Source organism: Gardnerella sp. c17Ua_118 (genome assembly GCF_055804255.1).
The window spans coordinates 1441787-1499457 of record NZ_JANUYT010000001.1 but is presented as its reverse complement, the minus strand read 5'-3'; the positions used below and the strand labels follow the sequence as shown (position 1 = coordinate 1499457).

44 protein-coding genes, 2 tRNA genes and 1 riboswitch (1 of these 47 cut by a window edge) are annotated in these 57671 nt (G+C 44.1%); of the genes, 17 read left to right on the top strand and 29 right to left on the bottom strand.

The genetic code is table 11. The features are described from left to right. On the top strand, window positions 1-214 hold the final stretch of the coding sequence (locus NYP69_RS06085; RefSeq protein WP_473413032.1) for a PfkB family carbohydrate kinase. The gene continues 1679 nt to the left of window position 1, outside the view; the window shows 214 of its 1893 coding nt (coding positions 1680-1893); its start codon lies beyond the left edge, outside the window; it ends in the stop codon at window positions 212-214. A 308-nt stretch (window positions 215-522) separates the two neighbouring features. Here the strand turns inward: NYP69_RS06085 and NYP69_RS06080 are convergent, their stop codons facing one another. Then, entirely contained in the window at window positions 523-1674 is a 1152-nt protein-coding gene (locus NYP69_RS06080) for a hypothetical protein (RefSeq protein WP_473413031.1), read from the bottom strand. A 651-nt stretch (window positions 1675-2325) separates the two neighbouring features. On the opposite strand from NYP69_RS06080, the gene NYP69_RS06075 reads away from it, so the two are divergent. Next, window positions 2326-2496: an ORF6N domain-containing protein gene (locus tag NYP69_RS06075; RefSeq protein WP_223293480.1), complete on the top strand. Its 171-nt coding sequence runs from the start codon at window positions 2326-2328 to the stop codon at window positions 2494-2496. Between the two features lie 195 nt (window positions 2497-2691). Here the strand turns inward: NYP69_RS06075 and NYP69_RS06070 are convergent, their stop codons facing one another. The 4 genes from NYP69_RS06070 to trxA all read right to left on the bottom strand — a co-directional run bounded on the left by NYP69_RS06070 (window position 2692) and on the right by trxA (window position 7443). Beyond that, on the bottom strand, window positions 2692-3483 hold the full coding sequence (locus tag NYP69_RS06070; RefSeq protein ID WP_016636371.1) for a DeoR/GlpR family DNA-binding transcription regulator: 792 nt from the start codon (window positions 3481-3483) through the stop codon (window positions 2692-2694). 510 nt (window positions 3484-3993) lie between these two features. Further along, window positions 3994-5652 (bottom strand): MDR family MFS transporter, encoded by a 1659-nt coding sequence (locus tag NYP69_RS06065; RefSeq protein ID WP_473413030.1) that lies wholly within the window; start codon window positions 5650-5652, stop codon window positions 3994-3996. A gap of 229 nt (window positions 5653-5881) precedes the next feature. After that, on the bottom strand, window positions 5882-6886 hold the full coding sequence (locus NYP69_RS06060) for an aggregation-promoting factor C-terminal-like domain-containing protein (protein ID WP_004133382.1): 1005 nt from the start codon (window positions 6884-6886) through the stop codon (window positions 5882-5884). A gap of 179 nt (window positions 6887-7065) precedes the next feature. Continuing rightward, window positions 7066-7443 (bottom strand): thioredoxin, encoded by a 378-nt coding sequence (trxA, locus tag NYP69_RS06055; RefSeq protein ID WP_004133384.1) that lies wholly within the window; start codon window positions 7441-7443, stop codon window positions 7066-7068. Between the two features lie 118 nt (window positions 7444-7561). Here trxA and serS point away from each other — a divergent pair, with 118 nt between their 5' ends. Then, entirely contained in the window at window positions 7562-8848 is a 1287-nt protein-coding gene (gene serS / locus NYP69_RS06050; RefSeq protein ID WP_020759216.1) for a serine--tRNA ligase, read from the top strand. Window positions 8849-9033: 185 nt separating this feature from the next. Here the strand turns inward: serS and NYP69_RS06045 are convergent, their stop codons facing one another. From NYP69_RS06045 to pgi, 9 genes are all read right to left on the bottom strand, one after another. Continuing rightward, complete coding sequence (locus NYP69_RS06045) at window positions 9034-9807, bottom strand: HNH endonuclease family protein (protein WP_016793387.1); 774 nt, start codon at window positions 9805-9807, stop codon at window positions 9034-9036. Then, a complete protein-coding gene (locus NYP69_RS06040; RefSeq protein WP_410293994.1) occupies window positions 9791-12364 on the bottom strand; it encodes an ABC transporter ATP-binding protein in 2574 nt (857 codons plus the stop codon). Before NYP69_RS06040 ends, NYP69_RS06045 begins: the two co-directional genes overlap by 17 nt. Window positions 12365-12694: 330 nt before the next feature. Then, on the bottom strand, window positions 12695-13378 hold the full coding sequence (locus NYP69_RS06035; protein ID WP_410293993.1) for a ribonuclease HII: 684 nt from the start codon (window positions 13376-13378) through the stop codon (window positions 12695-12697). 104 nt (window positions 13379-13482) lie between these two features. Then, complete coding sequence (gene lepB / locus NYP69_RS06030) at window positions 13483-14436, bottom strand: signal peptidase I (protein WP_016636362.1); 954 nt, start codon at window positions 14434-14436, stop codon at window positions 13483-13485. Window positions 14437-14471: 35 nt separating this feature from the next. Next, entirely contained in the window at window positions 14472-14840 is a 369-nt protein-coding gene (rplS, locus tag NYP69_RS06025; RefSeq protein WP_004127473.1) for a 50S ribosomal protein L19, read from the bottom strand. Between the two features lie 256 nt (window positions 14841-15096). After that, complete coding sequence (locus NYP69_RS06020) at window positions 15097-16629, bottom strand: ABC transporter ATP-binding protein (RefSeq protein ID WP_119529191.1); 1533 nt, start codon at window positions 16627-16629, stop codon at window positions 15097-15099. Between the two features lie 138 nt (window positions 16630-16767). Then, window positions 16768-18516: an ABC transporter permease gene (locus tag NYP69_RS06015; protein ID WP_473413029.1), complete on the bottom strand. Its 1749-nt coding sequence runs from the start codon at window positions 18514-18516 to the stop codon at window positions 16768-16770. Window positions 18517-18648: 132 nt separating this feature from the next. After that, entirely contained in the window at window positions 18649-18801 is a 153-nt protein-coding gene (locus NYP69_RS06010; RefSeq protein ID WP_473413027.1) for a hypothetical protein, read from the bottom strand. Window positions 18802-18914: 113 nt separating this feature from the next. Beyond that, window positions 18915-19075, bottom strand: a riboswitch (M-box (ykoK) riboswitch). A 508-nt stretch (window positions 19076-19583) separates the two neighbouring features. After that, entirely contained in the window at window positions 19584-21278 is a 1695-nt protein-coding gene (gene pgi, locus NYP69_RS06005; protein ID WP_116438224.1) for a glucose-6-phosphate isomerase, read from the bottom strand. Between the two features lie 335 nt (window positions 21279-21613). Between pgi and NYP69_RS06000 the strand changes: the two genes are divergently transcribed. Both NYP69_RS06000 and NYP69_RS05995 read left to right on the top strand, forming a co-directional pair. Continuing rightward, window positions 21614-21686 (top strand) — tRNA-Thr (locus tag NYP69_RS06000). A gap of 36 nt (window positions 21687-21722) precedes the next feature. Beyond that, window positions 21723-21803 (top strand) — tRNA-Leu (locus NYP69_RS05995). A 95-nt stretch (window positions 21804-21898) separates the two neighbouring features. Here NYP69_RS05995 and NYP69_RS05990 read toward each other — a convergent pair. The 3 genes from NYP69_RS05990 to NYP69_RS05980 all read right to left on the bottom strand — a co-directional run bounded on the left by NYP69_RS05990 (window position 21899) and on the right by NYP69_RS05980 (window position 25617). Continuing rightward, on the bottom strand, window positions 21899-22582 hold the full coding sequence (locus NYP69_RS05990) for a non-canonical purine NTP pyrophosphatase (RefSeq protein ID WP_473413026.1): 684 nt from the start codon (window positions 22580-22582) through the stop codon (window positions 21899-21901). 81 nt (window positions 22583-22663) lie between these two features. Beyond that, window positions 22664-23428 carry a ribonuclease PH gene (rph, locus tag NYP69_RS05985; protein ID WP_004112121.1) on the bottom strand — a complete coding sequence of 255 codons (765 nt, stop codon included), beginning with the start codon at window positions 23426-23428 and terminating at the stop codon, window positions 22664-22666. A 107-nt stretch (window positions 23429-23535) separates the two neighbouring features. Continuing rightward, window positions 23536-25617 carry an ABC-F family ATP-binding cassette domain-containing protein gene (locus NYP69_RS05980; RefSeq protein ID WP_473413025.1) on the bottom strand — a complete coding sequence of 694 codons (2082 nt, stop codon included), beginning with the start codon at window positions 25615-25617 and terminating at the stop codon, window positions 23536-23538. Between the two features lie 511 nt (window positions 25618-26128). On the opposite strand from NYP69_RS05980, the gene NYP69_RS05975 reads away from it, so the two are divergent. Next, window positions 26129-27283, top strand: a complete 1155-nt coding sequence (locus NYP69_RS05975; RefSeq protein WP_473413024.1) for a quinone-dependent dihydroorotate dehydrogenase — start codon at window positions 26129-26131, stop codon at window positions 27281-27283. 43 nt (window positions 27284-27326) lie between these two features. Here NYP69_RS05975 and NYP69_RS05970 read toward each other — a convergent pair whose 3' ends face one another. The 5 genes from NYP69_RS05970 to NYP69_RS05950 all read right to left on the bottom strand — a co-directional run bounded on the left by NYP69_RS05970 (window position 27327) and on the right by NYP69_RS05950 (window position 36066). Continuing rightward, a complete protein-coding gene (locus NYP69_RS05970) occupies window positions 27327-29750 on the bottom strand; it encodes a transglycosylase domain-containing protein (RefSeq protein ID WP_016636461.1) in 2424 nt (807 codons plus the stop codon). A gap of 97 nt (window positions 29751-29847) precedes the next feature. After that, window positions 29848-30567, bottom strand: coding sequence for a Crp/Fnr family transcriptional regulator (locus NYP69_RS05965; protein ID WP_004131732.1), 720 nt, complete (start codon window positions 30565-30567; stop codon window positions 29848-29850). A 30-nt stretch (window positions 30568-30597) separates the two neighbouring features. Further along, complete coding sequence (locus tag NYP69_RS05960) at window positions 30598-33156, bottom strand: S9 family peptidase (protein WP_116689367.1); 2559 nt, start codon at window positions 33154-33156, stop codon at window positions 30598-30600. Between the two features lie 95 nt (window positions 33157-33251). Then, a complete protein-coding gene (locus tag NYP69_RS05955) occupies window positions 33252-34562 on the bottom strand; it encodes an App1 family protein (RefSeq protein WP_004131730.1) in 1311 nt (436 codons plus the stop codon). Further along, on the bottom strand, window positions 34546-36066 hold the full coding sequence (locus NYP69_RS05950; RefSeq protein WP_004131729.1) for a L,D-transpeptidase: 1521 nt from the start codon (window positions 36064-36066) through the stop codon (window positions 34546-34548). The genes NYP69_RS05955 and NYP69_RS05950 overlap by 17 nt, the downstream gene beginning before the upstream one ends. Before the next feature lie 301 nt (window positions 36067-36367). On the opposite strand from NYP69_RS05950, the gene NYP69_RS05945 reads away from it, so the two are divergent. From NYP69_RS05945 to rpiA, 4 genes are all read left to right on the top strand, one after another. Further along, window positions 36368-37501, top strand: coding sequence for a diacylglycerol/lipid kinase family protein (locus tag NYP69_RS05945; RefSeq protein ID WP_004133407.1), 1134 nt, complete (start codon window positions 36368-36370; stop codon window positions 37499-37501). A gap of 30 nt (window positions 37502-37531) precedes the next feature. Continuing rightward, a complete protein-coding gene (gene pgm, locus NYP69_RS05940) occupies window positions 37532-39205 on the top strand; it encodes a phosphoglucomutase (alpha-D-glucose-1,6-bisphosphate-dependent) (protein WP_101896494.1) in 1674 nt (557 codons plus the stop codon). 85 nt (window positions 39206-39290) lie between these two features. Continuing rightward, window positions 39291-40325, top strand: coding sequence for a ribonuclease H family protein (locus NYP69_RS05935; protein WP_473410738.1), 1035 nt, complete (start codon window positions 39291-39293; stop codon window positions 40323-40325). Between the two features lie 139 nt (window positions 40326-40464). After that, window positions 40465-41163 (top strand): ribose-5-phosphate isomerase RpiA, encoded by a 699-nt coding sequence (gene rpiA, locus NYP69_RS05930; protein ID WP_004131725.1) that lies wholly within the window; start codon window positions 40465-40467, stop codon window positions 41161-41163. Window positions 41164-41363: 200 nt separating this feature from the next. Here rpiA and NYP69_RS05925 read toward each other — a convergent pair whose 3' ends face one another. Further along, window positions 41364-41453 carry a 30S ribosomal protein bS22 gene (locus tag NYP69_RS05925; RefSeq protein WP_004268639.1) on the bottom strand — a complete coding sequence of 30 codons (90 nt, stop codon included), beginning with the start codon at window positions 41451-41453 and terminating at the stop codon, window positions 41364-41366. Window positions 41454-41623: 170 nt separating this feature from the next. Beyond that, complete coding sequence (locus NYP69_RS05920) at window positions 41624-42256, bottom strand: hypothetical protein (protein ID WP_004131724.1); 633 nt, start codon at window positions 42254-42256, stop codon at window positions 41624-41626. A 91-nt stretch (window positions 42257-42347) separates the two neighbouring features. Here NYP69_RS05920 and radA point away from each other — a divergent pair, with 91 nt between their 5' ends. The 4 genes from radA (at window position 42348) to NYP69_RS05900 (ending at window position 47470) form a co-directional block, all read left to right on the top strand. Next, window positions 42348-43799, top strand: a complete 1452-nt coding sequence (radA, locus tag NYP69_RS05915; protein ID WP_473410737.1) for a DNA repair protein RadA — start codon at window positions 42348-42350, stop codon at window positions 43797-43799. Between the two features lie 19 nt (window positions 43800-43818). Then, window positions 43819-45360, top strand: a complete 1542-nt coding sequence (locus NYP69_RS05910) for an adenosylhomocysteinase (RefSeq protein WP_050543403.1) — start codon at window positions 43819-43821, stop codon at window positions 45358-45360. 91 nt (window positions 45361-45451) lie between these two features. Next, window positions 45452-46873, top strand: coding sequence for an amidohydrolase family protein (locus NYP69_RS05905; RefSeq protein WP_004131721.1), 1422 nt, complete (start codon window positions 45452-45454; stop codon window positions 46871-46873). A gap of 51 nt (window positions 46874-46924) precedes the next feature. Continuing rightward, a complete protein-coding gene (locus NYP69_RS05900) occupies window positions 46925-47470 on the top strand; it encodes a cupin domain-containing protein (protein ID WP_472781576.1) in 546 nt (181 codons plus the stop codon). Window positions 47471-47492: 22 nt separating this feature from the next. Here the strand turns inward: NYP69_RS05900 and NYP69_RS05895 are convergent, their stop codons facing one another. Further along, a complete protein-coding gene (locus NYP69_RS05895) occupies window positions 47493-48344 on the bottom strand; it encodes a 5'-methylthioadenosine/S-adenosylhomocysteine nucleosidase family protein (protein WP_004131719.1) in 852 nt (283 codons plus the stop codon). 396 nt (window positions 48345-48740) lie between these two features. On the opposite strand from NYP69_RS05895, the gene NYP69_RS05890 reads away from it, so the two are divergent. The 3 genes from NYP69_RS05890 to NYP69_RS05880 all read left to right on the top strand — a co-directional run bounded on the left by NYP69_RS05890 (window position 48741) and on the right by NYP69_RS05880 (window position 51561). After that, window positions 48741-49610, top strand: a complete 870-nt coding sequence (locus NYP69_RS05890) for an ABC transporter substrate-binding protein (protein WP_128832008.1) — start codon at window positions 48741-48743, stop codon at window positions 49608-49610. Between the two features lie 176 nt (window positions 49611-49786). Continuing rightward, a complete protein-coding gene (locus NYP69_RS05885; protein WP_102704752.1) occupies window positions 49787-50737 on the top strand; it encodes an amino acid ABC transporter permease in 951 nt (316 codons plus the stop codon). Continuing rightward, window positions 50737-51561, top strand: coding sequence for an amino acid ABC transporter ATP-binding protein (locus NYP69_RS05880; protein ID WP_115794007.1), 825 nt, complete (start codon window positions 50737-50739; stop codon window positions 51559-51561). Before NYP69_RS05885 ends, NYP69_RS05880 begins: the two co-directional genes overlap by 1 nt. Here NYP69_RS05880 and ribF read toward each other — a convergent pair. From ribF to infB, 4 genes are all read right to left on the bottom strand, one after another. Beyond that, window positions 51547-52809 (bottom strand): bifunctional riboflavin kinase/FMN adenylyltransferase, encoded by a 1263-nt coding sequence (ribF, locus tag NYP69_RS05875; protein WP_172539745.1) that lies wholly within the window; start codon window positions 52807-52809, stop codon window positions 51547-51549. The two genes, NYP69_RS05880 and ribF, sit on opposite strands and share 15 nt — an antisense overlap. Before the next feature lie 105 nt (window positions 52810-52914). Continuing rightward, entirely contained in the window at window positions 52915-54138 is a 1224-nt protein-coding gene (truB, locus tag NYP69_RS05870) for a tRNA pseudouridine(55) synthase TruB (protein WP_415691448.1), read from the bottom strand. Beyond that, window positions 54131-54721 (bottom strand): 30S ribosome-binding factor RbfA, encoded by a 591-nt coding sequence (gene rbfA / locus NYP69_RS05865; protein WP_346284216.1) that lies wholly within the window; start codon window positions 54719-54721, stop codon window positions 54131-54133. The genes truB and rbfA overlap by 8 nt, the downstream gene beginning before the upstream one ends. Before the next feature lies 1 nt (window position 54722). Further along, window positions 54723-57620, bottom strand: coding sequence for a translation initiation factor IF-2 (gene infB / locus NYP69_RS05860; RefSeq protein WP_427898057.1), 2898 nt, complete (start codon window positions 57618-57620; stop codon window positions 54723-54725). Window positions 57621-57671: the final 51 nt, after the last annotated feature.

Here is a 57671-nt window from a genome sequence, read left to right as displayed (position 1 = left end):
CAACATCGAGAAGTATAGCAACTGCAGTGATGCTTTTGTATCAGCACTAGCAGCATATATGCTATATGGTTACACTACAAACCAAGCAGCAGAAATTGCGGCCTACGCTGCAAATTATTCGAATTCTAGAGAAGAGATAACACCATCTTTTATAGACAAATATACTTTAGAAACAAGTATAACTATGCCTAAAAGCAGTTTGATAAACCAGTAGACGCTTTTTGTAGTTATAATCAGCGCATTGAGCAACAAAACACGTAAAAGAAAAAGGCTTGTTAGAAACCTAACAAGCCTTTAAAACTAAAGAACAGAATCCCGTCCCTAGCGGAAAACCATCTCTAGCAACAAGCATTAAGCACCCGCAAGCAGAATAAAGAACCTACACGGTAAGAAAAGGAAATTTCGGCAAACCGAGCAAACTCTAAACCCCGCGTGCAAGCTGCAGCACACAAAACACGCGCCGCCGCCTAACGCAAGCCTATTTCAAGCGCGCACCAGCGAACACCAGTGCGCGCGCAATGCTTAGTGACGAGCCTTGCGAACAGCAGCACCCATGCCAGCAAGCATAGTGGCAGCCAAAGCAGTCAAAGTTACGCCAACACCAGTACCAGTGTGGGTGTTACCGCGCTTGTCCTTGTCCTTCTTGTTCTCAACCTCAGTCTTAGCACCAGCCTTACCAGCAGCACCGTTTGCGCCAGCAGCTGGAGCACCTGGCTTACCTGGCTGGCCAGCTGGAGCACCAGGAGCAACGAATGGATCAGAAGAGCCTACAAAACCAACACCATACTGGAAGTCACTACGAAGCAACTTAGCAGTCTCTGGAGCAACAAAACCAAGAACCAAAGACTCCTTATGATTCTTAGCATCACCATACGCTTTCTCGTAAGCTCCGAAAGCCACATCATACTTGCCGAAAGCCTCATCATACTTGCCCTTGGCGTCGCTAACCTTGCCCTCAAGCTTAGATACAGCAGCGTCAGCATCTTCCTTAGCCTTCTGCAAGCGACCAAGTGTAGCCGCATCACGCTTAGACATATCATCGGAATGCTCATTCTGGAAATCAGTATAAGCCTTCAAAGCAGCAGAAGCCTTAGCCTTAGCAGCCTTCAACTCACCGTCAAGCTTGTTAGCCTTAGCAAAAGCGTCGCGAACGCTCTTATCAGCAGCCTGAAGCTTAGTAGACGCAGCCTGCAAAGCAGCAGTGTAATCAGCATCAGATGGATCCTCAGCCTTTGGAGTATTAGCATCCTTCTCCAAGGAAGCAAGATACTGAGCATGGAGTTCCTTTACCTTGGTATCCTGAGCAGCGTAATCCGCGACCTTCTTATTGTACGCAGCCAAGTCTTCTGTATACTTCTTAGCTTTATTGTACAGATCCATATTAACGTCAGTTTTTTTGTCTGGGTTAAGAACGTCAACACCATCCACAGTCTTAATGTAATCGCCAATACCAGCATCTGTTGGCTTAGTTGGCTTATCCTTATCTGCAGGCTTGGTCATGCCCTCAAGCGTCTTAGCGGCGTCATCATACTGCTTCTTCAAATCAGCAGTCGTTGGAGTCTTTACAGCTTCAGGAGCCTTAGCTTCAGCAGCGAATGCTGGGGTTGCCATTGCGAAGCCGGCAAGCAAAGTTGCGCCAGCAGCGAAAGCGGCGATAGCCTTCTTATTCATCATTTTAATTTCCTTTCTTCTTCTCCTATGCGTTAGGGGCGCATAGAAAAATTTGCTCCACAATCCAAAACGAATCGTGGCACACAGCCAAACTAGGTGCGGCCATGTTTGCTATTAACATACCCCCCCCCCGTTTGAAAAAGTCAAGCCCCAGCCACACATGCTAAACCGAAAAAAATGATGTTACACACAAACTAATCCACAATTAAGCCACACTCGCCGTAAAATTTGTGGATAAACAACACTTAAACCGTAAAAATACGCATTTCAAGGTTTTTGAAGAATTTTCCCAGGTTTTTTTAAGGAAATACTTTTCGCGCGTGTCGCGTTGCTCGCGAGGTCCAAGCGCGCAGTCTCGTCACTGCGGTCTTTTTTGTATCAAAAGCAATATCACTTTGCCGCGCGACGACCTGCCTTTTCCGCTTTTTGTACCAAATTTGACCTAATTTGGTACAAAGTGCGTCACATCTGCTGCGTCAATCGAGACGCAGCAGACCCCGCTTGCGTTGAAAGCACGGTGTGATTTTAACCTGAGCAAGCTCAGCGCTCCGGTCATAATTTATTGCAGTAAGTATGTTATTTTGTGCTTGATTTTGAGCTTGCTGAAATCTATGGGTACAGTACAAGAGAGTTCAATCAGCAAGTAAAAATAACATAGAAAAATTTGATAACAACTTTATGTTTCAATTAAACAAATCTGAGTTGAAATATTTGCAATCAAATTTTTTGACCGCAAATATTAGTTCTAAAAGCAGGTCAACACCTTATGCTTTTACTAATCAGAGTATTTATATACTAACGGCATTACAGAGTGGTCAGAAGTAGACTTCCAACTTGCGAAAGGCAGATCGTCGCGCGTACAAAACCCAGAAAATAACTCCGCACTTTGTACCAAATTTGACATAAATCACGTACAAAGTGCGGAGTTAATTTACTCGAGAATCGTTAGCGCAGGTTAGCTGCGCGAAGACAGATCGCCGCGAGCGTAGTCAAAGCGCACGCAAGCTATTCTTATGCAAGCTATTCACCAGTAACCGTTGGCGCAAGAACCAGATTCTTAACCAACTCGCGAGTGCGAAGCTGCGAATCCGCATCTAAGCAATCGTCTGTAATAACCGTGTCAACCTGGTCAAATCTCGCAAAAAGCGAAAGCGACGTGCAAGTCCACTTAGTATGATCCGTTAATATAATCGTGCGATCCGCAATATCCATCAAAGCCATATCTGTAGCGGCTTCCAGCGAATTTGGCATAAGGAACCCGCGAGGCAAACTAACGGAATGCGTGCCCAAAAATACTGTGTTTACGCGCAAAGACGAAACAACTTTATCGGCAATAGGCCCAACCAACGAGTTGGAACGCGTAATCACACCGCCCGTAACAATAACCTCAATATCTTTGGATTCAAGCGCTTGAACAAGCTCCGCAACTGGAATCGAATTTGTTAGAATCGTGATTCCAGACGCCCTGCGCGACTCAAGAAGATGCTGCGCAAACACGTATGCGGTTGTGCCGCCACCTATTGCAATCACATCCCCTGGCTGAACATAATCCACCGCCTTAGTAGCGATTGCATCCTTAAGACCCATATCCATCTGCGACTTTACGGAAAACAGCGGCTCTGAAAGAAGCGTGTTAGTTGTAACAGCACCACCGTGCACGCGTTTTAGAAGACCGCGATCCGAAAGCTCCGCAATATCCCTGCGAATTGTCATTGCAGAAACGGCGAGTTCCTTAGAAAGAGCAGTAATACGCACGGCTCCCCTGGTGCGAAGGCGGCTCAAAATCAATTGTTGACGCTGTGAAGAAATCATGTGAACATTATCGCACAAGTAAACGCAAAAAACAAACGCAGATGAGCGTTTCTAGGCTCAAAACGTTAGGCATTTAACAAAAATCGCATAAAATCTGGCAAAACGAACAAATGCTTGTAAAAAGTGCGCATTACCAAGCACTGTAGAGATTCGAGATTTTTCGCAGCGAGCGAGGTGAGCCTCAGCGCCGAAGGTGGTGACTCGCCGAGAGAGCAAGAAAAATCGAGAATCTCAGGCGTTTAAGCAATACGCAATTGTTCAAACACGTAAGAGGGCTGGGTGATTCTTGGTCGAACAGTATAAGAGCGGCAGCCGATACCAAACAATCCAATGACACACGCCTATAAACAAACTTCAACCCAAAAACAAAATTAAAGCCAAATCGGAACAACCGCAACACAAGACAACACGTAAGAGGCGGAGCGTTGTGAGACAAGAAACACCCAGCCCTCCTACACACCAAATAGGAAGTCGCGCAACAGTAAGGTTGGCAAAGATTTGTGCGAAATATCAGTATTGATGATGCGTATGATCGTGCATAACGTCTTTATGCTCCGATGCGTGCGGAATATGCAAAACGCGCATACGGTCAATCGCCCTGCGCGCAAGCTGATGAGCAGAACCAGCGCCTTCTCCCTTAACGCCAAAAATAACAATCAACGCCATAATAGCCGTAATAATCGCGCTAATTCGCAAAGTCCATTGCACGCCAAAAATACTAGCCGCAACATTATCCGCGCTTCCAACACCCGTAAGCACGTGATGCCATTGCGTAAAAGTAGCCATTGTTACAACAAGCACAGGCGCACCAATCGCACCCCAAAGCTGACGCATTGTATTAGTCACAGCCGACCCGTCGCCAAGCTCGCTTTGTTGCAAACAGTTTAACGACCACGTTGTAACAGGCATAAGCAAGAATCCCATACCAATTTGACGCGTAAATTGCCAAATAGAAATCCACCAAATCCACGTATGCATGTCTATAAGGCTCATCATTACTGTGCCAAAAAGCAAAATCAACGAGCCAGCCATTGCCACTGGCCGCACGCCAAAACGATCCAGCATGCGCCCGCCAAAGTATTGCGAAATGGCCATTCCAAACGCGCCAGGCAAAAGCACGAGTCCGCTCATAGTGGCGGAAAAACCGCGATCAGACTGAATATAAAGCGGAATAACAACCATAATCGAGCTAAACGCAAAGAACGTTAAGCATGCGCAAGCCGTTCCAATTGTAAAATAGCGATTCTTCAAAACGTTAATGCCAAGTAAAGGTTGCTTACCACTAGCATGCGCGCGCAATTGTCGCATAACAAACCATGCAACTCCGCAAGCACCAACAATCATAGGCGCCCAAGAAAACGCGCTAGAAATTCCGTACGCTTCAATGTTTGTAAAGCCAAACATAACGCCGCCGAAACCAATAATCGAAAGACCAACGGAGAAAAAGTCGGCTTTCGCAGTGCGATCTTGCTCGCCAAAATTGTGCAAGAAGAACGCAGAAAGAACAATAGAAATTACGCCAATAATGCTAAGTGACAAAAAGATTGAACGCCACCCGTTGAAATCAGTTTGAATGCCGCCAACAGTTGGACCGATTGCTGGCGCAATGCTCATAGCCATGCCAACGCTGCCCATAGCCATTCCGCGCCGCGTTACTGGATACACAGAAAACACGGTGATTTGCAACACGGGCCACATAACGCCAGTGCCAATCGCCTCTAAAGTGCGGCCAGCAAGCGCCATAATAAAATCATTGCTAAGCCACGCCATAATCGAGCCAAGCGTAAAAAGAATCATAGACGATATAACGATTTGACGCGTGGAAAATCGCCTAGTTAAAAACGCAGTAAGCGGCACCATAATGGCCATAATCAACTGAAAAATAGACGTAAGCCACTGACCTGTAGTAACGCTAATGTTAAATTCGCGAACAATCGTTGGCAGCGCGGCCGTAAGTTGCAATTGCGCAAAATTACCAATAAAAGTTATAAAAGTTAGAATTGCCAAAGAAACCAAGGCTGCTCGCGTAAGACGATTGTTCTTATACGCTTGCTCACCAACAAGAGCATGGCTAAGTTCACGCAAATTCCCAAAAGGCTTGCATTTATAAGACTTGCTAGCAGAGTCACTACTCTTATTAAACCATGATTTTCTAGGCAATATTGTCACTTAAACTTCCTTCCATATTTGCAAAACACGCATAAAATAATCAGCGATTATTGCAAAACCAAGAAACATACTCGACTCTACAATAATCGCCTTAAAACAAGCCTATAAGTCTACTCCGTGAGTTTGTTGTTTACAAAGCTACAAACTACAAACTACAAACACACGATTCTCAAAAACCAACGATTCTCAAAAGATTCATTACACGCCAAATCAGTAGCTACACGCCAAATCAGTAGCTTCGATGCGACAACCAATGCCTATACGCGCCTTGAATCGACCCATAACGACCATTGCAATAATTCCAGAACCAACGAAGCTGAGTTTGATAATTAGTTGCCCAATCGGCTCCCATAGAAGACATCTTTCTTCCAGGCAAAGCTTGAGGCAAACCATATGCGCCAGAAGGATTCATAGCGTTTACGCGCCAGCCAGATTCGTGCGAAATAATAAACACGGTAGCAGTAAAATCAGCCTCGCTATATCCGTTTGAAAGCAACCACGAGTGCGCCCACTCTTGCATCTCGCCTGCTGGAACAGTGGTTCCAATAGACGCAGCAAAATCAGAATCTACACTAGCACCGCCAGTTCCAACAAGAACAACCCTATCTTTTGGAGCTTGCTTAACAAAAGATACAAAAACGTTGGAAGACAAAATCTTCTTACCTGCGCGCGTAACAATTTTGCTTGTTTCCATAACACCAGGCGCACCCTGCTCTTTAACCTTTTCCGTGCCTTTTGGAAGAGCAGATGTCTCTTTTTTAACCGTATTAAACGCAATAGGCTCGTCGGAAGTTTCTAACTTTGCTCCCGCACGCTTAATGGTTATAACTGTAGATTCGCTAACCTTTGAATCAAGAGACGGCGTAACAACGTCATGCGAATCCAAAGTTATGTCTCCCGCTTCTAAAACGGACTTAACATTTGTAAAATCTGTTCCAAAAACCGCGCGATGATGGCCATTTATATTTACAGTAATATAAGAAGTTGCGCCTTTTTTAGCTGGTTTAAGCGAGTTTCTGTATGCACCACGAGAAACCTGATTTTCGCTATCTGTAGCCGAATAGGCGGTTACATAAGACTTTGCGGAATTTGATTTGGAACCAGAATAAAAGTTTCGAGAAACAATTCCAAGAACTACAACAGCCACAATACTAACAAAAATCACTGCGACTCTTGCCCATTGACGCATGCTCAATGAAGTAAGCGTAACAGTTTTCTTTCTGTGACTTGTCATAACTCTCCTTGATAGAAGTTAGTGCAAAGTGTAAATCTAAAACGTTATACGACTTTTCGTTATATAACTTTTAGTCATACGACTTTTTGCACAAAGTATATATAATTGTAGTCTTATGTAAAGAGAAGCGCTAAAAATCAAGGTTCTTGCGATTATTTCACACTCTTATTAAATTCGCTTTACTCGCTTACAGAATCACCTTCATTATCTTTATTATTTTCATCATCTTTACTAGGATCATAAGCCTTAGCTTGATTAACTAAATCTTCTAAATCAGCTGGAAGCAAAGCGCCAGCTTGACGATAAATAACATCTCCGCGCTTAATAACCATAACTGTTGGAACCGCTTTAATCGCAGCTGCACTCGCCAAATCTGGAGACTGATCAATGTCTACTTTAACAAACGGAACATCTTCAAACTTTGCGCTTACTTGCTCAAAAATCGGCCCAAAAGCACGGCAAGGACCGCACCAAGTGGCCCAAAAATCAACAACAACTACCTCGTTGGTGCTTGCAATCTTCTCAAAATCTTCTTGAGTAGCGTGAATAAGTGCCATTTTTACTCCTTAAAACAATATTTAATAAATTTTACACGTACACATGCTCATTTGCGTATGCCATTCGCACCATGCTTATACGCATTATCTGTCGCCTTACGGCACTAGGCTAGAAAACATGCTTGATATCCAATTTATTCGTGAACATGCCGACGTAGTTAAGGAATCGCAACGCAAGCGTGGCGAGTCCGTAGAACTTGTCGATGAAGTGCTTCGCGCAGACGATTTGCGCCGCACAAGCTTAAAGGCATTTGAGGCAGCTAGAGCCGATCAAAAAGCAATTGGCAAAAAGGTAGCGGCCGCAAGCGCAGACCAAAAAGCCGAACTTATTGCACAAACAAAAGAGTTAGCGCAAAAAGTTGCACAGTTTAAGGCTCAATCCGAGCAAGCTACTGCCGACTACACAACAGCAATGTGGAAGCTTTCTAACATTGTAGAAGACGAAGCTCCAGAAGGCGGAGAAGACGACTACGTTGTTGTTAAAAAGGTTGGCACACCTCGCGACTTTGCAGCAGAAGGCTTTGAGCCAAAGGATCACTTAACTCTTGGAACTGGCGTTGCTGGAATCGATATGCGCAGAGGCGTTAAGGTTGCAGGCTCTCGCTTCTACTTCTTGCGCGGAGCTGTTGCCCGCTTGCAAATCGCAATGCTTACAATGGCTGTAGACCAAGCAGAAGAGCACGGCTTTACGCTTGCGATTACGCCAACACTTGTGCGTCCAGAAGTTATGCGAGGAACTGGATTCTTGAATTCGCACGCAGACGAGATTTATCGCCTTCGCGAGCCAGATGATCAATACCTAGTTGGCACATCCGAAGTTGCTCTTGCTGGCATGCATGAGGATGAAATCCTTGACTTAAGCAATGGCGCTTTGCGCTACTGTGGCTGGTCGAGCTGCTACCGCCGAGAAGCTGGTGCTGCTGGAAAAGATACTTCTGGCATTATTCGCGTGCATCAATTCGATAAGGTAGAAATGTTTGTTTATTGCAAGCAAGAAGATTCTCGCGCAGAACATCAAAAGTTGCTTGGAATGGAACAAGAGATGCTTGCTAAGGTGGAAGTGCCTTACCGCATTATTGACACCGCTGCTGGCGACCTTGGCTCTTCTGCTGCGCGCAAGTTTGATTGCGAAGCTTGGGTGCCAACTCAGGGTCGCTACCGCGAGCTTACTTCTACTTCTAATTGCACGGAGTATCAGGCTCGTCGCTTGAATGTTCGCGAGCGCATGGAAGATGGCGGAACTCGCCCAGTTAGCACGCTTAATGGCACTTTGGCTACTACTCGCTGGCTTGTTGCTATTTTGGAAAATCATCAGCACGAAGATGGTTCGATTGACATTCCAAAAGCTATGCAAGCATACATGGGCGGCAAAGAGGTTATTGAGCCTACTAAGTGGGAAGCCTAAAAGCCTAACATAGCTTTAAGCCTTTAATTTAACGTTGACTAATAAGTGTGCAAATCAGTTTTGGTTTGCACACTTTTGTTTTTGTTTTTTGATTTTTGATTTTGATTTGCGACTTGCAATTTGTTACTTACGAATTGCAAATATTCGACTTGCAATTTGCCACTTACGACTTTTATTGCGCCACTCTACTTTGTAGGCAACTCTTGCGCAGAACACCCGTGCAAAACAGACGCCATACTCTGCTTTTCGGCGCTTGTAACGCTAAGGTCGTACTTATACTTAACAGCAATCTGCCTAGCTACATAACCGCATCTAAAAGACTTATTAGATGGAAGCCAATACGCTGCAGAAGCAGAGCCTTTTTCTTGATTTGCTGCTCCTTGCACGGCAAGAAGGTTTAGCATATCGTTACCAAACTTAAGTCGCTTAGCGCGATTCCACTTCCAAGCACCCGACTGCCAAGCGTTTTCTAGAGCAACAACGTGGTCAATTTGAACAAGCGCGCTAGTTTTTCTGCCTCGCACAAAGTTAATATCTAATCCTGTATATGGGTCGTGTAAAAGCCCAGACGCCACTTTGCAAGATCCCGCATACTTAAAGCGAACATGCGTTAAATCACGCGCAAGAACGTCTTCTCGAACATCACAACCGTTTTTATCATCGTCTGTAGTTCTATACCCAAAAACGCTTCTGTTATATCCAGAAGCATGCGACTTATCTACTTTTAACTTGCTAAGCTTTTCGGCAGCATCTCCACTGGCAACGTATTCTCCAGTAATATTCCCAACATCTTGGTTGAGTTTAGGCAAAACTAAGCCAATAACAATTCCTACAAGAATCGCGAGCGCAATAAGCCATATAAAAGACGTTACGCTCCTAGAGATTGGAGCGTTGCTATAGCGCGCATCACCTACTCTACGGTTACTACGACCGCTACGATTACTACGATTGCGCAGCATGATTAATATCTACAACCCAAGGAATACGACGTATAACAATGTTGAGCACTTGCTGAATAAGGCTAATAAGAATAATGATTGCCATAACTGCGTACACAACGTTCCATTGTGGATTCTTAGTTACAAGCGGGTGGATTGTGCTAGAAACAAGCATTATTGCGTTTGCGATTCCAATAAGAGAAACCGACATAAGAATCGCTTGCATTCTGCCGACTTTGCGCGATAATCTTACGCGTTGCTGAGCCAACTTCCGCATTGAGTCAACAACTCGCTTAACGCAATAGTCTCCTTGACGGAATGCCAATACTTCTTGCAAACCAAGCTCTACATCGTCTACTTCTAGTTCAACCATTTTTTGGTCTAAATGAACTTTATTAATAAAGCTTTTAAGGCTCAAACTAAACAATCCTGGGATTACAAACACGATTAGCAAACAAATCACAGATGCAAAAATCGCGATTTGAACACTAAAGTAGCTTAGCAAAACGATTGCTGGAATAATCGAAAGAATCATTCCAACGCTCATACTAAGACCTGCCTTGTGTAAGTGAGCGTGATGAAGGTCTAATCCTGCAAAAGACGCAACAAGCGTTAAGCATCTTAAGCATGCGCAAACAACTACAACAAGAACGTAGTCTTTAACACCTAAGCCAAAAAGCGGCCTGCTTGCTATAGCAAACATTGCTGCGATTGCGCAAACAGGAATCAGCAAAGCACAAACAATGTTTATTACAGTTGAGAAGGCACTGAGAATGGCAAATAATGCTTTCTTTAAGTAAGACACTTTTGATTTTTTGCCACTATTATGCGCAATATTCTCATGCTCATTCTCACGCTCATTCTCACGCTCATCGCCACTTTGCGAGCGCAAATCGCCACTTAAATCACCACTTAGTGCGCCTACAGATGCAGCTCGCGCACGCGAATCACTAAACACACTAACTTTAACTAAATTGTCTGCACTAGTGGCGTAGCTATCGCTTGGAAGGAATACAAGAATAGTCGCTTTTTTGGCAATTTTGCGCAAAATATCGCATAAGTTTTTAGCTTCTTTAGCGCTAATGTTTTTAGAAGAATAGTCAAAAATGTATACAGGTGTGCGGCGAATCAGCGCGCGCGCCATAACAAGTCGCCTAAGAATGTCTTGCTTATTTTCGGCATGAATATTTTCTACGCGCAAGTCTAAACCGTTGTAATCTGCATAAACAACACCATCCGCGCGAGCAGCCCCAAGTGCCTGCCACATAGACGTTGTAGTAGCATTTTTAGACGCCATCAGTAAGTTTTCTCGCAAAGTAGCAGAAAACATGTGACTATTCTTGCGAACAATCGTTACAAGATCCGCCAATGCACCAGGATCTACATTATTTAGAGTTATATAAGAAGGATTTCCCACAATATCGCCAAAATCAGATGCCACAAATGGCGAATCTGCACCCAAATCAGGCAAAGCGTAACTATCACTGTAAGATAGCGCAACATTCGATTTAGAGCTAAAAGTGACGCCATTAAGAACGTTATTCGCAACTAAATCGTAATACTCGCTTGGCATTATATTCAGTTTTCCACTAGAAACATTAAAGGATGCGCGCAAAGGACGATTATTCTTAACAAAATTACAACGAACATGCAAAGAAACGTTGCTAGCGCCATCTGGAATACTCAAAGACGACTTATTGTCTATTTTTTCTAGCACGGATTGTGAATATTCGGAATCCAAATCGGAATCTAAAGTAGACGAATTATTGGAAGAACCACCATTAGCAGCAACACTTTTGAACAAATCGCCAATATTATTTAGCCCCAAAACAGCACGATTTTTAATATGCATGCAATTAGCAACTCGGCGAATTGGATCCACACTTAACATAAGCAGCGGCAAAGTTAGCATTGCTGCAGGAAGACCAACAGACCTAACTGAAAGAAGCCAAACCGTGCAAACAACAGCAACCGCAACCATAAAATACGTCAAAAAAGCGCACAAACAACGCAACAAAACACGAACGTTATAAAGCGCAGTACAAAGAGCTAAAGCAGAAAAAACGGCCGCAACGAGGCAAATACTCGCTAGATAAGTGTTGATTGAGAACAACGCAATGCTAACAGCAAAAGGCATAGGAAAAGCTGCAAAAATTTGCGGCAAAAGCAAACCAGCCCAACGCTGAACCCAAGCAATATCTTCATTTACGCAGATTGAAGAATACTCAACAGAATCAGTGCGATTAGCCGAACTGAGCGAAATCATAGATCGCAACATCTTCGGTCGAAGCTTCATAGCTACGCGAGTGCCAATCTCGGTAGAAAAAATACAAGATTGATGGAAAGCAATGTATTTTATAATCAAAATACCAACAAGCGAAATCAAATAAGACGTTAACTCAACGGAGCTAAGCAAAGATTTACCAGTATATTTTGCTGGAATCAAAATAGGCGAAAGAATACCAACACAAACATACACAAAACCGATGTTTGCAAGAGAAGATATAGCAAGACACGCCGCTCTTAAGGCAACCAGATGTTTAACACCTGGAACAAAAGCAAAGAAACGACTAATCATTTAACTATCCTTTTCTTGTTCATAAAACCTACAAAATCAACGTAGTTATATTATGCATAAGAGCGAACACATTTAACCAGTGCAAACAAACACAAAAACAGCCAAACATCTAAATATCTAAACATCAAACATCAAACAAATCTAATACTCATAGCACATCTAACATCTAAACTCTTAAAGCACTATAAATCACTTTTCAAACCCGTAAAATGCACTTCTACAAGCACTCTCTAACACACAGATTCGCTACCTATTACAACACATAAGATTACGCTAAACGCCAGGCATCAACACGCCGAATTGTAGATTGCTAGCTACACAAAATGCGCACTACCCCAAATGCCAACTCAAACGGTGCAAATCGCTAGCGCCGTGCTCAAGAATCGCATCCCTATGCGCTTTAGAACCATAGCCCTTGTTATGCGCCCAATCGTAAACAGCATATTTTGGATTTTGCGCTAAATCAATCATCAACGAATCTCGAGTCACCTTTGCAATAACAGAAGCCGCAGAAACACTAGCACACTTTTGATCTGCCTTAACTAAAGTGTGAACTTTTACAGAAAATTGCATACTAGGCGCATCAAAAGTACCTAAAGCTTTGCCAACGTAATTGAACGGACCGTCCAAAATCGCAGCAATCCGCGCATCTTTAAGGCTAGAGCGCATGCGATTTTGAACATCGTTAATTGCATTAATCGCAGCAACACCAAGAGCGTAGCTAATACCCCACTCGTCAATTTGACGATTTGTGCAAGAGCCAACAGCAAAAGCATTACACCAATTTTCAATCGGATCCAGCAAACCCTCCCGCTTATGCGCATTAAGAAGCTTAGAATCCGCTAAACCTTGCGGAAAACTACCCGATTTAATCTTTTGCGCACTAAAAAGCGCAGCCCCAACCATAACAGGACCAGCAAGACTACCGCGGCCAACTTCGTCTAAGCCAACAACCCAGTCAAATCCGCTGCTTATAAGGTTTTGTTCAAAGTCAAAAGATGGAATAATTGCCAAATTTGCCTACTCTTAACTACTTATTTGCACTACTTATTTGCGATATCTACTTATTTGCGATATCAACTTACGTTTACTTATGCTTAATTACGTCTACTTACGTCTTACTTATTTGCAGATTTGGCTTTTACATCGTCAAAAGCATCGCTGTGGTTTTCAAAAATACCCATACGATTAAGTGGCCAAAAACGCATAAACGCAACGCCTTCAATTTTAGAAATTGGCACTAAACCGTCGTCTCCATCGTTCTTATGGTACCTAGAATCCGCGGAATTAGCGCGATTATCTCCAAGAACAAAAACGTGACCTGGCTTAACTTTTACCTTAAACGCAAACGCACTCGGACTTACGCCTGGTCTAATGTAAGCAGATTCAAGAACTGGAACGCCATTAACCAAAATCGGGTCGCCATCTCCCTTGCACTCAACTGTATCTCCAGGAAGACCAATAAGACGCTTAATTAAATCTTTGCCTGCAAGAATGCCACCACTGCTGCTTTCTCCGCTTAGCCAATTAGCGGGATCTTCGAAAACAACAATATCACCACGATTTAGCGGAAAAACCCTAGGAGTTAGTTTAGACGTAACAACGTAATCGCCTATATGAATTGTGTCTAGCATAGATCCCGACGGTATAAAATACACGCCAAGAATAAAAATACGCAAAAGAATCACAACAATAATAGGAACAAGATACCAAGCAATAAGCTCTTTCCAAGAAGTTTTGAAAAGCTTTACTGTTCTTGCTTTAGAGCCATTTTGCTCTTGAGAATTTTGACGATTATTTTGCTCCGAATTATTACCACGCAAAGCGTAATTCGTATAATCGCGATTATTCACGCAATTACCAGAAACGTGATTTCCCCTGATTTTGCAATGTTTAGAGTGCATACCAGCTCCAGCACTCTTAGAGCCAAAATTAAAAACGCTCATAACACCAAAGCCAGAAGCAAGATTACGCTTGACTTCTGGCTCGGGTGGAACAGGAGAAGGATTCAAGCCGTGACCTGCTACATTAACAATATGATTATCGCTATTTTGCAAGTCTTCGGAATGCATATTAATCCTTATGTAAATCCTTAACCTAAATAAATTTACTTAGCAGCGCTGTTGTCACGACGCTCGGCAATACGAGCAGCCTTGCCACGCAAAGCGCGCAAGTAGTAAAGCTTAGCGCGACGAACGCGACCACTACGAACCAGCTTAATCGAATCGATAGCTGGAGAATGAAGTGGGAAGCGACGCTCAACACCAGTACCAAAGCTAACCTTACGAACAACAAAAGTCTCGCGAACGCCAGCACCCTTACGAGCAATAACTACGCCAGTAAAAGTCTGAATACGAGTGTTGTTGCCTTCCTGAATCTTAACGTTAACGTCAACAGTATCTCCAGGACGGAAAGCTGGGATTTCTTCGGCAGCCTTAAGATGCTTAGCATCAAATGCTTCTACAGCATTCACCATAATAATTCCTCCATCGCCGCCGCATATCAGCGCAAGTTTTATCAAAGTAAATTGTCTAATTTTAATTTTGACTTTTAACTTTACTTTGAATAATCTTTCCCAAAAAGTTTGCTTTTTGGGGCTTCCATCCGCCAATCTTCAAAAGCTGGCTAGACTACTAATAAGCAGACTATGCGGCATCCGCTTATTGAAAGCATACGAACATAAATTTATGCTCAATAATGGACATTATTTAGCACTATTTCGCACTATTTTATCACGCAACGCCATTAAGCGGCGCTGTTTCAACAGTACGCGTTAACTCGTCGTCGTCGGCATCGTAGTCAAAAAGCTCACCATAACGACCCCAGCTAATCGCAATATCAAATTGCTGACGAGCCAAAGCGTCCGTATGCTTACTGCGAAGCAAATCCAAAATCAACTCACCGCGAAGCTTGCCGTTGCGGTTTCGGCTCAAAGCCTGGTCAATCGCGTGAACAAGAGGCGCATGCTCAATCGCAAGTCGCGCAAACACCTGCTTGCTGTGCAAAATGTCGGCATTATGCCACTCTTGACCAGCTTGCGTAATCGTAATATGGCCATTTTCTGCTGTGAGCAAATCAAGCATTGTTCCAGCATCCACAAGCGGGAACAAGTCATCGATTTCAAACGACAAATCCGCAGCCAAATCAGCCAAATCAATACCATCTGGCTCTTCCGATATAACGTCTAGCAAACCAGCCATGCCTCCTGGCGTTGCATTAGGCAGCAAGTGCACAGCAACTGGCTCTGGCTTTTGCTCGCCCGCATCCGCTTGCTCTTCGTTTTGCTTAGCTTCCACTTCTGCATCGTGATGCTTTTGAATAAGCATATCTGCGATTGCAGCAGCCTCAGTTTCTTCCGCATCCGCTTGCTCCGCAGGCAAAGAGTCGCTCGCAGCACTAGACGAATCGCTAGAGACGGACGAATCCGCATTTTGCGATTCAAGATCGCTTTCTGGATTCGAGCCAGTCAAAATAGCATAAAGATTATCTACCATCGCCTCAAATTCAGCACTATGCTTGTCTCTTGGTCGAGGCAAATCAACTTGCACATCTGCAATCAAATGACCTGGATGAGACCCCAAAACTACCACGCGATCCGCCATTTGCACAGCTTCTTCAATATTGTGCGTAACGATTACAACAGACTTGATATCACGCTCTTCACTAGACCAAAGCTTAAGAACTTCCTGACGAAGATTTTCTGCCGTAAGAACGTCAAGAGCCGAGAATGGCTCATCCATAAACAAAGCGTCTGGGCGCAAAACCAGCGCGCGCGCAATGCCTACACGCTGGCGCATACCGCCCGAAAGCTCCTTTGGGTACGCTGTTTCAAAGCCGTCCAAGCCAATTGCATCTATTGCAGCGAGCGCAAGCTCCGTGCGCTTCTCTTTACTAACGCCTCTAGCGCGCAAGCCAAGCTCCACATTGTCTTGAACTGTAAGCCATGGCATAAGAGCAAAGGTTTGGAAGACGATTGCCACTCCTGGGTTTGGCCCTGTAAGCTCGCGTCCGCGATATGTAACTGTTCCCTCTGTTGGCTGAATCAAGCCTGCCATTGTTCGCAAGAAGGTTGACTTTCCCGCGCCAGAACGCCCTAGAATTGCAACGATTTCGCCTTCGCGCAGCGTAAACGATATGTCGTGAAGTACGTGCTGAGTAGTGCCACTATCCGAAGTAAAGCTCTGGCTTATGTGCTTTGCGTCAATAATGTCGCTTGTAATTGAAGACTGCGCAGCCTTTTGCGCGTTTTTGTTCAAAGTGTTCATAATTTTGCCAATCTTTTCGTAAAGTTTGTAAGTTTATAAGTTTAATTTTTGAATTTATTGATTTTATTTATATTGATTTAGCGATTAATGGCAACTAACAAGCAACTAATCATCGGTTACTTGCGATTAGCCAATCGTTTAATTCAACACGAATCTTTTTGCCGAATACCTTTGCAAAGGCGCCCAGAAAAGTCGATTACTTAACACAACTATTAAGCTCATAACAGTTACTCCCACAAGCGTTTTTACAGAATCACCAACGGTTGTTGCATTCGTAATATACGCACCCAAACCTTGAGTTGCCATGTGATTCTTGCCGTATTCAACAATCTCTGCAACAATCGAAGCGTTCCAAGCGCCGCCAGCGGCAGTAATTCCGCCAGTGCACCAAGATCCAAAAATCGCAGGCAAAACAAGAGTCTTCCACTTAAGTACACGATTTAATCTAAAGCTTCTTGTCATTTCTCGTAAATCGTCTGGAATCGCACTAGCGCCTGCAATAACGTTAAACAGAATGTACCATTGCGTGCCAAGTGCCATCAAAATAATACTTCCCCAGCCAAGGTCAATGTGCCAAGCCATAAACCACATCATTGCAAATGGGAATATAAAGTTTGCTGGGAAACTAGCCAAGATTTGCACAACAGGTTGCATAATGCGAGAAATCTTAGGATTCATGCCAATATACACGCCTACTGGCACCCAAATCAGCGAGCTTACAAAAATCAACACTGCAACGCGCACAAAAGTCAAAGCGCCTAACGCTCCAGCTGTAACAAACTCTTGCAAACCTGTGCGAGTTGCTACAAAGTAAAGCATTTGCGCAGCCGCAGCAATAATTAGAACAATCATTACAACGTTAAAAACTAAATCGCCAAGCTTGCGGGCAGACGCTTTACGAGGCCATTTTGCACCCGTGCGTCCGAATGGGCGCGTAGCCAATTCCACCCACTCGCGAATAGGCGAAAACAGCTTGCTAATAACTTCGTCGGCATGCGAATGACGAATCAGCGTTAAAATCGCACTCTTTCGCTCTTCATCGGACGCGCTTTGCGTTATGCGGAATCGCTCTGCCCACGCGGTAAGCGGCTTCCAAAGGAAGAAGTCGATTGCAAGCACAACAATAATCATGGATAAAATGGCCCACCAAATATTTCCAAGCTTGTTTTCTGCAGCAGATTGCGCAACAAAGCTACCTACTCCAGGCAGCGCATAAGTGTGATTGTTTACGGAAATCATCTCGGAAGCAGTAAGGAAGAACCATCCGCCGCCAACGCTCATCATGCAATTCCAAAGCAGCGGAATCATTGCGTTTGGCATATCCAGCACCCAGAATCTCTGCCAATGCGTAAGTTGCAAGCTGCGCACTGCCTCGTCTAACTCCTTAGGCTCACTTAAAAGCGAACGGTGGAACGAGAAAGTCATATTCCAAGCCTGGCTTGTAAAAATCGCAAAAATCGAAGCGGCTTCAACGCCCATCATCGATCCTGGGAAAATAACAAGCCAAATCGTTACAGTAGCCGAAAGGAAGCCAAGAATTGGAACGGATTGCAAAATGTCTAGCAACGGAATAAGCACCTTGCCCAAGCGACGGCTGCGCGCTGCAAGAGATCCGTAAATAATCGTAAAAATCAGCGATGCTATAAGCGCAAGCATCATACGAAACACGGATCTAAGCGTGTAATAAGGCAAATTAATAAGGTCTGTTGAAACCGCGGAAGGTATGCCACTAGGTCCAATCGGCTGGTTAATGCGCTGCAAAAGGAAAGCGCTTACTCCAAAAAGTGCGATTATGCCAACGCACACAATAATGTCGGACCAAAAACGAGTGTTTTCGTCTACTTGCGCGCTGGCACTACTTTTTCCAGATGTTGTAAATATTGTCATGATAAGTCCTCTGGTAACGCGTATTTTCTTTGAGAGCCGCTTATCACCACTATTTTGCGTAATCCTAATAAGGCTAATAAGCCCAATAAAGCTAGTAAGCCTAATCAGCTAAATCACTAAATCACTAAATCACTAAACGCAAGTATTTCGGCGGCGATTGCTGGCTTTTTTATATTCAGGAGGAACGTCCGTACTACTACTAACACTGTCTGAATCATCACTAACAGCGTTAACAGTATTAGCAGTATTAGAACTTTGATTACAACCCGTACTGTCATGTTTCACAGCAATCACCTCCTCTAGCTTGTGCGCGCCAACGCAAAACCGTACTATCGCATCGTCATTGAATCGGACGGCAAGCAAGAAGACACAATGTGATTTACAAATCAAAAGAAATCAACATTAATCTTGTCGTTCAAGCTTCAGCTTCGCAGGGCGATGGCGTTGCATTAGTCGAAGCCTTGAAATCGACAACGACTGTTGACCAACTTGCAGTGTCTCCACTGTGTTGCGGCAGCAACCCGTATCCCCGTGGTAGCCTTACCTACCGACCGTGCTCATTATAAATTATCACCACTTTTAAGTCAACCTATTTTTGAATTGATTTCTCGCGCTACGATTTAAGCGCAAGTAAGGTAGAGATGCGAGATTTTTTGCAGCGGATGAAGCGAACCTCAGCATCTTTGATGGTGATTCGCTGAAGTAGCAAGAAAAATCGAGAATCTCGGTGATGAAAACTACGCAATTGTTCAAGCATGCAAGAGGGCTGGGTGATTCTTGGTCGAACAGTATAAGAGCGGCAGCCGATACCCAATAGCCCAATGACTCACCCTACAAACAAACTTCAACACAAAAACAAAATCAAAGCCAAATCGGAACAACCGCAACAACAAACCACACGTAATAGGCGGAGCGTTGTGAGACAAGAAACACCCAGCCCTCATACAACACCAAGCAGAGAATGTCGTTAGCTCGAAAAGTCAATTCGGAGAGAAAAAAGCCTCTTGACGAGTAAATACGCCAAGAGGCTTTAGATTAACAATCAAATAAGATTGCTACTCGCTCACTTACTTGCGATGAGCGCGGTAGAAGCGAATCAAGCTCTGCGTAGAAGCATCCTGAGCTGCCAAAGCGCTATCATCCTTAGAGATTGCAGGAGTAATCTGCTTTGCAAGCTGCTTGCCAAGCTCCACACCCCACTGATCGTAAGAATCCAAGCCCCAAACAGTGCCTTCAACAAAGGTGATGTGCTCGTAGAGAGCAATCAACTCACCCAAGCTAAATGGAGTCAAAGCATCGCCAAAGATGGAAGTGGTTGGACGGTTGCCGCTAAATACGCGAGCTGGAACAATCTCCTCTGGAGTGCCTTCAGCGCGAACTTCGTCTGCAGTCTTTCCAAAAGCAAGAGCCTTAGTCTGTGCAAGATAGTTGCCCAAGAAAAGCTCGTGCACGTCTTGATCGCCATCTTTAGTAGGATTTGGCGTGTTTACAAAGGCAATAAAATCAGCTGGAATAAGCTGAGTGCCCTGGTGAATCAACTGGTAGAAAGCGTGCTGGCCATTGGTGCCTGGCTCGCCCCAGAAGATTTCGCCAGTTTCGCTGGTTACAGGAGTGCCGTCCCAGCGAACCGACTTGCCGTTGGATTCCATAGTGAGCTGCTGCAAATACGCTGGGAAGCGATGCAAGTACTGATCGTATGGAAGAACAGCGTGGGAAGCAACCTTGTAGAAGTTGCGGTACCAAACGTTGAGCATACCAAGAAGAACAACAACATTCTTCTCGAATGGAGTCTCAACAAAGTAGGTATCGATTGCGTGGAAGCCCTTCAAGAATTCCTCAAAGCGCTCTGGTCCTAAAACAACAGCCAAAGAAGTGCCAACAGCGGAATCAACGGAGTAACGGCCGCCAACCCAGTTCCAGAAGCCAAAGGCGTTGGTTGGGTTAATGCCGAACTCTTCAACCTTCTCGAGGTTGGTAGAAACAGCCACAAAGTGCTTTGCAACAGCTTCTGCCTTCTTTGCGTCACTGCCGTCGATAGCACCGCTCTCCTGAAGCTTGTTAAGCAACCATGTGCGAGCGCTACGAGCGTTAGTCAAAGTTTCCAAAGTGGTGAAAGTCTTGGAAACGATGATGAAGAGCGTGGTTTCTGGATCCAAATCCTTGGTCTTTTCTGCCATATCGTTTGGATCAATGTTAGAAACGTAGCGAGCGCTAATACCAGCGTCAGCGTATGGCTTTAAGGCTTCGTAAACCATGACTGGACCCAAGTCGGAGCCGCCGATACCAATGTTTACAACAGTCTTAATGTTCTTGCCAGTAACGCCCTTCCAAGCGCCAGAACGAACTTCGTTAGCAAAATCGTAAATGCGACCCAAAACCTCGCGAACGTCGGCAACAGTATCTTGGCCGTCTACAATAAACTTGCCAGCGTCTTCTGCTGGGCGGCGCAAAGCAGTGTGCAAAACTGCGCGGTCTTCGGTGTTGTTAATGTGCACGCCAGTGTACATTGCCTTAGTGCGCTCGTCGAGCTTAACAGCCTTAGCAAGGTTTGCGAAAAGCTTAAGCGTTTCTGGCTTAATCAAATTCTTAGAAAGATCGAAGTGGAGATCTCCAGCTTCGAAGCTCAACTTATCCACGCGATTTGCATCTTCAGCAAACCACTTCTTCAGGCTCACGCCTTCGGATTGCAACTCATCATAGTGCTTTTGCAATGCAGCCCATTCTGGGGTCTTAACGGCGTCAACTGGTGGATTGATGGCCATTTCTAGGTCCTTTCATCTTTATTAAGTGATGTGATGATTTATAAATGTTTTATATAAATGTTTTAAGTCTAAGCACAATCTTTGGCACACTTAAACACAATGCAAAATCATCATGAATCGTAAGCAAAAATCATAATGTAAACAAGTGTAAAAATGAGCTAAAGCAAGGCGCTTGCATCACATCTTCCAATTGCCAAGATACTCACAAAAGCGGACAGAAATACACTTTGACTAGAACACATGCGAACATTACGGCGCGGCGCACTAGACAAAATCGAAATATTCATATATAGTATTTGATTTGTGCGCGAGTCGCGAATGCTTCTCGGGCAATTGCCACTTTAGCTCAGTCGGTAGAGCGTCTCACTCGTAATGAGAAGGTCGACAGTTCGATTCTGTCAAGTGGCTCTTAAAAACCCATTTTTTGCCTGTTTAGGCGATTTTGCGCGAGTGGCGGAATGGTAGACGCGCAGGATTTAGGTTCCTGTGTCTTACGACGTGTGGGTTCAAGTCCCATCTCGCGCACATTTTGTAGTTTAATCGCAAGCAAAAGTTGCAAGCTTTAATCGCAAGCTAAAATCGTGAGTTTATCGCAACTATAATCGCAAATTAAATCGCAACTACTCAATAAACATCGCCTTTAACTCAGGCAAAATCGCCCTCAAAGCGTTGCCGCGATGAGAAATCGCATTTTTTTCTTGCTGACTAAGTTGCGCGCTAGTTAAATCGTGCATTTGAACGCCATCCCTAACGGGCTGATTATTTGGCACAAAAAGTGGATCGTAGCCAAAACCGTTGCAACCTCTAGGCGCGCGAATCAAGCGCCCAACCATTTCTCCAACGCGAACAGTCTCAAAACCGTTGTTTTTCCACATAGCGTTTTCCAAATCCGCATCAACGCAGTCTTTAGGAACAGCAAGAGCCGCCGCGCATCTAAATCGCGCAGTTCGGCATTCGTCTGGAATATCCTCAAGCTGCTTAAGCAAAAGCGCATTATTTGCTTTGTCATCTCCATGAACACCGCTCCAGCGAGCAGAAAGTATGCCTGGAGCCGCGCCCAAAACGTCTACAATCAAGCCAGAATCGTCAGCAACCGCAGGCAATCCAGTTCTTTGCGCAACGTCTCTAGCCTTGATTAGCGCGTTTTGCTCAAAAGTCACGCCTGTTTCCACTGGGTCTGGAAGCCCCAAAGAGCCAGCAGTAACAAGCTCAATATGCTCCGATATTTCCGCAAACTCTTCGTTAAGAATCCGCTTAATTTCAACGAGTTTACCCTCATTATGCGTTGCCACAACAAGTTTCACGCTCGCCACTCCTTAGTAATTTATCGAATAAACAGACATAAATTTTATCTAATTTTGAATTTTATTTAATTTTGACTTAATTTAATTTTGACTTAAAGCTGCACGCTGAGCCGCTTGAAGCTCGCGATTCCCCTTAGCTGCCAAATCAAGCAAAACGTTAAGCTCATCGCGATTAAACGGGCGATGCTCCGCCGTGCCTTGAATCTCAATAAAATTGCCCGAACCAGTCATAGCAACATTCATATCTGTCATAGCTTGACTATCTTCTACATAAGGCAAATCAAGCATTGGAGTGCCATTAATCACGCCCACTGAAACAGCAGAAACAGAGTCTTTAAGAACGTTTTTAGCGCTACGAATATGCTTGTGCTTTTCGGCCCAATTTAGCGCATCTACAAGAGCAACATACGCACCCGTAATCGAAGCTGTACGCGTGCCGCCATCTGCTTGAAGAACATCGCAATCGATTTGAATAAGGCACTCGCCCATTGCCTTCATGTCTATAACGCCCCTAAGGCAGCGACCAATAAGACGACTAATCTCGTGCGTGCGGCCACCGATTTTGCCCTTAACAGACTCGCGATCAGTGCGCTCGGCAGTGGCCCTTGGAAGCATTGAGTACTCGGCTGTAACCCAACCTAAACCAGTGTCTCGCCTCCAGCGCGGAACGCCAATAGTAAAAGTGGCAGTGCACATAACGCGCGTATTTCCGCACTCAATAAGAACGGAGCCTTCTGGAACGTTTGTAAAATTGCGCGTGATTTTTACTGGCCGCAACTCGTCCACATCTCTGCCATCAAAGCGAATAGGTTTTACAGATTCCAACATATCCTTAATTTGAGCCATAATTCAACAATTTAGCACGCGGCATTAACTAGCACACAGCATTAATCTTGCTAGCACGCAGCATTAATCTTGAGCAAAATCGCTATACAAAACCGTAGACTTTTGCATCAAATTTGCTCGCTAAGCGTAAGCCACTCTTCTTCTAACGCGCTAGACTCGCTTTGATTCGCTTGTAACTTCTCGTTAAGCTCTTGCAAGCCAACAAAATCGCTAGGATCGTGGCTTGCCATTTTTTGCTCAATCTCGCTTTTTTCTTCTTCAAGCTTTTCTAGTTTGCGCTCTATTGCCGCAACTCTTCTTGTAGCATCGTAATACGCTTTTCCGCTTAATTTTGCTTCAGCTTTTTGATTTGACTTTTGATTTGACTTTTGATTTGAATCTAATCCAACACCTTCTGCAGACTCCGACTTTGACTCCGACTTACCCCCAGATTCCGCCGCAAAATCTGCCTTAGACTCTTGCATATTTGCGCGCTCATAGTCTTCCATAATCTTTAAATACTCATCAACTCCGCCTGGAAGATGGCGAATTTTCCCGTCAATCAACGCAAATTGCTGATCAGTCACACGCTCAAGCAAGTATCTGTCGTGCGAGACAACAATCAAAGTGCCTGGCCATGTGTCTAGTAAATCTTCCATAACTGCAAGCATGTCGGTGTCTAGATCGTTTCCAGGCTCGTCCATTATCAAAACATTTGGCTCGTTTAGAAGAATCAAAAGCAATTGCATGCGGCGTTTTTGGCCACCCGAAAGGTCTGCAATCGGCGTCATAAGCTGCTCTGGCTTAAAACCAAGCCTCTCCATAAGCTGACCAGGAGTCACTTCTTTGCCGTCGATTATGTAGCTTGGCTTGTATCGGCTCAAAACCTCTTTAACCTTATATTTTCCAAGCTTTTCCAGCTCTTCTAAGCGCTGAGAAAGAACGGCAAATTTTACAGTTTTGCCAATATTTACATGACCTTTAGTTGGATGCAAAGAGCCGTCGATTATGCTTAAAAGTGTTGATTTTCCAGCTCCATTAGCTCCGACTATGCCGAATCGGTCTCCAGGTCCTATTAGCCACGTTTGATTGTCTAAAATCATGCGGCCGCTAATCGTTTTTTGTAATGCTGCACACGTTTCTTTTAATGACGATTCTTCTTGCGATAATTGCGACTCTTGCGACTGCGCGGCTGCTTGCAAATCTGCGGCTACTTGCGATTCGTCTACAGAAATCGTAACGCTACCATCATGCGTAGGCTGGGAAAATGGCGATTTTACAATATCCGCATCGGATGCAACAGGACTTGATGAATCCTCAAAAATTTGCGTAACGTCAATCAAATCAACAACTTGCTTGCCAAGTCGAGAAGTGGCCATTCGCTTTAACTCAAGCGTATCTCGCATTGGCGGAACGTCTGCTATAAGCTCGCGAGCTTGCTTAACGTGGAATTTTTGCTTTGTAGAACGAGCGCGAGCACCTCTAGAAAGCCACGCAAGCTCTTTACGCGCCAAATTCCGCCTGCGCTCCTCGCGAACATCCGCCTGGCGTTCGCGCTCAACGCGCTGCATCATGTAAGCGCTGTAGCCGCCTTCAAACGGGTCAATTGCGCCATCGTGAACTTCCCACATAGAAGAGCAAACTTCGTCTAAAAACCACCTGTCGTGCGTAACAAGCAAAAGCGCACCCTGACCATCTTGCCATCTGTGCAAAAGATGCTCCGCAAGCCAATGAATTGTAAGCACATCAAGATGATTCGTAGGCTCGTCCAAAGCCAAAATATCCCAATCATGCAGCAGAAGTCTTGCCAAATCCGCGCGCCTACGCTGTCCACCAGAAAGCGTACCAACCTTAGCTTCAAGGTTGATTCCGCCCAAAAGAGCCTCCACAATTTCTCGCTGCTTTGAATCTGCAGCCCACTCGTAATCCTGGCGATTTTCTAGCGCAGCCTGGCGAACCGTAGCATTATCGTCTAGCGGGTCTCGCTGGCTTAAAATGCCAAAAGTTAGGCCATTTCTACGCGTAACTCTTCCCGAATCTGGGTCAATCGCGCCTTGAAGAAGCTTTAAAAGAGTGGATTTTCCATCTCCATTTTTGCCTACGATTCCTATGCGATCGCCTTCAAAAACGCCTTGAGTTACGTCTTTGAAAATCGTTTTTGTTGCAAATTCAAGGGAAACGTGTTCTAGTCCCAAATCATAAGTAGGCATAACTCACAAATATAGCTGTTATGCTATACCGTACGCAAAGGCAGGTCGTCGTTCGCGCTGTCTAAGCGCGCGATATTCCCTATTTGGTATTGCGCGAGGTTTGAGTATTTCTCTCCTCGCAAATCCCGTCGCTACGCTCCTCTTTTATTGCTCGTAGAGAAATACATCAAACCTTCTGGATTCCTAGGACTTTTGCGTATATTTCATCGCCGAGATTCTCGATTTTTCTTGCTACTTCAGCGAATCACCATTTCATGCTGAGGTTCGCTTCATTCGCTGCGAAAAATCTCGAATCTCTACACAGTTTGGTGTAGTACTGTAGTGCGATTGTACCGAATTTCGGTGTTTTTTGATACAAACACACTACATAGACTTCCGCATTTTGTAGCTCAACACACCAAAATCAACAACAAAAATCGTCGTTTTCTCCCGAGTTCGTTGTTCAACACACCGATTAGAACTACAAAACCCGGAAAGTCGCATAATATTGGATGTCGTATAGTATTGAATCATGAGTTACGTATCTGAAAATTCTTTACACAATGCTGTGAATCTTGCTGCAACAGACTTATTTACTTTTAGCTACAAGCACATTATTAAGCCACACTTAGTGTTTAACATTCCGCCAGACGAAGCACACGACCGCATGATTACATTTTGCAAAACAAGCGAACGCATTCCTGGATTAATGTGGCTTTTGCGACAAATGCTTGACTACACGGATCCAATTTTACAAACGCAAGTTATGGGAGTGGATTTTGCGAATCCATTTGGCTTAAGCGCAGGACTCGATAAAAACTGCGATTTGTGTACAGTTCTAGACAGCGCTGGTTTTGGATTTGAAACAGTTGGCTCCACAACCGCTCGTCCATGTGCAGGAAACGCTAAGCCTTGGTATCATAGGCTTCCGCAATATGATTCACTTCTTGTTCATGCAGGTCTTGCAAACGACGGCAGCGAATTTGTGATTCCTAGAGTAGAAAAAGCGTGGACGAATGCTAAAAGCATGCAAATTTCTGTAAGCATTGCGCGAACTAACGATAATCTTGTTGGCGATTTAGACGAAGGCATTGAAGATTATCGCATATCTATGGAGCGCGCAAGCGGCAAAAGCTCGATGATTGAGGTTAATATTTCTTGCCCAAACACTATGGCTGGCGAGCCTTTTAGCAATCCAGATGCTTTAGATAAGCTTTTTAGTGTTTTAGACAAAGTTAGCAGACCTCAGCCAACTCTTGTAAAAATGCCTTTGAACTTAAAGGGCGGATGGCCTCAATTTAAGTCTTTGCTAGACGTTTTAAGCGAGCATAAGGTTGATGGCATTAGCATTGCAAACTTGCGCAAGAATCGAGATGGGCTAGACATTCCAGCAGATTGGCAAGGTGGAATCTCAGGGGCTCCAACTTACAATGCAAGCAACGATCTTATTAAGCGCACTAGAAGCGAGTTCGGGTCTCGCTTTGCAATTGCTGGAATCGGCGGCGTATTTACCGCTGAACAAGCGTATCAAAAGATTAGAAACGGCGCTGACTTAGTTATGTTCGTTTCTTCTCTTATGTACAGAGGCCCTCAACAAATTACAACGCTAAAGCGCGGTCTTGCAAAAATGCTTAGAAAAGACGGCTTTAATAGTGTTAAAGATGCTGTTGGAGTAGACGCGCTCTAGGCGACGAGTCACACTAGTAACAACACACACTAGCGACCACACACTAGCGAGTTCCGCCAGAATACGAGCTGGAGGTATCTCCACTGCTGGCGTTACCAGAATATTGGTCTTGCCTTCCGTCGCCCGTTGCGTAGCGTCCGTTTGTAGCAGCATCTTGTTGCGAGTTTTGATCACCTTGCGAATCCTGAGAGCCTTGCGAACTCTGGTCGCTTTGTGAATCCTGGCTTTGCTCTTGAGCTGCCTGCCTGCGCGCTTCTTCTTCCCTATCGCGCTGCTGTTGCAACTCATATTGCCTGCGCATCTGCTCGCTAGTCAACGGCATTTTTCCGCCAGCCATATACTTTGGATCTGGTTTTCCGTAATCATTATCCATAGGCGTGTTAGATGCCTTTAGGTACGTATCCATAAACTTTTTCCAAGCAGGCATAGCAATGTAGGTACCATACCATGTGCTGTGGTAGACGCCATTAATACGCATGTTGTTAAAGCTCTTTTGAACTTCCGCATTTCCAACCGCAATAAACGCAGACACCTTATTTGGCACAAATCCAGCTGTTGCCATGTAAAAGTCTTCGTTAGTACCAGTTTTAGTAAACGTTTTTCGTCCACCTTCTAGCTGAGCCATATGCGCAACACCAGTTGGCTGAACAACGCCTTGATTAATGGCGTATGCTGCTGTTTGAGCAACCTTCTTTGGTATTGCTTGATGGCAATTAGCGCTAGGAACACGCAAACGCTTACCATTCTTGTCTACTACACGCTTAATGGCTATAGGATCGCACTGAACGCCATTAGCTGCGATTGTTGCATAAACATTTGCCATTGTAAGCGGCGAAGCTTGCACAGCACCAATCAACATAGGAGGATTGAACGAGTTCTTAGAGAACACATCTTCTTGACCCAGTGGCGAATTGTGATACCCCAACGTTTTAGCTGCCTCCGCAACAGCACAAAGCTTAAGCTGGGTTCCCATTGCTGCCTGAATAGTGTTATGAGAATGAACAAGACCCATTAAAGGTGTTTCTGGGCTAACACTACCGCCACCAGAGTTTTGAACAGACCAGCGACCAATTCCACGATACCTTGCGCAAGAAAAATCAGTGTTGTTATAAAGCATGCTTGTTCTTAGAGGCTGATTAATCGACTTTCCAGCAAGCAACCAAGCAACAATGTTAATTGGCTTCCACGTAGAACCAATCTGCCAACCTAAGCCGCCGCCGTCTCGCTCGTCTACAGCGTAGTTAATCGCAGTGTGCGTAGGGTCTGATTTTGCTGCATCTGTAGCATCGTAAATACGGTTGCTTCCAAATCCAAGCACTTCTCCAGTTCCAGGCTTAATAGCAGCAATCGAAACTTCAAAACCGCTTGGATCGTGGATTGGAACAGTAGCCCTAGCTGTATCCATTGCAGAAGAGTTTGCAAGAATATCCATTGTTGTGTAAATGTCTAATCCGCCTTCGTTAAGAAGCTTTTGACGCGCAACAGTGGTTTTACCAAACTCGCGTGAATTCAATATTTTTTTAGTAACATAATCGCAAAAGAATGCAGCGTCTCCAGCAGCTTGGCATCCAACGTTTGCAACTTCGTGCTGAATATTAAGTGTATCTTTAATTGGAATTTTTACAGCATCATCATGTTCTTTTTGGGTTATAAAATTCTGCCTAAGCATTAAATCAAGAACAATATTCCTCTGCTTTTGAGATTCTGGCCAATTTTCTTCTATAGAAGGATCATACCTAGAAGGATTTTTTGTAATTGATGCAATCGTTGCAGACTGAACAAGATTAAGCTTTGCTGCCGTAGTGTTAAAGTAGCGTTTTGCAGCAGTTTCTACACCATAAAGGTTATTACTACCGAATTGTGCAACGTTTAAGTAACCTTGCAAAATCTCTAGCTTTGAGTATTTTTTCTCCATTTGAATTGCGATTAGCATTTCTCGCAATTTTCTGGCAACAGTACTTTCTGCAGCGTGATATTCCGATATAGGATCGTTATCTTCCCTAGCTTTAATCATAAGAACGTTTTTAACGTACTGCTGCGTTAAGGAAGAACCACCTTGCATATCTGACTTTTTAATAAACGTTTGCACAAACGCACGCATAACGCCTTGAACATCTACGCCAGAATGTTCAAAGAATCGTCGATCTTCTCGAGCAACCATTGCTTGTTGCATATATTGCGATATTCGCCTAAGCGGCACAACAGTGCGGTTTTGAGCATAAAAAGTGGCAATAACAGTTTTGCCATCGGAAGCGTATAATCGCGATTTTTGAGGCAAAGCAGTAACGTCAAAATCAATACCATCTACCCTAAGAGAAGGCACAACAGACTTAACAACGCTGTTTATGCTCATTACCCCTGGAACAAATAGAATACTAGAAGCTACACCACCTGCAACACACAAAGTGATGTACGTAAGAAACAGTGCGAGTACTCTACGAGTTGTTAGGGATTTCTTTTTAGGCATGCGTACTATTCTAGAGGCTTGCCTCTACGTTGCGGCACGCAAAAATCGCGATTTACAAGATTTACGCGATTTGCACGATTTGCATGATTTGCACGATTTATCTTTCTGCTCGGCGAATCAACATTCCAGGCTCGTAAATAATAATCGACCTTCCGTGCCTTTTAATCCAACCTCTTTGCGCAAAATCCATCAACGCTTTATTAACTGTTTCTCTAGAAGATCCAACCAATTGCGCAAGCTCTTCTTGAGTTAAATCGTGAGGAACAAGCACGCCTTCTCTAACAGGCTCTCCAAATCTAGAAGCAAGGTTCAAAAGCGTTTTTGCTAATCTTGCTGGAACGTCCATAAAAACAAGATCAGAAATATGCTCGTTGTTTGCTCTTAAGCGAGCAGCTAAAACTTGAAGCATATCTACAGCAACTCGCGGATGATGACCTAACCAGTTAAAAAGTACTTCATTTTCTAGCCACAGCACGCGAGTTTTATCTGTAATAGCAATCGCAGATGCCGTGCGCGGCCCACCATACGGGTCAAAAACAGGAATCTCCCCAAGAATTTCTCCATGCGTGTGAATGCTAAGCAATTGCACACGATTATCTCTAGAATGACGAACAAGCTTAACGCGTCCGCGCTCCAAAAGATACATGCGGCGATCCGTATCTCCTTCGTTAAAAATCGCCTGCCCCTTAGAAAAAACCGACTCATGCAAGTGTTCTAGCAGCTCCCTCGCTTGATCTAGTGGCACTTGCTTAAATAACGCTGTATGCGTTAACGGAAGGTCTTCCGCATAGGGCTTATCTGGCTTAATTCTTACCACAATCAGCCTCCAATGTGTTTTAAGGATATTCTACGAAATACCCATGGCATCTAAACACCACGCGTTTTCGTAGCAAACTTCTTCCCACTTTTTATATCTGCCAGAGCCTCCGCCGTGGCCACCTTCTGTTTCAATGCGCGCAATCGCATCCGCTCCAGCCGCTTGCAATCGCGCAAGCCACTTAAGCGGCTCCGTAACAAGAACGCGAGTGTCGTTAATCGAAGACGTTATAAGAATCTTTGGAAAATCTCCTTGCTCAATATGCTCAGGCACATTCTCGTAAGGCGTATACGACTTTAGATACGCGTAATCTTGCGCATTGTGCAACGGATCTCCCCACTCGTCCCACTCGGTAACAGTAAGCGGCAGCGATTCGTCTAACATAGATGTAAGCGCGTCTACAAAAGGAACGTCCGCTTCGATTCCTGCGTAGCATTGCGGAGCCATATTTGCCACAGCTCCCATAAGAAGGCCGCCTGCGGAACCACCATTTGCAACAGTCTGATTCGCATCAGCATAACCTGCTTGTTGCAAAGCGCGCGTAACATCTACAAAATCTTCAAAAGTGTGTTTTTTATTGCGCCGTCTGCCATTCTCATACCACGCGCGACCCATTTCTCCGCCGCCTCGCACATGAACTTGCGCAAAAAGCACGCCTCTGTCTAGCATGCTTAAACGCGCAACAGAAAAATACGGATCGCTGCTAATCTCGTACGCTCCGTAAGCGGTTATAAACATTGCGTTCGTTTTTGCAACAGCGTCTTTTTTCCAAACTAGCGAAACTGGCACGCTCTCGCCGTCTCGAACTTTAACCCACACTCGTTTTTCTGCGTAGTCGTTTTCGTTAAAATCGCCTAAAATTTTCCCGCGCTTAAGTAAAACACTTTTACCTGTTGCTGGGTCTAGTTCTTTTAACGCTCCAAGAGTTGCGTAACTTGAGCAAGAATAACGTATTTTTGGCGCTTCATAACACGGATTTCCCGTTGCTCCAATAAGGCTGATTCGACTATTTTTTGCTTGTTCAAGACTTATTTTAGACAATTCTTTGCGAGCGCTAGTGGAACGGAAGCTTGCGACTTTTGCGCAAGAATCGCAAGAAACTAACGAATCGCAAGAAGCCGCAGACTCGCAAGAATCTTCTACAAACCCGTCTTCTTTTACAAGGCGGAATCTCCATGGGCAGCCTGCCTTAAAATCTTCAACAGCATTGCTTTTAGTCATAACAGCAAGCTGAGGCAAGCCATTCGCGCGGAAAGAAAGAGCAACGTAATTTTTATAAACGCTTAAACCATCTACGCTCAAGCCGCGCAATCCTTGCAAAATCTTAGGATTTTTGCTGTTGTAATACGGCGCACTAATGGCCTTTTTACTCGCGCCTTTTTCTATTAAATCGCCATTTTGGCATCCGTATGGAGACCCTTGCGCAACGCAGATGCCTTCGCCAATGTTAAATGGCATTGAATCCGCAGAGTGCTTCCGCAAATCTATAACATCAATTTGAAAATTAGGATTTTTAAGATTGTGGCTTACAAACATTAGTGGAATATCTTTGCCATCTTGCCCAGCATTTTCAAAGCACGCAAACGAAACGTCGTATTCTACGTTTTCTATAGGCTTAAGAACCATTCTAAAATCGCCTTCTGGAGTGCTTAGAGGCAGCATTAACACGCGTGAAGTGGTTTTAGAACTGCTGTTTATAATAACACTTCGCTCGTCGAAGCTTTCGTACACGCTAACAAAAAAGCGTTCGTCTAAATCTTCAAAAACTTTAACGTCATTTTCTACACTTGTTCCAACCTTATGCCTAAACACTTGGTATGGCCTCCAAGCACTATCTAAAGTTACGTAGAAAACCCATTTTCCATCTGGCGTTAAAAGCGCAGAAGATATGCCTTTTATGCAATCCGAAAGTGTTACAAAACTACTGTTATAGCGAGTGATGTAATCGGCACTTTCGCTACCATTTTCTTCGATATTTTCGCCATTTTTGCAATCAAAATCGCCACTTTTCTCCGCGCAAAAATCGCGAATATAAAAGTCAAATCTTTCATCGCCCTTAGAGTCAACTCCAAACAGCATTCGCTTACCATCTAAGCTAATATCCATTCCACCAAGCTGAAAGAATCCGCCATTAAAACGGTTAGCTTCTATATTTGCGTCAAAAATAACCTCTTCGCATGGCGTTTGACCAGCATGAGCGTGCTCATCTATAACAGGTGGATTCCAATCATCTTCGCTTTTAATTTTCATACGGCATTGAACGCCATATTGTTTGCCTTCTTCTGTTCTAACGTAATACCAATAGCCGTCCATGCGCGTTGGAACCGACATATCTGTTTCTTGAATACGGCTCTTTAACTCACTAAACAAATGTTTACGTAAAGTCTCTAAACTAGAAACGCGTTTGCTAGTGTACTCATTTTGAGCATCAATATACTCGCGCAACTCCTTGGATTTAGTGTTACTCATCCATGCATATTCGTCTACGAATACATCGTTATGAAACTTACGAACGTAGTCAACTCGTTTTGCAAGAAGTGGCTTTTTAACAGTATTAAAATCACTAACTTTTAGCGAACTATCTTCCATTTATAACCTTTACAATCTTTATGATCTTTACAACACTTAAAATACTTACAACACTTACAACACTTAGAACACTTAAAATCAGTCTTTGATTAAAATCATTCTTTGTAATTAACAGAATCCATAATAAACGGAATCATAATATCTTCTAGCAAATTGCCATTTTGAGCAGCAAAGAATGGAACACCTTCAAAAGTACCAGCTGCACCCTTAGCTTCAACAAAAATATCATTGCAAGTTTTAGCAACTCTAGAAGATGCAAGAGTCACACCAAAATTCTTAGACATGTTTCGCCTGAAATCAACCAAAGTTGCGTCTTTTTTAAGCTGACGTATGCCAACAGCAAGAACGCGATTGGGGAATTTTTCAATGATTTTTGCATAAGTCGAAGGGTCTTTTTGACCGTCATCTCCAATAAGAACAAATCGCATGTCTGGAAAATCATCCATAAGCTGTTGAGCAAACTCGAGCTTGTGCTGTGGTCCAGTTGGAACAAAAGTCTTAGGACGCGGGTCTAAATCCCTAAGAAGAAGAGGTCCTGCAGGAAAACCTTCGCGCAAAATAAAGTGTCGAATTGAAGCTTCCACATTCCAAGGAGAATTGGAAAGGTAGAAGAAAGGGGTGCTAGGAATTGAATCCTTAATACGCCTAAAAAAGTGACTCATTCCATCAACAGCATGCCTATGTTCAGGATTCATAATAAGCAAATTGTAAGCAGCTCTAAGAGGAGAAGGCGCTTGAGTGACCATAATAGTATCGTCAACGTCGGAAATAATACCTAAAGGCGTTTGCTCCGATATAACAAACATGCTTGCTTCAACAGCATTGCGATTATCAACCGTGTACGAAACCTTGTGTTCGCCTGGCAAAAGCGACCTTTCGGTAACCAAATCCAAGTAACCCGAACAATCCGAAACGCAATATTCTGCGCTACTGTTATACGCAGAATCTGGCTTATCGTACACGGAAGAATCGCCAACTTGCGCCCATTCAACAGCAACGTTATCAATACTTAGAGCAACCTTAACACGAATTGCAGGAACAACAAGCATCGCGTAAATACCGCGCTTTAAAGCGGAATGATGACCAGCTTTAGGCGCTAGAACAGTTCGGCAAATCAAGCGCGCGTAGCGATCTGTACCGTAACCAATGTATGGCTCAACGCTAGGAAACCATCCAAAATGCCGAGCGATTTTGCCACTTATGCGCACCCAAAGTCCAAAGCTAGACGTTGCAAACTTTCTAGCAAATTGAACAATCGGAGGTTTTTTATCTAAGCGCTCTTCGCTAGAAGGAGCATCAAACAGCGTTTCTGTAACACGAACCTGAATCGGAGTGCTACTAACTCTTCTAGATGCAGCAGGCAAATCGCCCTTCAAATTTGCTGCTTTATTAGCGTACTGGTCCATCTGGTTGTTCTCCAACAACTTCCACAACTGTTCCGCGAGGGCAGTTTTCAAACACCCACTTTGCATCTTGCTCATACATGTTTATGCACCCATGAGAACCGTACTTTGCAGGATATCCTTGAGATATACCAACATTGTTCCAAAGAGCTGTATGGAATGAGATTCCGCCGTTAAAGTAGCTAACCCAAGTAATTCCAGGCAAGAAATACCTAGAGCCGTTTCGGTTAAATCCGCGCATATCTTGCACTCGGTAGCGCAAGTAAATAAAGTACGTTCCGTTTGGCGTTTCGTAATAACCGTTTGAGCCACTGCAAACTGGGAATGTTTTAAGAAGCTGATCGTCTTTGTAAACGCTTATTGTTTGGTTTGACTTGTTAACAACAACGCGCATGTCAACAGTCTTTTTTTCGATTCCAAACTTAACAACGTTTGTTGGAACACTAAGCTTTGCATCTGCCGACTTTTCTACAGCTTGAACAACTTTATTTGCAAAGTCTTTAGAATACTTAACTTCTATGCCGTTTTCACCCTTAAGCGTTGTTAATATAAACTTTCCTTGCTTGTTGTATGTATCTTCTTGGTCTACTTTTTGTTGATTAAGATTCTTAGCAAGCTCTTTAGAAAGCCATGCGTTGGCAGCAGACGAATCAACCTTGTACGAAATCTTCTTTTTTGCACAATCTGCATCAATCTTAATCCAAGATGCTAAAACAGCCTTTGAAAGCGTAAAATCTTTTGAATCGCCATTATCTAACGTAATTTTTTTAGATAGCAAATTATTGAGTTGATCAACAGTTTTCTGCGCTACATCACGCTTAATTGGAGCTTCTACCTTACGAGAGCCAACCGTAACTTTTACTGTTTTACCAGGATTTTCTAGAACGCGCTTAATTGCCTCACGAACTGGCAAAGTTATAATCGTACGGCCTGGAACACCATCTTCTACAACATAAGAGTTAGAAGAAGAATCGAACTTAGCTGTATACGGCATTGCCCTATCTTTTTCGCTAACAAACTTTTTAACAATGTACGCGTCCATGCTTTCGTTGTCTAACTTGGCTTTAAGCCCAACGTTTTCTTGCAACCAAGGCATAAGCATTGTAAACACGTTATTGTGCTTTGCGCGCATAACGTTTTGCACAGTTGCGCTTTTATCTACACTTACCGATAAGTCTTTAAGTGTTTCAACAGAGCTTTTTCCAGAATCGTCTTTAATCTCAATCTTTGTGTTTTCAATCGCCCTATTTACAGCATCTGTGACTTTTTCAATCTGCGCGCCCGAAACTTCACTGCTGCCAGCAAAATGCACTCCAGGAGCAACACGGTTATGGAAGTATGCTTGCGACCCTACAAAAGCCGCAACTACAAGTATTAAGAAAATAATAAACGAGTAAAGCAATACAAGCGCAGACTTATTGCCTTTAACACGTTTTTTCGATACTTCAAATTGTTCAGTATCGTCGGATTCAAAAACGCTCATATTATTTTCTTGCGATTCAGACATAACTTTAAACCCCTGCTAGTTCTACGCGCAAAACGCATGGTGCAAGCTTATCACTTGCTTAGCATATAAAAATCATATAAATGGCACTAACTAAGCAAACATGCCAACGTCAAAATGTAATTAAGCGCATAATCAAGCTCATAATCAATGCGCTAATCAAATGCCGCAATCAAGCTCTAATCAAATGCCGCAATGCGTAAAATAACGCAATAAGTGATGAAAATGTAAAGAAATAATCAAATTTTATAAATATTGTCAAAATAATGTCCATATCTTAAAGATGTGTGCAAGAATAATAAATATGCCAGATATGCCAATTCAAGCAACAATTGCGTTAATGGTGATTGTTTTTGCGCTAGTTTTTGCGCCATTCGTCATCATGATAGTTACGCGTACCCTGAAGAAGCATCATTTAGCAGAAAAACTGGCAGAAAGGCATGGAGACAGCGTTCACTACGCTTTTATAATAAATCCTTCTAAACCGCAAGCCGAAGAATACCGAAAAAGCATTAAAGATTACTGTGCTTCTAACGATTTTACGTACGAAATAATAGATACGCAGCTTAATAAAGACGGGCGCGAATGCGCGCTAGAAGCTTTGAAAAATGGCGCAAATGTTGTTGTTGCTGTTGGCGGAGATGGTACTGTTAGAACAGTTGCGAGCGCAGTTAGCGGAACAGACCACGCAATGGGAATAATTCCAATTGGAACGGGAAATTTGTTTGCGCGAAACATGGGGATTCCTGTAGACAATGTTCAAGCCGCGCTAAAAGTGGCCACTAGCCATGGATCTAGGTTTGTTGACGTTGGTCGCGTTTTTATACTCGATAAGCCGTACGAAGACCACGGTCATGCGTTCTTGATTATTGCGGGAATTGGATTCGACGCGCTTATGATAGACGACACTAATCCTGCACTTAAAAAGAACATAAGCTGGCTTGCGTACTTTGTTGCAGGCGTTAAGCACTTGTTTGCGCCAAAATACCGCGGAGACGTTACTTTTACGCGCAAAGATGGAACGGATTACACATCTAGTGCAATATCTTTCCGCACGCTTATGGCTGGAAATTGCGGCCAGATTCCAATGTTTTCACTTATGCCAAATGCTGCTTACGACGATGGCATACTCGACTTTGAGATTATTGACACTTCTGGCGGATTAATCGGATGGGCTAACTTGTTTGGAGATGTTGTGCACCAAACCGTTACAGGAAAAGCGCAACAAAGCCCACTTTCTACAAACTCCAAGATTGACCAATCGCAGGGTATTGAAGCCGAAGTTAAGCTAGAACGGCCTGCTCCTGTGCAGGTTGATGGAGATATTTTAGGCTACACAAAACACTTGCGTTTTAGCGTAGATAAAAGAGCATTATGCGTGCGTGTGCCAGAGAGTTTGCAATCTTCTTTAACCCAAAATACCGCCGACTTACATTAAAATACCGTCGCCGTGGCAAAATAAAAAATTATGGTAGCAAAAAATGCGGGAATGCCCGCCACCCCAGAAGATCTAGTAGACGTTGACGCTTTGATTGGCGCTTACTACGATGAAGTTCCAAATTCCAATATTCCAGAACAGCGCGTTATTTTCGGCACGTCTGGTCACCGTGGTTCTGCGTTAAAAACTTCGTTTAACGAAGCTCACATTGTTGCAATCACACAAGCCATTGCCGAATATCGCAAGAAGGCTGGCGTAACTGGCCCACTTTATATTGGTAGAGATACGCACGCTCTTTCCGAGCCTGCTCAAAAAACCGCTATTGAGGTTTTGGTTGCTAACGGCGTTCACGTTCGTGTGGACTCGCGCGGCGACTTTGTTCCAACGCCTGTTGTGTCGCAAGCTATTTTGACGCATAATCGCGCAGCTGATGGCACTCAGCGTTTTAGCGGCGAAGGTTTGGCAGATGGCATCGTAGTAACTCCTTCACACAATCCTCCAACCGACGGCGGTTTTAAGTACGACCCTGTAACTGGCGGCCCTGCCCCAGCAGACGTAACTAATGCGATTGCAAACCGCGCAAACGAATTGCTCGACAATTACAAGTCCGTTAAGCGCGTGCCTTTCGAGGAAGCAATCAAGTCTGATTTGGTTGAAGGCTTCGATTACCGCGAACACTACGTTAGCGATTTAGCAAACGTTATTGACTTCGATGTAATTCGCTCTAGCGGTGTGCGCTTGGGAATTGACCCACTCGGCGGCGCAAGCGTAAACTACTGGCCACTTATGAACGAAAAGTACGGCTTAAACATTGGCGTTGTGCGCCCAGATGTTGACCCAACTTGGCGATTCATGACAATTGACCACGATGGCAAGATTCGTATGGATCCAAGCTCCCCTTATGCAATGAAGGGCTTAGTTGATCAGCTTAACGCTGGCGCTTGGGATAAGTACGATTTAGTTGGCGGCACCGATCCAGATGCTGACCGCCACGGAATTGTGTGCCCTAACTGGGGAGTTATGAACCCGAACCACTACATTGCAGTGTGCGTGGAGTACTTGTTCGGCGGCGCTCGCCCAGATTGGCCAAAGAATACTGCTATCGGCAAGACGCTTGTGTCTTCTTCTTTGATTGACCGCGTAGCTGCTTCTATTAACGCTAAGCTTGTGGAAGTTCCTGTTGGCTTTAAGTGGTTTGTTGACCCACTCTTTAGTGGCGAAGTTGCTTTCGGCGGCGAGGAAAGCTCTGGCATGAGCTTCTTGCGCAAGGATGGCCGCGTGTGGACAACCGATAAGGATGGCTTGATTCCTGATTTGCTCGCTGCAGAAATCACTGCAAAGACTGGCAAGAATCCTGCTCAGCTTCATCAAGACCAGGTTGCTCGCTTTGGCGAAAGCTGGTACAAGCGCGTAGATACTCCAACCACTCTTGAGCAAAAGCAAAAGTTTGCAGCTCTAAGCGGAAACGACGTTGAAGCGACTAAGCTTGCTGGCGAAGATATTACTGCAAAGCTCACTGAGGCTCCTGGAAACGGCGCTAAGATTGGCGGCTTGAAGGTTACAACTAAGAACAATTGGTTCGCTGCTCGCCCATCTGGTACCGAGAACATTTACAAGGTTTACGCTGAGTCCTTCGTTTCTCCAGAAGCGCTAGATAAGGTGCTTGAGGAAGCTACTGCTGTAGTTGACAAGGCTTTAGCGTAACGCTTTAATTGCGATTAGTTAAAGTTAACAGCTTCTATATGCGCTGGTTGCTGATGCTGCCAGCGCATTTTTGAAAGGTTTTGCAATGATTGTTGTTTCTACAGACGGATCTGCTCTAGGAAATCCAAACGGATCAATGGGCTGGGCTTGGGCAGACCACATAGACGAAGCGGGCAACGCTCACGAGCACAATCACACTGGTAACGCGGATGCAGGCGGAGCTACTAACGGCACGAATCAAATAGGCGAATTATGCGCAGTTCTAGAAGCTTTGCGAGCACATCCTGGAAGCGAGCCTTTAACAATCGAAAGCGACTCGCAATATGCGATTAATTGTGCAACAACTTGGATTCATGGTTGGAAAAAGAACGGTTGGAAAAACTCCAAAAAAGAGCCTGTAAAAAATGCAGAACTTATTCGCGCAATCGATTCGGAGATTTGCAAGCGCAAAGGCTCCGTTAAGTTCGTTTGGGTTAAGGGTCATGCTGGAAACGCTGGAAACGAGAAAGTTGACGAGCTTGCTAGAACTTATGCCGAAGATTGCCGCAGCAAATTGAAGGATGGATATTTGCCACTAGAAGGGTGGAAATCGTTGATTTCTTCCTCATATTCAGATGGCGTTGACGTTCCGCAAGACGCAAAAATGCTATTGGATGGAAAAATTTCTAGTAGCGAATACCACATTGGCAGATGCGTTGGAGAAGATATTAATCCTGATTTTAATGGCGATAATACGCGTGAAACAGAGCGTGAAACATTTAGCGATACCGCTAAATACGCAAATAACAACGCTGCTTGCGACTCATCTACGCAAATCATTAATACAAATGATGAATCGCCAGCAAATGATGAATCGAAAGCCGATGAAGATTCGCATGAAAATAACGAATCCAAAAATAGCGAATCCCAAAATAAATCAGAGCAAAAATATAAAGCAGTTCCAGGATTGCGCGTATGCGGAACATTGCAATTTACGCCTGCTCCAAACACAAGCCCAAGTTTTAACGGAAATCCACGATTTATAACAGGCACAATACAGTTAAGCGGATACGTTATGCCAGATGGCACTTTTAACTTAGAACCAACTGAATTTTATATGCAAACAAATGCTAAGAAATAACAGAACAAAATTCTTAAAGCAGACTAATATGTAATATGTAATATGTATGAAACAGATGCGATTAGCAATCACTAAAAATCGCACATAATCGCGCAAAACAGCGCGGTAACAACCTGCAAAAGCAAGAAAGTAGGCACACATGGATAAAGCACAACAAGACGCGCTAAAGAAAGCAGCTGGCATTGAGGCCGCAAAAATCGTACAAAATGGCATGATGGTTGGACTTGGAACTGGCTCTACAGTGCGATTCTTGGTAGACGAGCTTGGTCGCAGAGTTAAGGAAGAAGGCTTAAGCTTTACTGGAGTTACAACTTCTCGCCGCACGCAAGAGCAGGCAGAAGGCTACGGCATTAAGATTCTTGACATTAACGATGTTGACCATATTGACGTTACGATTGACGGATCAGACGAAGTTGATAAGAACTTTAACGGCATTAAGGGCGGCGGCGCGGCTCTTCTTTGGGAAAAGATTGTTGCAATCAACTCCGATCGCATTGTGTGGATTGTAGACGCAAGCAAGGTTGTAGACACAATCGGCAAGTTCCCACTGCCTGTTGAAGTGATTCCATTTGGTTCTGCTCAAGTGATTCGCAAGTTCGAGAAGCGCGGATACAAGCCAGTTTTGCGCTTGGATGCAAACGGCAAAGAAGTGCGCACAGACGAGAACAACTTTGTTGTTGACTTGCATTTGGAGCGCATTGACCACCCACAAGAGCTTGCTAAAGACTTGATTGAAACTGTTGGCGTTGTTGAACACGGCCTGTTCTTGAACATGGTTGATACTGTGATTGTTGGAGATCCAAACGGTCCTCGCACGCTTACAAATCCAAATAAGTAAGCTGCATAATCCAGTCATAATCTAATATTTAACCAATCATTTCCCGAGAATGTATGTAAAATTAGTTAATTTGCATACGTTTTCGGGAAATTTTTTACAATCTTCAATCGCAATAAGTCAATCGAAATAAAAAAAGCGCTGGAAAATCCAACGCTTTCAAAAGTGTTACGTGCCCAAACGGGCAGGCGCGCCAAACAGCATTACTTACGCTGATGACGAGTCTTACGCAGCAGTTTGCGGTGCTTCTTCTTGCTCATCCGCTTGCGGCGCTTCTTGATGACAGAACCCATCTGAAGCCTCCATTCATATGTAAAGTGTGCAACTTGCCTAATGTTACACCGTTTTGACGACTTTGGAAAATCCTAAAGCAAAGTTTTACAAAAACACATGCAAAACATGCGCAAAACCATACGTTAAACACATACAAAACACATACAAAACAGCTTATATTTTGCAAAGTTTACATTGGGAATTGCTTATAGAATCTTTCAACAGATTGCTTTGATCCAGTTAACTCAAACACAGCTGTGTCGTTTTGCCAAATGGCACTAGCTTTAGCTTTATTGCCCGACTCAGTCTTTAACACATAGCTGCCAGTGGTTTTCCCAGAAACTTGAATTTTTCCAGAAGCAACATCTACCCCACTTAATCCATCTAGCAAAAGCTCATATTGCTTATTCGCTAGGTCGCGACTGCTCCATTGAGCAACAACAAGCGAAACATCGCTTCCAGATTCTCCTGTTGAATACTTAACTGTGTATTCTTCTAAAGGAGAAGCCGAAGACCATTTTGCACTAGCAGAAGCATCAACACGAGCAAAATCAAGAACAGTATCTGGCATAGCTTTTAACAGAGCAGTAGAAGTGCTAGGCAAATCTTTAGCCTTAATAGATGGCGTTTTTGCAGAAGGCACATGCGTTTTAGCAGATTGCGCATTTTGCTGGTGATTTAACGCCCAACCTGGCCAAACAAACGCGGAAACAATTGCCAAAACAACAACTATTAATGCAACAATAAGCACTTTTCGTAAATTGTTATGAGACGCAGAAAATCCTTGCGAAGAAGTAGAAGAATTATTTGTATAAGAATTCATTTTTTACCCCACATAACACTGTTAAACATACTTGGATTATCTCACAAAAGTATGACGGCAAAATGTCTATAAATGCAGCTAGCGTCAAATCATGGCTGCAAAATCTTCTACTTATTACTTGTGCTCCGAATGTGGTTGGAGTGGGTCAAAATGGTACGGCCGCTGCCCAGAATGCGGCGAATGGGGTACACTAAGCGAGTTTAGCGAGCCAAAGTTGCAAAGTGGCGTTTCTAAAGCTTTAAGATCGTCTAGAAATTCAAGAAGCGCAAAAACAAATGCGATTGCCGCGTTAAACATCGATTCCAGCGTAGACGCACAGCCGATTAGCAGCATCCAAGCAGATAATGGAATTAGAATACACACAGGATTTAGCGAATTTGACCGCGTTTTAGGAGGAGGGCTTGTTCCAGGGTCCGTAACGCTTATAGCAGGCGAGCCAGGAATCGGAAAGTCTACTCTGCTTTTAGAAACCGCTGGAAAAGTAGCAAAAAATGACGGCGAATCTAGTCAAAGCAGCGAGTCTGCAACAAATTTAGTCTTATACATTTCTGGCGAAGAATCAAAATCGCAAGTAAAATTGCGCGCATCACGCATAAACGCTATAAGTCAAAATCTTCTTCTTGCTAGCACAACAGACTTAAACACAGCTTTAGCACTAATCGAAAAGTATAAGCCAACACTTGCAATTGTTGATTCGGCACAAACTATTGTTTCTAGCGATGTTGATGGCATTACAGGAGGCTCCACTCAAGTTAGAGAAGTAGCTAGCGCGCTTATTGACGTTGCTAAAACTTGTAATATTCCAGTGCTTTTAGTTGGTCACGTTACAAAAGACGGCTCGATTGCAGGCCCGCGCACGCTTGAGCATCTTGTAGACACGGTTTGCCAATTTGAAGGAGATAGTCAAACTGCATTGCGCATGCTTCGTGCTGTTAAAAATCGTTTTGGACCTACAGACGAAGTTGGCTGCTTCGATATGAGCGGATGTGGTATTGAAGAAGTCCCCGACCCTTCTGGCCTGTTTTTGTCTTCTAACGAGGATTGCAAAAACGAAGGCACATGCGTAACGCTTACTTTAGAGGGCAATCGAAGCCTTGCTATTGAGGTTCAAGCGCTTGTTACAGACTCTGTTCTACCTGCTCCTAGACGTGCGGTTTCGGGAGTAGATGCAAACAGAATTGCTATGCTTACGGCAGTTTTATATAGGCATGGCGGATTGAATCTTCTTGCTAAAGACATTTACGTTTCTACGATTGCTGGCGCTAAAGCAAAAGAGCCTTCTTGCGATTTAGCAATAGTGGCATCTCTTGCAAGCGCTGCAAAAAATAAGCCAGTTTTGCCTTTTACGTGCGCAATTGGCGAGATTAGCTTGACTGGCCAAGTTCGATCGGCTTCTAGAATGGAAACTAGACTTAAAGAAGCTGCAAGAATTGGCTATAAACGTGCGATTGTTTGCCATTTGCAAAAAAAGATTCACGTTGCAGGAATTGATGTAGTTGAAGTAAATAATCTTAAAGAAGCGTTGAAAGCGCTGGGATTGTAGGAGATTAATGGAGATTAATATGGTTGACTTTAGTAAATGGGCTGCTTTTACATCGCAAAAAACTAATCGCTCGCTTGCAGGTTCGCGAGTGTTTATTGAAGATGAAAATAAAGAAAACAACAACAGCAATAACATCAACAGCGGCAACAATAGCAACAATAGCAATGTGCAAAAATTCCTGCAAAACGCGCAATCTTGGGGAATAATTCCCGTAAATTCTAAGGAAGACGCTGATTTTTGCGTAAAAATATGTGCAAAAAACCTAGAGACCACTGTAGACGCGCCTAATTTAAGCGGAAAAGATGCCATTGACTACGCGCAAAACCACATGCCAGTAATGCGCACGCTACTTAACAATTTACAAGAAAATGGTCTTAATTTAGAAGGCGTTAGAATAGCTGTTTGCCTTGTGCTAGAGCCAAAAACAGCCGTACTACTAAGGGAGCTACACGCTCACGGAGCGATTGTTGGCGTATTTTGCGGCCCAGACGAAACTGACCAGAGAGTGGCAGATCAACTTAAAAAAGAGGGCATTTTAGTGCAAGCAAACCGCGATTGGTCTCCTGAGCAAACGCACGAAGGCGCTCTAAAACTTCTAGACGAAATACAGCCAGACATAATAATCGACGATGGTGCAAGTTTTGCGCGACTAGCAAGCCTAGAACGCCCACAAATCGCAGCAAATCTAATAGGCGTTGCCGAAGAAACAACAAGTGGAGTGCGAGCTTTTGAAGCAATGCAAAAAGCTGGGCACTTGCACTACCCCGTAATCGCAGTAAATAATAGCGCTCTAAAAACTGATTTTGACAATCGTCATGGAACTGGCGAAACATGCGTTACAACAATGCAACAAATTCTTGGAAGCGAATGCTTTGAAAACGCTAAAGTAACTGTTGTTGGATATGGACCAGTTGGCCGCGGATTTGCATTAAGAATACGCGCATTGGGTGCAAAAGTTACGATTTGCGATACAAATCCTGTTCAATCCTTACGCGCAGTTTTCGATGGATTTGAAGCTAAAAATCTTGAATGCGCTGTTAAAGAAAGCAATATAATTGTTTCTGCGACTGGAGTTCGTCACACTATTACATTGCAAAATATGCAAAACATGCAAGAAAACGCAATTTTGGCTGTTATTGGTGGAATTGCAAACGAGATTGCACTAGACGAAATCCCTGATTTTAAGCCAGTTGTTGGAACAGCACAAAGAAAAATCCAAGTTCCGCGCGGTCCTCAAATTACGCTAATAAGCGAAGGAGACGGCACAAATTACACTACAGGCGGCGGAAATCCTATTGAGATTATGGACTTTAGTTTTGCTGTTCAAGTAAGCGCGGTTGCGTATTTGCTAGAGCACAATGGCAATAAAGACGGCAATAAAAATGGCAATAAAAATAACGATAATCGCCTTGATTCTGGAATCTACCAATTGCCAGAAAGCTCCGATAATCAAATAGCAAGAATCGCACTAGCAAAACGCGGATATAGCGCAAGCGAATCCAATAAAAACAACGGCTACAAGTGGGATTTAACGCGATTTGCGGAAGAAGCAAATAGTTAGCATAAATCAATTAACCAAATCATAATAAATCTAAGCAATAATAGAATAAATAAAGCAAAAAGTAGTACAACGTAATTCCTTAAGGAACACAATGCTTACAGACCCAATACGCAAACTTGCACACCCAACACCACTTAGCGAAGTCACACTATACAGTGCATCAATGGTTATTCCAGTAACGGGGCCAATAATCCCCGAAGGTGCCGTTGCTGTATCTAACGGACACGTTGTTCACGTTGGAACACGTCAATGGGTTCTTAATATTCTAAAAGACGAGATGCCAAGCGATTCTTATATGCAAATGTTTAGAAATGAGAAACATTGGCACGGCCTTATGACACCAGGTCTTATAAACGCACATACGCATTTGCAATACACAAATATGGCAAGCGTAGGACGCGGAGAATATAGAAATTTCCACGATTGGGAGCAAGGATTTAACGTTGTTTACGACAAGTTGCAAGAAGATAAACAAAAAAATCCATCGCTAACAACTTGGAAGACTTCTGCATACCAAGGCGCAAGAATGATGGTGGAAGCTGGCACTAGCGCAGCTGCCGATATTGTAACCGATATTGAAGCGGTTGGAGCGCTTGCAAGCCAGGGAATGCACGGAATTGCCTATTGGGAGGTAATGGGCTGGAAAAACGTTGATTGGAAGGAAGAAGGCTACGCTAAGCTGCTAGAAATGCTTGGGCAAATGATGAACAACGGCAGCATACCGAGCATAGGTATTAGCCCACATGCGCCTTATAGTCTAGAAACAGAGCCGTTTGTGGATTTGCCAGACATTGCGCGCCAGCTAAACATGCGCTTGCACATACACTTGGCCGAAACGCCAATGGAAGCAGGAAATCACGCAGATACGCTAACTACGTATTCTGCGCCAGATTGGAATAGCAATGTTTGGGAAAGCTATAGCGAACTTAAATCGCACGGAATGACTGCATCTGCAATTCAGTTTTTGGATCAGCTTGGATCTTTAGGGCCAGACGTGCATATTGCGCACGGCGTTTGGGCGGACGGCGAAGACCGCAGGATTTTACGCCAGCGCGGAGTTGGAGTGGCACTTTGCCCAAGGTCCAATCGCATTACTGTTACAGAGCGAGACGCGCCGATTCGCGATTACATGGAAGAAGGAAACTTACTTGCAATTGGTACAGATTCCCTATCTTCTTCCCCATCTTTAGACGTTTTAGACGATGCTGCAAAAATCTACGACCTAGCAACAGCACAAGGATATAGAAAAGATGATTTAACACATCGAATTATCCGCATGCTTACTTTAGGCGGCGCAAGCGTTATGGGCTTGCACGTAGGGCCGCACAGAATTGGCCAAATTAATGCTGGTGCAACAGCAGACCTGGCGTTCTTTAACATTCCAACAGACACAAGCTCGCCGCAAGGAGTTGAAGAGACTTTGCACAATTTTGTTCGTCACGGCGCAGGAAGCGCAAAAGCAACTGTAATATCTGGAAATCTTGTGTACAATAATGGCGCTTTTGCGCAATAAGTCTTGACTAATAAGTCTCGCAAAATAAATCAGAAAATATCAGGAGATATTATGAGCATTAAATTAGAAGATATGAGCGATTACGCAAAAAATCTTGTTAAAGAATTGCACTTAGAAGCACACCCAGAAGGCGGATGGTACGCTCGCGATTGGCAAGCAGCACAGTTATATAGCGCAAATAACAGCACAGACGCGAGCGCAGACGCGAGCGCAAACGCGACTAATACACAAGTTGACGAAAACTCCGCAGCCAGCGCTCCAAGACCACTAGCATCGCTTATTTATTTTCTTTTACCAGCTGGCGATTCAAGCGCGTGGCATAAAGTTGATGCAGACGAGATTTGGTTTTGGCATGGCCCAGCAAATCTTACGATTGAACTTGGCGGATGCAGCCAAAATCCTTGCGCAGAGGCTGATTTGCAACGTTTTACTCTGGGAAACACTAAAGATGGTAACGATTTACTTACGCGCGGTCATCTTGTGATTCCTGCTGGAACATGGCAGCGAACTGTACCTAGCAACGCAGATGTATTGGTGTCTTGCGTTGTAAGCCCTGGCTTTACTTTTAGCGGATTTAATTTAGCGTCTAAAAACTAGTATGCTACTTTGAAGGCGTAAGCTATTTAACAAGCGCGTTCAAAACGCTCAAAGTCAAGCTTCCAGCGCGATTTGCAGCAAGAACTAAATCGTCTTTATGCGCATCAAGCGATTCGTAAGATTCTCCGCAACGATTACTCATTGCGCGAATCGCAAGGAACGGCACGCTATTTTTAGCTGCAATATGCGCTACTGCAGCGCCTTCCATCTCTTCGCAATCGCCAAAAACCTCTTCGCGAACTGCATCTAGAACCTTTGGATCTGTGTTAAATTGGTCGCTTGTTGCTATGTTTCCGCAAACGTATGCAACGCCATTTTCGCTCTTATTAGACGCGCTTTGCTTAGATTCCGCGGAAAAATCGCAAGCAGCCGAAGATGATTCTTGCAAAGACTTTTCAAGCCTAAAGCCTAATAACTTCGCTTGATTTGCCGCTAAATCGCATAACTTTGAGTCCGATTCAAAAACTTCTTTGTATGGAGCACAATCTGCAATAATTTGTGTATTTGTTTCTAGATAGTGAAGATTCTTGCCTATAACAATGTCTCCAACATTAAGACGCGGATTTAATGCGCCTGCGATTCCGCTAAAAATCAACACTTGTGGCTTAGCTTCGATTATAAGAGCCTGAGCTGCTGCAGCTGCAGCACACTTTCCCATTCCAGCAATGCATATTGTAAGAACTGCTTTATTGCATTTGTTATTAGACGCGATTTTACCTTGAATAAAAGTAACACCGTAATCTTGCCAAGACTTATATTCGCCACTAAACGCTTGCAAAATAGGCTGAGCCTCTTTTTGAAGTGCCACTATAATCGCAAGTTTTGAAAGATTACTAAAATCGCCAGAATTACCGATTGAAAATTCCTTTTGCATAGTCTCCCCTAAAATAAGTTCGATAAGTCTAATCTAATAAAATCTAACAAAATCAAATATAGTCAAACATAATCAAATACAACCAAATACAGTCAAATACTTATGATTCTAAAATCGTAAAGACACGCTGCAACAACACAACACGCCGCAACACACCGATTGTAACCGTTACTTAACATTTACAAAATTGAACATAAGTAGAGCAAATTTACGCCATTAAATCAACAAAATATAGCACGTTATAAACAATCACGATAACAATTCTGTAACAATTAAGCCTTAAATGCATCTATCGTCTTATAAACTATCAAATGTACGGCCGCAAAACCTACTTAAATCGCTTAAAAAACGAATAAGCGAAAAAATTTAAGGTTTTAGCAAAAACAAGGAGAAAAAATGGCTATTTTCGTACATAACAACTTGCACACTAACCGCGTAGCAATCGCAGCTACTAAAATCGCTGCAGCAGCATTAGCCGTTGCATCAATGGTTAGCACAGCGGCATGCGGAAGCCAAAACGCACAAGATCCAAATCAAAAGACGATCACTCCAGGCGTTTTGACAATCGGCACAGCTCAGCCAACTTACACACCTTGGATGTACGATAACAAGCCAGAAAACGGCAAGGGATACGAATCCGCAGTAGCATACGCTGTTGCAAAGAAACTTGGCTACGGCAAAGACAAGGTTAAGTGGGTTCGCACAACCTTCGACTCCGCAGTAACTCCAGGCCCAAAGGACTTTGATTTTAACCTTCAGCAGTTCTCTATTACCGAGGAACGCAAGAAGGCAGTAGACTTTTCGCCAAGCTACTACAACGCAACTCAAGGCGTTGTTGTTAAAAAAGATAGCAAGTTTGCCAGCGCAAAGACTTTAGCAGATCTTAAAACCGCGCAGATTGGCGCAATGGTTGGAACAACAAGCTACAGCTTTGCTAAAGACAAGATTAAGAGCGATATTCAAACCTTTAACGATAACGACGCTTTGGTTCAGGCTCTTGACTCTAAGCAAATTGACGCACTTGTTATAGATACTCCATCTTCTGTAAATATTGTACGCAGCAAGCAGGTTAAAGATGGCGTTGTTCTTGGACAGATTGCAGGATCGGAAGATAAGGAAGGAACTGGCCTTGTTCTTCCAAAAGGATCTAAGCTTACTGCAGACGTTACTAAGGCTGTGAATGCTCTAGAAAAAGATGGCACTTTGAAGAAGCTTCAAGAAAAGTGGCTTGCAGAGTACACAACTGATGTGCCAGTTCTTAAGTAAATTGATCTAAATTAAATCAAACAAAATAGATTAAAAATAGATCAAAATAAATAAAAATCGTACCAACGTCATTACCAATACGCATTATTGTAAGCAATTTGTAACCCAATCGTCACATAAAAGTGCTTACAATAGTGCGTATCATTCATTATGTCGAAAGGCTCAGGCTACCGCCAATGACAGTACTTAACGGCAGTACAACAGATTCTGCAAGCAACGAATCAAATAAGTTACTCACTAATGCGTCGTCACTATCTAGCGCTAATACGGCATTAGATGAAGGAACGTGCGCTTTAAGCAATATCGAGCTTGAGCGCAGAGCAATACGCAAAAAACAGAATCTTAAATCTGTTTTAACAAGCATAATAAGCACTTTAGTATTGCTTGGCGTGTGCATTGCGGCGCTTGCAATGAGCCCTGGTTGGCCAAGAGTGCGCGAAACGTTCTTTTCTGGCAAATACTTTATTCTATCTTTGCCATCTGTTTTGCAAGGCTTAATGCTTAATTTGCAAGTGCTTGTGTTTGCTGTAATAGGAGTTGCAATACTTGGAACTTTAATCGCAGTTATTCGCACAAGCGTAAGCCCAATGCTTTTCCCATTGCGCGCTATAGCGCAATTCTACACAACTATTATGCGCGGCATACCAATGCTTGTTGTGCTTTACTTAATCGGCTTTGGCATACCAGGATTACAGCTTTTTGGGCGCATTCCACCAGCAATACTCGGCACAATCGCCATTGTTATGAGCTACTCAGCATACGTTGGAGAGGTATTGCGCGCAGGATTTGAAGACGTGCATCCGTCAATGCGAGCATCTGCAAGGTCACTTGGCTTAACATCTGGTCAAACTGTGCGATTAGTGGTAATTCCTCTTGGCTTAAGAAAAGTGGCTCCTGCATTAATGAACGACTTTATATCTATGCAAAAAGACGCAGGGCTTATATCTGTTTTGGGAGCTGTAGACGCAGTTCGAGCCGCTCAAATATCTGTTGCAACTTCTTATAACTTCACTCCATACGTTGTAGCAAGCGTTGTGTTTATAGCGCTAAGCATTCCGTTTATTGTTCTAAACGATTGGTATACAGCAAGACTTCGCAAGCGCGAGCTAAACGGAGGAACTGTGTGATGAATAACGTAACAAATCAAAAGGTAAATCAACAAATGAGTGATTACACGAACACAAGTGATCAAACGAATACAAGCAATAACACGGATTCAACCCCAGTTTTGCGCTTAAGCAATATTAGAAAATCGTATAACTCAACACCTGTTCTTAAGGGTATTTCTTTTGATATTGCGCCTCACGAAGTGGTGGCTCTTTTAGGGCCTTCTGGAAGCGGCAAATCTACTCTTATGAAGTGCATTAATTTGCTTGAGCGAGTAGACGACGGCCAAGTTTGGCTTGGAAACACAGATATTACAGATCCACGCATAAATCAAGATCAAATTAGATCTCAAATCGGAGTTGTGTTCCAGCAATTCAATCTTTTTACGCATATGAGTGTTTTAGATAACGTGACTCTTGCTGCGCGAAAAGTTCATCATTGGAGCAAAGATCGCGCAGAAAGCCGCGCAATGGAGCTTCTATCTAGGATTAAGCTAGAAAATAAAGCAAAATCCTACCCAGATCAGCTTTCGGGCGGACAGCAGCAGCGAGTGGCGATTGCTCGCGCGCTTATGACAAGCCCACAACTCCTGCTTTTAGACGAGATTACTTCCGCGCTAGACCCAATGCTTGTTGGCGAAGTTCTAGACATGGTTGCGGAGCTAAAGCAGCAAGGAACAACCATTTTAATGGCCACTCACGAGATGCATTTTGCGCACGAAGCTGCCGACAGAGTAGTTTTGCTTAGAAACGGCGTTGTTGCAGAAAACGGCACGCCGTACGAAGTTATGGATGCTTGCAGCGACCCAGAAACGCAAAACTTCTTTAAATCATTCCGACACTAGCGCGCGCGTTTGCTCAACGTCTTTGCTAATAGCGTCCTTAAGCTGCTCTTGCGAGTCAAATGCTTGCTGCGGGCGCAAGAAGCGCGCAAACTCAATGCAAACCCTATGCCCGTATAAGTCTTGAATCTTATCTGTTAACGCATATGCTTCAACAGTTCGATTAGACGATTGCTCTTCTAGAGTATCGTCGTAAGCATCCGCGCGATTTGCCGCGTCATCTTCAAAAGTAGGATTAGTGCCAACTGAAATTGCAGCAGCCCAACGCCAAGGCGAATGCAATCCAAGATGAAGCTCATCTTTACGCAAAACACCTACGCTAGGAATGTTTCTGCCAGAAGAAGCGCCATTTTGCTCGTCTGCATCTAAATCAATAATCCAGCCAGCATACACGCCATCAACAGGAATATATCCGTCAATTCGCTCACCAAGATTTACAGTTGGGAAGCCAATTTGATGACCGCGACCAGCTCCGTGAATAACAGTGCCTTCTACTCTATGCGGCTGTCCAAGAATATCTCCAGCATCTCGAACCCTGCCATTTGCAAGCATCCATCGCACATTTGTAGAGCTCCAAGCACGAACCTTTTTATTCGGCATGCCCTTGCTCCAAGCACGATATTCCGCCTTATTCATGCCACTTGCAGGATCTTTTGGCTCTCCGCCTTCTAAAGGAACCTCTGGAACAATCGGGTCTGGAACGCGAACGTCTCCTGGCCCAAAATCATCTACAACAACAAGATTAAAAACGCCTGTAGCTTGCGCAAGCTCTTTAATAGCATGAACGTTTCCAGCTCTTTTAGCGCCCAAAGCTGCATCCGACCCCAAAACAAGCGCGCGCATACCTAGCTTACCAACCAGCTGCCCAAGGAAGAATCTGTACGATTTTGCCGCAAAAGCAAGGCTATATCGAACTATAATAACGTGATCAACGTCTAACTGCTGTAAAACTCTAAGCCGCTGGCGAACGCTTGTTAGCGCTTGCGAATCTACTGGAATTTGCGCGTCATCGCCAAAATCGTCGAATAAATCTGGATTTTCGTGCACAACGCTTGGACGAGGGTCAAACATTATAACAACCGAGAACGCGTTGTTTTTGCGCGCAATCTCCACTGTTCGCTCAATAACTTTACGATGCCCAAGATGCATTCCGTCGAATACACCTATTGTAACAACTGACTTACGTTGAGCGCTCAACGTTGGCCAACTAATCATACCGTTGGCATCTGGTCGAATGTCGATGACCTTCATCATATCCTTACTGTTCGCAAGAGCCGCAAATATTGGTATCGCTTTATTTTAGACGCCACTTTGCCGCAACCCCATTTTCACACTAATATCTATTTTACCAGCAAACTAGCTTTGTACAAATACTACAATTGGTTTAGCTTCTATTTGATTTGTATTTTTTTCGTTATTCTCGATTTTTTCGTTATTCTCGTTATTCTCTTGTGACTTATAGAACGTAATACTTTCGCGCGTAGAAGCTTGCGACTTTTGTGCAACCTCTAGAACTGCAACAACGTCGTTTTTCTCATCTTTTGCGGCTTTTACGTATGCAATCGCGTTTTTTGCGCTAATCGTAGGAATTGTGATTTTTCTGCCAAATCGCAAGTCTTTAGCTTGATTTTCGCTTACTTCTACTGTTTGCATTGTTAATTTTGCAGATTCAAACATGCTTAGCAAGTGTTGATTAAGAGTGTTTTCTAAAGGCGATGAGGCTGGCAAAGCAGATGACGAATCGCCAGAAACCAGCGAATCGCATGAACCTTGCGAATAGTATAAATCGTCTAAAACAGCCTTCGCGCGAGTTTGAGTCACGCCATTTTTGTTTGTAAATGTGCGAATAACACTTTTAAGCTTAAGCACGCGACTATCTTCTATAGAAAAATCGCCAATACGCGTTCTTCTAAGGCTAACTAAGTGTCCTCCAACTCCAAGAACACGCCCCAAATCGCGAGCTAGAGCGCGAATATATGTGCCACTAGAGCAAGAAACGCTTGCGCGCACGTCAATAACCTTTGCGCCGCTTACGCCCACACTAAAATGCGCATCCAGCAAAGAAAAATCGTAAATAAAAACTTCTCTAGACTCTAAATGAACATCTTTACCTTCACGCGCTAAGTCGTAAGCGCGAACGCCATTTACTTTTATAGCAGAAAAAGATGTTGGCGTTTGCATAATCGAGCCAGTAAAATTCTTTGCTATTACAACGCGCAATTCTTTAAGAATTTCATCAATATTTGCAAAGTTTATAATGCCATTTTCATCATCCACGCTTGAAACAACATTACCATCCGCGTCGTCTGTGTTAGTTGACTCGCCAAGACGAATCACAGCTTCGTACGTTTTATTGTGACCAAGCAAATAGTTGAGCAAGCGCGTGGCGTTACCAAAGCCAAGAATCAGCAAGCCTGTTGCCATTGGGTCTAAAGTTCCAGCATGACCCACTCGTTTAGTGTGCAACAAGCCGCGTGCAAAAGATACAACATCGTGACTGGTAACGCCTTTTGGCTTATCTACTAGCAAAATTCCAGAAGATGGTACTTTGCTAGAAGATGGTAATTCAGGACTACTCATTGCCCTCTCTAAAGTCGCTAGTTACATCACTATCAAAGTCGCTAGAATCCGCAAAATCGCCAGAATCCGCAGAGTCGCTAGAATCCGCAAAGTTGTCGTCTTCAAAGTCGCTGTCTTCGTCAAAATCCTCGTCGTCAAAATCCTCATCTTCACGAGGCTTTTTATACGGATCCGCTTCCCCAGCATATTGCGCTGTTTCTCGCGCTTTAGCTAGCTCCTCGTCACGCTTGCGAGCCGCAACCAAAATGTCTTCAATCTCGTGAGCTTCGCTAGGAACTTCATCGTAAACAAATTGGATTTGAGGCGTTAATCGCAAGCCTGCTTTAGCTCCAACTAAAGTGCGTAAGCGTCCCTTAGCCTGTTGCAAAGCCTGGTTTGCGCGCATACGCTCGCCCTGCTCTTTTCCAGCAGTGCCAAGCTGCGTCCAATACACTTTAGCTATTTGCAAATCGTTAGTAACTCTCACTTCTGTAATCGTTACGTTAGCAAGTCGCTTATCGTGCAAATGCGATTCCATATTGGACGCAATCACTCTGTGAATCAAAGCCGCAATTCGCGCGGCTCTAGGGTTTGTTCCAGCCATATTACTTGCGCTCAATCTGCTTCATTTCAAATGTTTCGATTACGTCGCCAAGCTCAATGTCGTTAAAGCTGCCAAGATTAATGCCTGCTTCGTAGCCTTCGCTAACGGATTGCACATCATCCTTAAACCTACGCAAAGTGGAGATTTCAAGATCGTTAACAGTTGCAACACCGTTACGCAAAATACGGCACTTGGTTCCGCGCTTAACCTCACCATCTTGAACCATAACGCCAGCAATATTGCCAAACTTGGACGAGCGGAAGATTTCGCGAATCTCGGAATGAGATGTAACAACCTCTTCAAACTCTGGCTTAAGCATACCCTTCAAAGCAGCTTCAATATCTTCGATTGCTTTGTAAATAACAGAGTAGTACTTAACTTCCACGCCTTCGCGATCTGCCAAGTCTGCAACCTGGCGATTTGGACGCACGTTAAAGCCAATAATAACGGCCTTATCAACAGTTGCAAGGTTCACATCGTTTTGAGTAATCGCGCCAACGCCGCGGTGAATAACCTGAATTCCAACTTCGTCGGAAACCTCAATCTTCATTAAGGAGTCTTCCAAAGCTTCAACGGAGCCAGAAGAATCACCCTTAATAACAATGTTAAGCATATCCACTTCGGACTTAGCAAACTGTTCCTTAAGGCTTTCAAGAGACACAACCTTACGACGCTTTGCAAGCTGAGCCGCGCGCTCTGTAGCCTGACGCTTTTCGGCAATTTGGCGAGCAGAACGATCGTCGGAAGTAACCAAGAACAAGTCGCCTGCAGTTGGAACAGAAGTCAAACCAAGCACCTGAACTGGCGTGGAAGGACCTGCCTCTTGCAAGTGGTTGCCATTTTCGTCGAGCATTGCGCGAACGCGACCATAAGACGTGCCTGCAACAATGGAATCTCCGACTTTAAGCGTACCTTGCTGAACAAGAACGGTTGCAACAGCACCGCGACCCTTATCCAAGCGAGCTTCAACAGTTGCGCCACGAGCGTCCATGTTTGGATTCGCCTTAGGATCAAGCTCCGCATCTGTAGTCAAAAGAACAGCCTCAAGAAGCTTATCTACGTTGGTCCCCTGCTTTGCGGAAATATTCACAAACATGGTGTCGCCGCCGTATTCTTCTGGCACAAGACCGTACTCTGTAAGCTGACCGCGAACCTTATCTGGGTTTGCTCCAGCAACATCAATCTTGTTTACTGCAACAACAATAGGCACGTGAGCAGCCTGTGCGTGGTTGATTGCTTCAACAGTCTGAGGCATAACGCCGTCGTCTGCTGCAACAACAAGAATTGCAACGTCTGTAAGCTCCGCACCACGAGCACGCATAGCTGTAAACGCTTCGTGGCCTGGTGTATCCAAGAACGTAATCTTGCGCTTGTCGCCGTCTAAGGTGACTGTAACTTGGTAAGCGCCGATGCGCTGCGTAATGCCGCCAGCTTCGCGCGCTACAACATTCGACTTACGGATTGTATCGAGCAAGCGAGTTTTACCGTGATCAACGTGGCCCATAACAGTAACAACTGGAGGGCGAGTTACAAGATTATCGTCTTCTTGAAGCTCTTCTTCGTCTAAGTCAATATCGAACTGCTGAAGAAGCTCTTTATCTTCCTCTTCTGCAGAAACAAGGCTAATATTCCAGCCGATTTCTTCGCCAAGAATCTGGAATGTTGTTTCATCCAAAGACTGCGTAGCTGTTGCCATCTCTCCAAGATGGAACAAAACAGTAACCAAAGCTGCTGGATTTACATCAATCTTTTCTGCCAAATCCGAAAGCGTTGCTCCCTGACGAAGGCGAATCGTAGCGCCGTTACCCGAAGGAATACGCACGCCGCCAATAACTGGTGCTTTAAGCTCTTCGTATTCCCTGCGCTTTGCAAGACGATTCTTGCGAGCCTTAGAGGACTTTCCACCTTGGCGACCGAATGCACCTGCAGCTCCTGCGCGACCACGACCACCCCTGGATGGGCCTGCATTTGGAGCACCTGCAGCCGCTGCTTGGAAGCTTGCAGCTTGGTTTGCGTTAAAGCGCGACTCTGCCGATGGGCGCGATCCTGCGCCACCATTGCCGCCGCCTGAACGATGCGAACCTTGCCATTGGGAACGATTTGCTCCGTTGCCGCCGTTGCCATTGCCGCCGCCTTGACGGTTTCCGCCGCGACCACCGCGACCGCGACCACCGCCGTTGCCGCCATTACCATTACCAGATCCTGGTTTTGAGCCACGAGCATTCTCTGCAGCAGCGCCTGGCCGCGACATTGGATGTGGGCGTGGAATGTCTCCAGGTGTAGGCGCGCGCATACCCTGCTTTCGACTAAACGGATTGTTTCCTGGTCGAGGAGCGGTTCCCGAGCCAGAGCCTTGGTGTGGTCTAGGGCGTGGAGGCATTTGCGCAGAACGCTCTTGCTTAGCAGATTTAGATTCTGCACCACTGCGCTTTTCTGCGTTGCGCTTTGAATCGCCAGACCTAGAAGCATTATTAGGCTTTGCGTTTCCAGCCGAAGGCTTAGGAGTTGCATTGTTAGCAGCATGCGCATTAGAAGTCTTAGATTCGTGATTTTCATGCACTTTTTGCGCAGAATTCTGCTTTGCAAAAGACTTTTGTTCTGGCTTTTGATTAGCCTTCTTTTCTGCATTTTGACCATGAGATTCTGGCTTGCTATTAGACGCAGAATCCGCAGATTTATTAGACGCATGATCAACATTCTTAGACGCAGAAGGCTTCGATTCGCTCTTTGCAGCAGAATCCGCAGGCACAAATTCCGTCTTTAGACGACGCACTACAGGAGCTTCAACAGTTGAAGAAGCGGACTTTACGAATTCGCCCATACTCTTCAAACGTTCCAATACGGTTTTACTATCTACACCAAATTCTTTGGCCAGTTCGTATACGCGCTTTTTTACCACTCAGTGTTCTCCTCAGTCTGTGGCAGCGTAAAACGAACGCAACCACTTTAT

Coding starts and splice junctions, on each gene's coding strand:
- trxA (WP_004133384.1), bottom strand. CDS start 7,443: ATGGCACTTATTCACGCTACTCAAGAAGATTTTGAGAAGATTGCAAGC.
- NYP69_RS05960 (WP_116689367.1), bottom strand. CDS start 33,156: ATGGAAGATAGTTCGCTAAAAGTTAGTGATTTTAATACTGTTAAAAAG.
- NYP69_RS06020 (WP_119529191.1), bottom strand. CDS start 16,629: ATGAACACTTTGAACAAAAACGCGCAAAAGGCTGCGCAGTCTTCAATT.
- NYP69_RS06015 (WP_473413029.1), bottom strand. CDS start 18,516: ATGACAATATTTACAACATCTGGAAAAAGTAGTGCCAGCGCGCAAGTA.
- serS (WP_020759216.1), top strand. CDS start 7,562: ATGCTTGATATCCAATTTATTCGTGAACATGCCGACGTAGTTAAGGAA.
- NYP69_RS05920 (WP_004131724.1), bottom strand. CDS start 42,256: ATGAATTCTTATACAAATAATTCTTCTACTTCTTCGCAAGGATTTTCT.
- NYP69_RS05925 (WP_004268639.1), bottom strand. CDS start 41,453: ATGGGTTCTGTCATCAAGAAGCGCCGCAAGCGGATGAGCAAGAAGAAG.
- truB (WP_415691448.1), bottom strand. CDS start 54,138: ATGAGTAGTCCTGAATTACCATCTTCTAGCAAAGTACCATCTTCTGGA.
- NYP69_RS05970 (WP_016636461.1), bottom strand. CDS start 29,750: ATGCCTAAAAAGAAATCCCTAACAACTCGTAGAGTACTCGCACTGTTT.
- ribF (WP_172539745.1), bottom strand. CDS start 52,809: ATGAAGGTCATCGACATTCGACCAGATGCCAACGGTATGATTAGTTGG.
- lepB (WP_016636362.1), bottom strand. CDS start 14,436: ATGCATTCCGAAGACTTGCAAAATAGCGATAATCATATTGTTAATGTA.
- NYP69_RS05975 (WP_473413024.1), top strand. CDS start 26,129: ATGAGTTACGTATCTGAAAATTCTTTACACAATGCTGTGAATCTTGCT.
- rplS (WP_004127473.1), bottom strand. CDS start 14,840: ATGGTGAATGCTGTAGAAGCATTTGATGCTAAGCATCTTAAGGCTGCC.
- NYP69_RS06045 (WP_016793387.1), bottom strand. CDS start 9,807: ATGCTGCGCAATCGTAGTAATCGTAGCGGTCGTAGTAACCGTAGAGTA.
- NYP69_RS05880 (WP_115794007.1), top strand. CDS start 50,737: ATGAATAACGTAACAAATCAAAAGGTAAATCAACAAATGAGTGATTAC.
- rbfA (WP_346284216.1), bottom strand. CDS start 54,721: ATGGCTGGAACAAACCCTAGAGCCGCGCGAATTGCGGCTTTGATTCAC.
- rph (WP_004112121.1), bottom strand. CDS start 23,428: ATGGCTCAAATTAAGGATATGTTGGAATCTGTAAAACCTATTCGCTTT.
- pgm (WP_101896494.1), top strand. CDS start 37,532: ATGGTAGCAAAAAATGCGGGAATGCCCGCCACCCCAGAAGATCTAGTA.
- NYP69_RS06040 (WP_410293994.1), bottom strand. CDS start 12,364: ATGATTAGTCGTTTCTTTGCTTTTGTTCCAGGTGTTAAACATCTGGTT.
- NYP69_RS05905 (WP_004131721.1), top strand. CDS start 45,452: ATGCTTACAGACCCAATACGCAAACTTGCACACCCAACACCACTTAGC.
- NYP69_RS05955 (WP_004131730.1), bottom strand. CDS start 34,562: ATGGACCAGTACGCTAATAAAGCAGCAAATTTGAAGGGCGATTTGCCT.
- radA (WP_473410737.1), top strand. CDS start 42,348: ATGGCTGCAAAATCTTCTACTTATTACTTGTGCTCCGAATGTGGTTGG.
- rpiA (WP_004131725.1), top strand. CDS start 40,465: ATGGATAAAGCACAACAAGACGCGCTAAAGAAAGCAGCTGGCATTGAG.
- NYP69_RS05935 (WP_473410738.1), top strand. CDS start 39,291: ATGATTGTTGTTTCTACAGACGGATCTGCTCTAGGAAATCCAAACGGA.
- NYP69_RS05890 (WP_128832008.1), top strand. CDS start 48,741: ATGGCTATTTTCGTACATAACAACTTGCACACTAACCGCGTAGCAATC.
- NYP69_RS06060 (WP_004133382.1), bottom strand. CDS start 6,886: ATGACAAGTCACAGAAAGAAAACTGTTACGCTTACTTCATTGAGCATG.
- NYP69_RS06070 (WP_016636371.1), bottom strand. CDS start 3,483: ATGATTTCTTCACAGCGTCAACAATTGATTTTGAGCCGCCTTCGCACC.
- NYP69_RS06080 (WP_473413031.1), bottom strand. CDS start 1,674: ATGATGAATAAGAAGGCTATCGCCGCTTTCGCTGCTGGCGCAACTTTG.
- NYP69_RS05950 (WP_004131729.1), bottom strand. CDS start 36,066: ATGTCTGAATCGCAAGAAAATAATATGAGCGTTTTTGAATCCGACGAT.
- NYP69_RS05895 (WP_004131719.1), bottom strand. CDS start 48,344: ATGCAAAAGGAATTTTCAATCGGTAATTCTGGCGATTTTAGTAATCTT.
- NYP69_RS05945 (WP_004133407.1), top strand. CDS start 36,368: ATGCCAGATATGCCAATTCAAGCAACAATTGCGTTAATGGTGATTGTT.
- pgi (WP_116438224.1), bottom strand. CDS start 21,278: ATGGCCATCAATCCACCAGTTGACGCCGTTAAGACCCCAGAATGGGCT.
- NYP69_RS05910 (WP_050543403.1), top strand. CDS start 43,819: ATGGTTGACTTTAGTAAATGGGCTGCTTTTACATCGCAAAAAACTAAT.
- NYP69_RS05885 (WP_102704752.1), top strand. CDS start 49,787: ATGACAGTACTTAACGGCAGTACAACAGATTCTGCAAGCAACGAATCA.
- NYP69_RS05900 (WP_472781576.1), top strand. CDS start 46,925: ATGAGCATTAAATTAGAAGATATGAGCGATTACGCAAAAAATCTTGTT.
- NYP69_RS05980 (WP_473413025.1), bottom strand. CDS start 25,617: ATGCCTACTTATGATTTGGGACTAGAACACGTTTCCCTTGAATTTGCA.